The 56,346-nt window shown below is 60.8% G+C and carries 49 protein-coding genes and 7 pseudogenes (1 of these 56 only partly in view); 26 read left to right on the top strand and 30 right to left on the bottom strand.

Going from position 1 to position 56,346, the window contains the following annotated elements; translation table 11 throughout:
• A protein-coding gene (locus tag AC0L2Z_RS25170; RefSeq protein ID WP_473517948.1) for a PPC domain-containing DNA-binding protein crosses the window boundary here: on the top strand, positions 1-348 show its 3' portion. Its footprint begins 96 nt before the window's first position; 348 of the gene's 444 nt are visible here — the last part of the coding sequence; its start codon lies off the left edge, out of view; its stop codon occupies positions 346-348.
• A 510-nt stretch (positions 349-858) separates the two neighbouring features.
• Here AC0L2Z_RS25170 and AC0L2Z_RS25165 read toward each other — a convergent pair.
• From AC0L2Z_RS25165 to AC0L2Z_RS25135, 7 genes are all read right to left on the bottom strand, one after another.
• Positions 859-2,421, bottom strand: a complete 1,563-nt coding sequence (locus AC0L2Z_RS25165) for an adenylate/guanylate cyclase domain-containing protein (protein ID WP_023801351.1) — start codon at positions 2,419-2,421, stop codon at positions 859-861.
• 25 nt (positions 2,422-2,446) lie between these two features.
• On the bottom strand, positions 2,447-2,818 hold the full coding sequence (locus AC0L2Z_RS25160; RefSeq protein WP_031255744.1) for a response regulator: 372 nt from the start codon (positions 2,816-2,818) through the stop codon (positions 2,447-2,449).
• A 49-nt stretch (positions 2,819-2,867) separates the two neighbouring features.
• Positions 2,868-5,600 (bottom strand): hybrid sensor histidine kinase/response regulator, encoded by a 2,733-nt coding sequence (locus tag AC0L2Z_RS25155; protein WP_473629599.1) that lies wholly within the window; start codon positions 5,598-5,600, stop codon positions 2,868-2,870.
• A complete protein-coding gene (locus AC0L2Z_RS25150) occupies positions 5,597-6,358 on the bottom strand; it encodes a Tll0287-like domain-containing protein (RefSeq protein WP_473629598.1) in 762 nt (253 codons plus the stop codon). The genes AC0L2Z_RS25155 and AC0L2Z_RS25150 overlap by 4 nt, the downstream gene beginning before the upstream one ends.
• A gap of 1,179 nt (positions 6,359-7,537) precedes the next feature.
• Positions 7,538-8,812, bottom strand: coding sequence for a DUF763 domain-containing protein (locus AC0L2Z_RS25145; protein ID WP_473629597.1), 1,275 nt, complete (start codon positions 8,810-8,812; stop codon positions 7,538-7,540).
• A gap of 148 nt (positions 8,813-8,960) precedes the next feature.
• Positions 8,961-9,398, bottom strand: a complete 438-nt coding sequence (locus tag AC0L2Z_RS25140) for a GFA family protein (RefSeq protein WP_128167985.1) — start codon at positions 9,396-9,398, stop codon at positions 8,961-8,963.
• Between the two features lie 4 nt (positions 9,399-9,402).
• Positions 9,403-10,041, bottom strand: coding sequence for an alpha-ketoglutarate-dependent dioxygenase AlkB (locus tag AC0L2Z_RS25135; protein WP_473629596.1), 639 nt, complete (start codon positions 10,039-10,041; stop codon positions 9,403-9,405).
• 138 nt (positions 10,042-10,179) lie between these two features.
• Between AC0L2Z_RS25135 and AC0L2Z_RS25130 the strand changes: the two genes are divergently transcribed.
• On the top strand, positions 10,180-10,395 hold the full coding sequence (locus tag AC0L2Z_RS25130) for a KTSC domain-containing protein (RefSeq protein ID WP_473629595.1): 216 nt from the start codon (positions 10,180-10,182) through the stop codon (positions 10,393-10,395).
• Between the two features lie 79 nt (positions 10,396-10,474).
• Here the strand turns inward: AC0L2Z_RS25130 and AC0L2Z_RS25125 are convergent, their stop codons facing one another.
• Positions 10,475-10,690, bottom strand: a complete 216-nt coding sequence (locus tag AC0L2Z_RS25125) for a hypothetical protein (protein ID WP_473629594.1) — start codon at positions 10,688-10,690, stop codon at positions 10,475-10,477.
• Between the two features lie 178 nt (positions 10,691-10,868).
• On the opposite strand from AC0L2Z_RS25125, the gene ku (AC0L2Z_RS25120) reads away from it, so the two are divergent.
• Positions 10,869-11,738: a non-homologous end joining protein Ku gene (gene ku / locus AC0L2Z_RS25120; RefSeq protein ID WP_473629593.1), complete on the top strand. Its 870-nt coding sequence runs from the start codon at positions 10,869-10,871 to the stop codon at positions 11,736-11,738.
• A 3-nt stretch (positions 11,739-11,741) separates the two neighbouring features.
• On the top strand, positions 11,742-14,291 hold the full coding sequence (gene ligD, locus AC0L2Z_RS25115) for a DNA ligase D (RefSeq protein WP_473629592.1): 2,550 nt from the start codon (positions 11,742-11,744) through the stop codon (positions 14,289-14,291).
• A 32-nt stretch (positions 14,292-14,323) separates the two neighbouring features.
• Here ligD and AC0L2Z_RS25110 read toward each other — a convergent pair whose 3' ends face one another.
• Complete coding sequence (locus AC0L2Z_RS25110; RefSeq protein WP_473629591.1) at positions 14,324-15,364, bottom strand: ATP-dependent DNA ligase; 1,041 nt, start codon at positions 15,362-15,364, stop codon at positions 14,324-14,326.
• Positions 15,365-15,405: 41 nt separating this feature from the next.
• Positions 15,406-16,209: a non-homologous end joining protein Ku gene (gene ku, locus AC0L2Z_RS25105; protein WP_473629590.1), complete on the bottom strand. Its 804-nt coding sequence runs from the start codon at positions 16,207-16,209 to the stop codon at positions 15,406-15,408.
• Positions 16,210-16,432: 223 nt separating this feature from the next.
• On the opposite strand from ku (AC0L2Z_RS25105), the gene AC0L2Z_RS25100 reads away from it, so the two are divergent.
• The gene (locus AC0L2Z_RS25100; protein ID WP_036262767.1) at positions 16,433-17,137 is read left to right on the top strand and encodes a phosphoribosyltransferase; all 705 of its coding nucleotides are present in this window, start codon (positions 16,433-16,435) and stop codon (positions 17,135-17,137) included.
• Between the two features lie 204 nt (positions 17,138-17,341).
• On the opposite strand, the gene AC0L2Z_RS25095 is transcribed toward AC0L2Z_RS25100, so the two are convergent.
• Both AC0L2Z_RS25095 and AC0L2Z_RS25090 read right to left on the bottom strand, forming a co-directional pair.
• Positions 17,342-17,557, bottom strand: coding sequence for a hypothetical protein (locus AC0L2Z_RS25095; protein WP_027154083.1), 216 nt, complete (start codon positions 17,555-17,557; stop codon positions 17,342-17,344).
• Between the two features lie 16 nt (positions 17,558-17,573).
• Complete coding sequence (locus AC0L2Z_RS25090; protein ID WP_027154084.1) at positions 17,574-17,819, bottom strand: hypothetical protein; 246 nt, start codon at positions 17,817-17,819, stop codon at positions 17,574-17,576.
• A 692-nt stretch (positions 17,820-18,511) separates the two neighbouring features.
• Here AC0L2Z_RS25090 and AC0L2Z_RS25085 point away from each other — a divergent pair.
• Positions 18,512-19,834 carry an NAD(P)/FAD-dependent oxidoreductase gene (locus AC0L2Z_RS25085; RefSeq protein WP_473629589.1) on the top strand — a complete coding sequence of 441 codons (1,323 nt, stop codon included), beginning with the start codon at positions 18,512-18,514 and terminating at the stop codon, positions 19,832-19,834.
• A 628-nt stretch (positions 19,835-20,462) separates the two neighbouring features.
• Positions 20,463-20,857 (top strand): annotated as a pseudogene (locus AC0L2Z_RS25080) (thiamine pyrophosphate-dependent enzyme); the annotation flags it as partial.
• A 13-nt stretch (positions 20,858-20,870) separates the two neighbouring features.
• On the opposite strand, the gene AC0L2Z_RS25075 reads toward AC0L2Z_RS25080, so the two are convergent.
• From AC0L2Z_RS25075 to AC0L2Z_RS25065, 3 genes are all read right to left on the bottom strand, one after another.
• Positions 20,871-21,185, bottom strand: coding sequence for a hypothetical protein (locus AC0L2Z_RS25075; protein ID WP_473629588.1), 315 nt, complete (start codon positions 21,183-21,185; stop codon positions 20,871-20,873).
• Between the two features lie 154 nt (positions 21,186-21,339).
• Positions 21,340-21,579, bottom strand: coding sequence for a hypothetical protein (locus tag AC0L2Z_RS25070; RefSeq protein ID WP_473629587.1), 240 nt, complete (start codon positions 21,577-21,579; stop codon positions 21,340-21,342).
• Positions 21,580-21,664: 85 nt separating this feature from the next.
• Entirely contained in the window at positions 21,665-22,486 is an 822-nt protein-coding gene (locus AC0L2Z_RS25065) for an SIR2 family NAD-dependent protein deacylase (RefSeq protein WP_128167975.1), read from the bottom strand.
• Positions 22,487-22,669: 183 nt separating this feature from the next.
• On the opposite strand from AC0L2Z_RS25065, the gene AC0L2Z_RS25060 reads away from it, so the two are divergent.
• Positions 22,670-22,993: a hypothetical protein gene (locus AC0L2Z_RS25060; RefSeq protein WP_473629586.1), complete on the top strand. Its 324-nt coding sequence runs from the start codon at positions 22,670-22,672 to the stop codon at positions 22,991-22,993.
• Between the two features lie 266 nt (positions 22,994-23,259).
• Here the strand turns inward: AC0L2Z_RS25060 and AC0L2Z_RS25055 are convergent, their stop codons facing one another.
• Complete coding sequence (locus AC0L2Z_RS25055) at positions 23,260-23,721, bottom strand: GFA family protein (RefSeq protein ID WP_473629585.1); 462 nt, start codon at positions 23,719-23,721, stop codon at positions 23,260-23,262.
• A gap of 257 nt (positions 23,722-23,978) precedes the next feature.
• On the opposite strand from AC0L2Z_RS25055, the gene AC0L2Z_RS25050 reads away from it, so the two are divergent.
• Positions 23,979-24,596, top strand: a complete 618-nt coding sequence (locus AC0L2Z_RS25050; RefSeq protein WP_287374455.1) for a TetR/AcrR family transcriptional regulator — start codon at positions 23,979-23,981, stop codon at positions 24,594-24,596.
• 59 nt (positions 24,597-24,655) lie between these two features.
• Here AC0L2Z_RS25050 and AC0L2Z_RS25045 read toward each other — a convergent pair whose 3' ends face one another.
• From AC0L2Z_RS25045 to AC0L2Z_RS25030, 4 genes are all read right to left on the bottom strand, one after another.
• Positions 24,656-25,606, bottom strand: a complete 951-nt coding sequence (locus tag AC0L2Z_RS25045) for an NAD(P)/FAD-dependent oxidoreductase (RefSeq protein WP_245268704.1) — start codon at positions 25,604-25,606, stop codon at positions 24,656-24,658.
• Between the two features lie 59 nt (positions 25,607-25,665).
• A complete protein-coding gene (locus tag AC0L2Z_RS25040) occupies positions 25,666-26,139 on the bottom strand; it encodes a DUF2269 family protein (protein WP_473535176.1) in 474 nt (157 codons plus the stop codon).
• Complete coding sequence (locus tag AC0L2Z_RS25035; protein ID WP_473629584.1) at positions 26,139-27,425, bottom strand: SDR family oxidoreductase; 1,287 nt, start codon at positions 27,423-27,425, stop codon at positions 26,139-26,141. The genes AC0L2Z_RS25040 and AC0L2Z_RS25035 overlap by 1 nt, the downstream gene beginning before the upstream one ends.
• A 141-nt stretch (positions 27,426-27,566) precedes the next feature.
• Positions 27,567-27,770, bottom strand: coding sequence for a hypothetical protein (locus AC0L2Z_RS25030; RefSeq protein ID WP_473629583.1), 204 nt, complete (start codon positions 27,768-27,770; stop codon positions 27,567-27,569).
• A gap of 858 nt (positions 27,771-28,628) precedes the next feature.
• Here AC0L2Z_RS25030 and AC0L2Z_RS25025 point away from each other — a divergent pair.
• Together AC0L2Z_RS25025 and AC0L2Z_RS25020 are read left to right on the top strand one after the other, a co-directional pair.
• The gene (locus AC0L2Z_RS25025; protein WP_473477155.1) at positions 28,629-28,922 is read left to right on the top strand and encodes a hypothetical protein; all 294 of its coding nucleotides are present in this window, start codon (positions 28,629-28,631) and stop codon (positions 28,920-28,922) included.
• Positions 28,923-28,924: 2 nt separating this feature from the next.
• Positions 28,925-29,616: pseudogene (locus AC0L2Z_RS25020) on the top strand (DUF899 domain-containing protein).
• A gap of 191 nt (positions 29,617-29,807) precedes the next feature.
• Here AC0L2Z_RS25020 and AC0L2Z_RS25015 read toward each other — a convergent pair.
• The 3 genes from AC0L2Z_RS25015 to AC0L2Z_RS25005 form a co-directional block, all read right to left on the bottom strand.
• Positions 29,808-30,251, bottom strand: a complete 444-nt coding sequence (locus AC0L2Z_RS25015) for a hypothetical protein (RefSeq protein ID WP_473629582.1) — start codon at positions 30,249-30,251, stop codon at positions 29,808-29,810.
• 244 nt (positions 30,252-30,495) lie between these two features.
• Positions 30,496-31,116 (bottom strand): DUF4142 domain-containing protein, encoded by a 621-nt coding sequence (locus AC0L2Z_RS25010; RefSeq protein ID WP_473629581.1) that lies wholly within the window; start codon positions 31,114-31,116, stop codon positions 30,496-30,498.
• 776 nt (positions 31,117-31,892) lie between these two features.
• Positions 31,893-32,072 carry a DUF3606 domain-containing protein gene (locus AC0L2Z_RS25005; RefSeq protein WP_027154098.1) on the bottom strand — a complete coding sequence of 60 codons (180 nt, stop codon included), beginning with the start codon at positions 32,070-32,072 and terminating at the stop codon, positions 31,893-31,895.
• Positions 32,073-32,184: 112 nt separating this feature from the next.
• Here AC0L2Z_RS25005 and AC0L2Z_RS25000 point away from each other — a divergent pair, with 112 nt between their 5' ends.
• From AC0L2Z_RS25000 to AC0L2Z_RS24985, 4 genes and pseudogenes are all read left to right on the top strand, one after another.
• Entirely contained in the window at positions 32,185-32,334 is a 150-nt protein-coding gene (locus AC0L2Z_RS25000) for a hypothetical protein (protein ID WP_287176796.1), read from the top strand.
• A 136-nt stretch (positions 32,335-32,470) separates the two neighbouring features.
• Positions 32,471-32,889: pseudogene (locus AC0L2Z_RS24995) on the top strand (DUF983 domain-containing protein).
• A 451-nt stretch (positions 32,890-33,340) separates the two neighbouring features.
• Positions 33,341-33,796: pseudogene (locus AC0L2Z_RS24990) on the top strand (inorganic diphosphatase); the annotation flags it as partial.
• A gap of 91 nt (positions 33,797-33,887) precedes the next feature.
• Positions 33,888-34,085: pseudogene (locus AC0L2Z_RS24985) on the top strand (DUF2934 domain-containing protein); the annotation flags it as partial.
• Between the two features lie 1,050 nt (positions 34,086-35,135).
• On the opposite strand, the pseudogene AC0L2Z_RS24980 reads toward AC0L2Z_RS24985, so the two are convergent.
• Positions 35,136-35,278 (bottom strand): annotated as a pseudogene (locus AC0L2Z_RS24980) (ATPase domain-containing protein); the annotation flags it as partial.
• A 68-nt stretch (positions 35,279-35,346) separates the two neighbouring features.
• On the opposite strand from AC0L2Z_RS24980, the gene AC0L2Z_RS24975 reads away from it, so the two are divergent.
• Positions 35,347-35,511: a hypothetical protein gene (locus tag AC0L2Z_RS24975; protein WP_287244436.1), complete on the top strand. Its 165-nt coding sequence runs from the start codon at positions 35,347-35,349 to the stop codon at positions 35,509-35,511.
• Between the two features lie 351 nt (positions 35,512-35,862).
• On the opposite strand, the gene AC0L2Z_RS24970 is transcribed toward AC0L2Z_RS24975, so the two are convergent.
• On the bottom strand, positions 35,863-37,323 hold the full coding sequence (locus AC0L2Z_RS24970; protein ID WP_473629580.1) for a glycoside hydrolase 5 family protein: 1,461 nt from the start codon (positions 37,321-37,323) through the stop codon (positions 35,863-35,865).
• A gap of 715 nt (positions 37,324-38,038) precedes the next feature.
• On the opposite strand from AC0L2Z_RS24970, the gene AC0L2Z_RS24965 reads away from it, so the two are divergent.
• Positions 38,039-39,202 (top strand): beta-glucosidase, encoded by a 1,164-nt coding sequence (locus tag AC0L2Z_RS24965; RefSeq protein WP_473629579.1) that lies wholly within the window; start codon positions 38,039-38,041, stop codon positions 39,200-39,202.
• A 60-nt stretch (positions 39,203-39,262) separates the two neighbouring features.
• Here the strand turns inward: AC0L2Z_RS24965 and glf are convergent, their stop codons facing one another.
• Positions 39,263-40,438: a UDP-galactopyranose mutase gene (gene glf / locus AC0L2Z_RS24960; protein ID WP_473629578.1), complete on the bottom strand. Its 1,176-nt coding sequence runs from the start codon at positions 40,436-40,438 to the stop codon at positions 39,263-39,265.
• Between the two features lie 2 nt (positions 40,439-40,440).
• Positions 40,441-41,400, bottom strand: coding sequence for a glycosyltransferase family protein (locus tag AC0L2Z_RS24955; protein ID WP_473629577.1), 960 nt, complete (start codon positions 41,398-41,400; stop codon positions 40,441-40,443).
• Positions 41,401-42,024: 624 nt separating this feature from the next.
• Here AC0L2Z_RS24955 and AC0L2Z_RS24950 point away from each other — a divergent pair.
• Entirely contained in the window at positions 42,025-42,948 is a 924-nt protein-coding gene (locus AC0L2Z_RS24950; RefSeq protein ID WP_473629576.1) for a glycoside hydrolase family protein, read from the top strand.
• Between the two features lie 352 nt (positions 42,949-43,300).
• Here AC0L2Z_RS24950 and AC0L2Z_RS24945 read toward each other — a convergent pair whose 3' ends face one another.
• From AC0L2Z_RS24945 to tssH, 3 genes and pseudogenes are all read right to left on the bottom strand, one after another.
• Entirely contained in the window at positions 43,301-43,540 is a 240-nt protein-coding gene (locus AC0L2Z_RS24945; protein WP_287244448.1) for a hypothetical protein, read from the bottom strand.
• Positions 43,541-43,622: 82 nt separating this feature from the next.
• Positions 43,623-44,704: pseudogene (locus AC0L2Z_RS24940) on the bottom strand (sensor histidine kinase).
• 236 nt (positions 44,705-44,940) lie between these two features.
• Entirely contained in the window at positions 44,941-47,706 is a 2,766-nt protein-coding gene (gene tssH, locus AC0L2Z_RS24935) for a type VI secretion system ATPase TssH (RefSeq protein ID WP_473629575.1), read from the bottom strand.
• Between the two features lie 332 nt (positions 47,707-48,038).
• On the opposite strand from tssH, the gene tssA reads away from it, so the two are divergent.
• Genes tssA through AC0L2Z_RS24895 form a run of 8 tightly spaced genes read left to right on the top strand, consistent with a single transcriptional unit; the run spans position 48,039 to position 56,288 of the window.
• Positions 48,039-49,232 (top strand): type VI secretion system protein TssA, encoded by a 1,194-nt coding sequence (gene tssA / locus AC0L2Z_RS24930; protein WP_473629574.1) that lies wholly within the window; start codon positions 48,039-48,041, stop codon positions 49,230-49,232.
• 6 nt (positions 49,233-49,238) lie between these two features.
• The gene (gene tssB, locus AC0L2Z_RS24925) at positions 49,239-49,778 is read left to right on the top strand and encodes a type VI secretion system contractile sheath small subunit (RefSeq protein ID WP_473629573.1); all 540 of its coding nucleotides are present in this window, start codon (positions 49,239-49,241) and stop codon (positions 49,776-49,778) included.
• Positions 49,779-49,781: 3 nt separating this feature from the next.
• A complete protein-coding gene (gene tssC, locus AC0L2Z_RS24920; protein ID WP_023801312.1) occupies positions 49,782-51,287 on the top strand; it encodes a type VI secretion system contractile sheath large subunit in 1,506 nt (501 codons plus the stop codon).
• Between the two features lie 51 nt (positions 51,288-51,338).
• Positions 51,339-51,794: an Hcp family type VI secretion system effector gene (locus AC0L2Z_RS24915; RefSeq protein WP_023801311.1), complete on the top strand. Its 456-nt coding sequence runs from the start codon at positions 51,339-51,341 to the stop codon at positions 51,792-51,794.
• Entirely contained in the window at positions 51,781-52,536 is a 756-nt protein-coding gene (gene tssE, locus AC0L2Z_RS24910; protein ID WP_473629608.1) for a type VI secretion system baseplate subunit TssE, read from the top strand. The genes AC0L2Z_RS24915 and tssE overlap by 14 nt, the downstream gene beginning before the upstream one ends.
• Position 52,537: 1 nt before the next feature.
• Positions 52,538-54,412 (top strand): type VI secretion system baseplate subunit TssF, encoded by a 1,875-nt coding sequence (tssF, locus tag AC0L2Z_RS24905; protein ID WP_473629572.1) that lies wholly within the window; start codon positions 52,538-52,540, stop codon positions 54,410-54,412.
• Positions 54,376-55,461, top strand: a complete 1,086-nt coding sequence (tssG, locus tag AC0L2Z_RS24900) for a type VI secretion system baseplate subunit TssG (RefSeq protein WP_473629571.1) — start codon at positions 54,376-54,378, stop codon at positions 55,459-55,461. Before tssF ends, tssG begins: the two co-directional genes overlap by 37 nt.
• Positions 55,458-56,288 carry a type VI secretion system-associated FHA domain protein gene (locus tag AC0L2Z_RS24895; protein ID WP_473629570.1) on the top strand — a complete coding sequence of 277 codons (831 nt, stop codon included), beginning with the start codon at positions 55,458-55,460 and terminating at the stop codon, positions 56,286-56,288. The genes tssG and AC0L2Z_RS24895 overlap by 4 nt, the downstream gene beginning before the upstream one ends.
• Positions 56,289-56,346: the final 58 nt, after the last annotated feature.

The raw sequence follows: 56,346 nt of genomic DNA, 5'->3' as shown, positions 1-56,346 counted from the left end.
GCTGTCGATCACGATATTGGCGGTGCCTCGCTGACCGCGCTCGGCGCCTTCGAAAAGGCGACTGTCGGCTGGTTCGACATCGAGGAAAAAACTTATCGGAAAATCCCGGTGCTAGAACAGTGCGAGGTGCTCAGCGCGATCGGCGACGTTGCGATCGGCGACGACGGCAAGCCCAGCCTTCACGTCCATGCGGTGCTCGGATTGCGCGACGGCAGCACGAAGGGCGGACATCTGCTCGATGGCATTGTTCGGCCTACACTCGAAGTCACTTTGGTGGAAACGCCTGGTCATCTGCGCCGCAGAAAACGTCCGGAACTCGGCATCGCCTTGATCGATCTCGATGCCTGAAGCCAAGCGCGGATCAGGCTAGTGGTGAAAACCTGACGCTTGGTCCCCGAGGTTAGACAACCGCTTTGGGTGGGAAGCCGTAGTTCGTTTAGCCTCCTGAACGAGCAGAGAGCGCCATAATCGGAGTTGCGCGGCCATCGCTATGGAGGTCGCGTCTCGGACACGTTCCGGACGTATGGTGCCACATAGAATCAGCACCCGTGTCGCGATAGCTCTGGCGTTATTCTCGACCATCACAGATGGATGAACTTCCGCTTGGAGATGCGGCGGAAGCACAGAAAGCCCGTCTCGACATAGGCCTCCAGTCTCGCCAGCAACCCATGACCTAAATTCGATATGGATGGGACGGGTGGTGGTAGCCAAGTCCGCCGAGCCTAACCCGATCATGCTGATGATGACACGGACGCTGGTTAATCTGCTCTTCGATTCGCGAATGCTATGGTAGTGATAGCCTCTCAACGCCGGTGCCGTAAGCTACTCGCTTACGCGTCGCTTTGAGGAAATCAGACATCAGTGTCGAACGAGATAGGTTTCCATCGTGCCGACGCCTCTCAGTTCCACAGTGCAGCGCGGTTCTAGCTCCCAAGAGTCGTGCAAAGCGCGTCTGGTTGCCTCCGAGATTTGCATGCGGTCGGCTACGCCCTGGGATTCGAGCCGGCTTGCGATGTTCACGGTTTCGCCCCAGACATCATAGACGAACCGATGTCGGCCGATCAGACCGGCGATCACCGGTCCGGTGTGTACGCCGATTCGGACGCGAAAACTATCGCTGCCCGACGCCAAGAGCCTCAACGAGTCCAGCATGGACTTTCCCAGCGCCACGGTCCTGTCGGCGTGATCGGCCGCCGGCTCCGGAAGACCACAAGCGGCCATATACGCGTCTCCGATTGTCTTGATCTTCTCCACGGAATGCTTCTCCGCCAGCGCGTCGAACATGCTGAACATCCGGTCGAGGCGCTTGATAAGGTCGGATGCCGGCAATTTCGCTGCGATAGGCGAGAATCCGACAATATCGGCAAAAAGGATGGTCACTTCCTCGAACCGGTCCGCAATGATCTCCTCGCCCCCTTGTAGCCGCGCAACGATTTGACCGGGCAGGACGGCATGTAGAAGCGAGTCGGCCCGCCGCTTTTCCGCCTCTATCCGCTGAAGATACTGGTGCTCGCGGTCGCGCCAACGCTTTTTCTCCAGACTGGAGTTGATCCGGGCGCGCAACAGGACCGGATTGAATGGTTTAAGCAAGTAGTCGTCGGCTCCCGCCTCGATGCAGCGGACCACGGCGTCGACTTCGTTCAGCCCCGAGATCATAATGACCGGGATGTGCCGCCACCGGCGCTCAGCTTTCAATCGCGAGAGCACCTCGATGCCGTTCATGTCCGGCATCAGTATGTCCAACAGAACAAGGTCGAATTCATATTCCGCAAGGCGGGTCAGCGCGGACAGGCCTGACTCGGCAGTGACTACCTGATGACCGTCGTGCAGCAAGCGGCGCGAGAGAAGATCGCGGTTACTGCCGATGTCGTCGACGACAAGTATTCTACCGCTGCGTCCTGAGAATGCATCGTGCTCCGTCTTGCCGAGCGCCCTTTCAAGCCCTGCTGCATCGATCTCTGCCTGATCCGTCGTCCACAGCGCTTCGTTGTCGCTGGCGCGCGATAGGCCGGCAATTGCATCGACATGCGCCAACAGCTCGGCCGCAGCCGCGAGCATCACCCTGACATCTTCGTCCAATGCGTGTTCGTGCAATTCTTCGGCTTCTTCAAGGATCATTTCGGAGTAGCCGATAATCGCGTTGAGTGGTGTTCGCAAATCGTGGCGCAGTTTCGCCTCGATCTCGCGCCCTGCATGGTCCGGACAGTCGGCTTTGCCATGGATCAAGCTGTCGATGAGGCTGTTCAATTGCCGGGCAGCGGCGCCGACCCTCTCAAGATCTGGAGTGATGTGCACCAGACTATGGTTCTGCACCTGTTCTAGCAGCAGTTCCTGAAATCCCGAGATTGCCCGTGCCGGTCCAGCAAGCCGCTGCGCCAGATGGGCGGCTATTGCGTGGCGTTGGAACTCGTTGGCAGTCATGTCTCCAATCCGCCGACTCGGCGGCTCACGGATTTGCGGCAAGCAATTGTTCGATTTTCTGGACAAGCCTCGGCAGGTCCACCGGCTTGCTGTCGTAGTCATCGCAGCCGGCCTCAAGCGCCAATTCCCGATCGCTGGTCATAGCATGCGCAGAAAGCGCGATTATAGGGATCCCCGAGGTGGCCGGATCAGCCTTGATCCGCCGTGTCGCCTCCCATCCGTCCATCACGGGCAGGCTCATATCCATAAGGATCAGATCCGGTCTTTCCGAAATGGTTAGTTCCACGCCGGATTGTCCGTTTTCCGCAATAAGCACTTCGAACCCACGCCGCGACAACCGCCGCGAGAGCATGTCGCGATTCATTTCGTTGTCTTCCACCAGAAGGATTCTCGTCATCTTCGGCCTCTTCTAACGATGGGTCAACGAACTGAGATGCCGGGCCAACCTACTCGGCCGCGGAAATCTGGCGTTCGAGCGCCTTGACCAATTGAGACCTGCTGTTCGCGCCCTTGGTCACAACGGCAACCGCCCTATCGCGGAGCCATTCGAGCTCGTTCATCGACAGATCTTTCGAGGTAACTACGACCACCGGAATGTTCTGCAGTTCGGGCGTCTGCTGCATCTCACTCAATGTCTGAAACCCGTCCATTTCAGGCATCAGCAGATCAAGCACCACCAGGCGCGGCAACAACCGTTTCATCAGGCCAAGTCCGCGCGCGCCGTCGCTTGCCTCGTGAACCCGCCAATCCTTCTTGATCAGGATACGCCGAAGGAAATCGCGGGAAGCTTGGTCGTCATCAATTACAAGCACATCGCGGTTGCCACCGCCGCAAGCCTCAATTGTTTGAATCAGCTTCTCGGTGTCGATCGGCTTCGTCAGGTATTCAACCGCCCCGAGTGAGAGGCCGAGTTCGCGATCTGCAAGTATCGTCGCAAGGATCACAGGAATCTCGCAAAGCTCCCTATCGTTCTTCAGAGATCGCAGCACTGACCAGCCGTCCTGATGCGGCATGATGATGTCGAGAATGATCGCCGCGGGGCGATGCGCTCGAGCAGCGGCTATTCCTTCCTCGCCGCTTGCTGCTTCGAACGATGCCAGTCCCGCCTCCGCCAAGGCCCTGGCGATGACGGTTCGGGCGGCTGGTTCATCATCTATGATCAGAACCGCCTTGTCTCGTGACGGCAACGGCACAGCTTCGGAGGGGTGTTGCTCGCCAGATTCTTTTTTGAACTCGGCTGGAATCTCCATTGTGAAGGTCGAGCCTTTTCCGAGTTCGCTCTCGACCTTTACAACGCCTCCGATCATTCGGCTAAAACTCCGGGTTATGCTGAGGCCAAGCCCCGTTCCGCCATAGTTGCGAGTGGTGGATGCGTCCGCCTGCGTGAAAGCGTCGAAGAGCCGTTCCTGCTGCTCCGGCGTCATCCCGATCCCGGTGTCGGACACTTTGAATATCAGCCAATCGCCCTTTGGTCGTCTGTCGCGACGCACCGTGAGTGTTACACGACCCCCTTCGGTAAACTTGGCGGCGTTGCTGAGCAGGTTAAACAGGTTCTGACGCAACTTCGTCTGATCCGAATGCATTTTCCCGAGGTCGTCGTCGAGGTCCAGTACGAAACCGTTTCGGTTTTTCGCCATCAGAGGCGCGACTGTGGCCTGGACGTCGCGCATCAAATCGGCGACGACGAACGTTTCCAAGAAAATTTCCATCTTGTTCGCCTCGATCTTTGACAAGTCGAGGATGTCGTTGATGAGCGCCAGGAGATGGCGACCAGCCGCGGCGATCTTCTCCAGTTCCGGAACGAATTCCACCATGTGCTGGTCGCTCGCATCTTCGATCAGCATCTCGCTGTAGCCAATAATCGCGTTCAGCGGCGTACGCAGTTCGTGGCTGACGGATGCGACGAAGCGGCTCTTGGCTTCATTCGTCGATTCAGCACGGCTCTTGGCGCGCTCGAGTTCGTCTTGTCTCTGTTTCAATTCCGTGATGTCGGTGTAAACGGCGACCGCGCCGCCGTCAGGCGTTTTTCGCCTGCTTACGCGAACCCATCTGTCGCCGAAGCGATCCTCACAGACGAAGCCCGCCGGGTCCTTGTGGATGTGTAACCGCTGGGCAATCCACTCCTCCGGCGACGCGCCCGCAAGGTCGACTTGCCCGCCCGCCAGGCGTTGCTCCAAGATTTCTTGAAAGCTTTGCCCAGGAAGAGAAGCTCGCGCATGGTCAGGGAAGAATTCGCAAAATTTGCTGTTGGCCAGGATGACCCTGTCCTGCGGATCGAATAGGACAAATCCGTCAGAAATTGCCTCAAGCGCCGCTGCTATCGTCCGTCTTTGCTGCTCCGCCTCGTCTTCCAGTCGTTTCTTTTCAATCGCGCCCGCGCGAAAAAGTCGAAGCGTCCGCGACATTGCGCCGAGTTCGTCGCCTCCCTCAATCGGTATTTCAATATCGTAGCGTCCTTGCGTCAGTTCGCCGATGACCCGGTTCAGCCGCCGTAACGGGCCAATGATCGAGCGAAGAACAAGGATTGTAAGAAGCGACCCAATCAACAGCACGATGACCACCAGAATGGCAGCGGTAGTCGCGGTTTTCTGGGCTAGCCTTACAGCCTCGTTGCGAGCAGCTTCTGCCTCGGCGCTCACTTCCTCGACAAGTTCGTTAAGGGCGGCATCGACATTCGTGCTGTGGGTTCGCGCCTCCGCCAGGAGAGCGTTTCCAATGATGCGGTTATCCTGAGTATAGCTGTCCGCCGCCTCTAGTGCCCTTTTGACATAGTCATCGATCTCGACACGGATTTCCCTCACTGCATCGGGGGATGATTTCGAAAGGCCGTCCAGTTGGTCCAGCAGTCGCTCACGCGCCTGCTCGGCATTCCGCTGGGAGTTCATTAGCAAGCTGACCGACAAATCGGTGAGCCAGTATCGCAATTCGCCGAAGGTCACGTGCGCCGCAGCCGCATTCGCCGCGAGATCGAACAATGCCTTAGTGTCTGCGGTGCGGTCGGCACTGCGATAAAGCGCCTGCGTGAGAAGGATGGAAGATACGATGAGACTAATGAGGCCGGCCGCTGTCAGTGCAGCTACGCGGGCCGCGATCGGCAGACTGGCAAGGCGACGTCCCAGGGATTTCGACGGCGCCGGTATGGCTTCCACCTCGTGGGGTGTCTGTTCCAGGACGCTCATTTGAACAAGACGATGCTGATTGCGCCCCCCAAATCGCCGGCTTTTCCGCCCTCCTTGGGATATCCAGTTATGTCGATCTCGCCCTTCGGCTCGCCGTGGCAGGAAAGGCACGACTCCGTATAGTATTCGGGCAGGAGCATTCGAAATGCCGGGCGTCCCTCCACCTCGGTCACATCCGTGTAGGCTTCGCCCTTTGCTCTCTTCGGATCTGAAAAGACGCTTACGATGATGCTGGCTTCCCAAGCGTCCGGAAGAGATTTGCGGTTGCGCACGAGTTGCTCGGGCGCTGTCACGCGCACCAGAGCTTCGTTGCCAACCTTGGCGGCGAATTTCTCATTCAACAGACGCGCGAAAACGGCCGGCACGAAGCCCTTGAACCCGATCCCAGCGCGGTTGATGTCATCTTGCTGCTCGTCCACCACCTCCCGCATAGCCCCAATCTGGGCCTCAAGCAGACGCCGGTCGCGATTGGTCAATTCGCCGGAAAACGGGTCCTGGCCGGTGTTTTTTGAGTAAACGGCGATGGCCTCGCTCGCAAACCGCTCGCTGTCGAGGTGCTTGTCGCCAAGTGCTGGATCGTTGATTAGTGTCTGATAGTTGGAGACAACGCTTCGCCCCGCGCGAAGCAATTCCGCAAGTCGGATTCCCATCGCGACATCTTCAGTATCTCCCGCTCCCATGGCAGCCGACGCGAGGAAAGCGCAACCGACAAGAGCAGCGCCAATGCTTCTCCGCGTCAAGGTTGAAAGGGCGAACATCTCTCCATCCCGTCGAAGGAAGCCAAACAAAAAGTATAGCACGACGCAGGCCGATAGCGTAGCGACAAACGCCCATGCGCAAGCGGTGAGAGAAGGAACGAAGCATCCGCCGCCGCTCCGAAGCGGCCCTGGCCCGCAAACCCGTTCTTGCCGAACGTCTCTTGACCACCCTGGGTGGAGCACCGAGAGGTTAGCGGTGGATTTGTCAAGCTTGCCTTTAAAATATAGCTTGCTAAAGCTAGAAAATTAGCTTTGAAATATATATTAGTTGTGTTCGAGCGCAACCTCACGCACCGTAAACTTAGCATAGCAATTGTTTGTAGAAGAAGATGATGGTTCTGGCCTTATGTTGTCGGCCGGCACAACCTATGCATGTCATCTTGATCGCTTGATGAACCATCATCGCTGAAAGGAAACAGAACTATGTTACGAAAAACAATCAGCATTTCAACCCTCGCCGGCGCGGTTGCAGTCGCTGCCGCCGCGGTGCGCCCAGCCGGACGAGACCGATAAGTTCGGAATTGAGACGAGTCAGACGCTACGTAACCGGTCCTTCTCGCGGTGAATACCGCCAGTGCCGTTCCGTGCCGTGTGTTCGAGCCGATGATTAAGATGACTTCGATGTGGACGAGTTTTCATAATGGCACCACTGGCTACATTCGCGGATGGTTCCGCCTTCGCGCCGAGCGAAAAGCTATGTGGATGATAACGGACGGGTTGAGCCGGTCACCGGATGACATTCTTAACGACATTGGTATCTCGCGCGACGAAATCACGTGCGCTTTGTCAAAGCGTCCCAATCCGAGTTCCGGGTCGGGTCGGAATGCGGCCGGCCCATGATTTGTCCAGCCCACAGTATCTGCCATGTCGCATGCCAAGGTCTCATTGTCCCCGCGGCGGCGAGTCGAACCGACCCCGAGTGATCACGGCGCTGGCCGATCGGTTACCTGCTCGCAGATCGTGATTCAGTGGCTCGTCGCTCCACGACTGCGCAACAATGACAGCATTCACCCCCTGTGCGGACGTTGAAGCGCGATGTCAGGAAGGTCGTTAACGGGTCAAGGCTTCCCTTCAATTTCTCCGACAGAAGGGCAGAGAAGGGTCGAAATCGGTATTTCGTTTTGGGTATCAAGCGTCAGATTTTCACCACTTGGTCCGCTGAATTGCGATCCGGGCCGACTATCCCTTTTGTTTGTTTTGCTTGGCATCCGCGGGCGCCTCGGGTGCGGCGTTCCAGCCGAACACGCTGCGGCCGCCGAGCAGATGCGACTGATCGAACTCTCCGGCAACGATTTCCTTCAGGCTAGGGCCAGTGACATAGCGTTCGACCTGCCGCGACTGGTCGTCGAGCCGCTTCAAGGCACCGATTTCTTCGTCGCGACCGAGCCTGGCCTTGTGGACGGCCGACTTCAGCACGCCGATCGTCTCGTCATAGACCTTCAGCGGCACGGGGAATGGATGCCTGTCCTTGCCGCCATGTGCCAGCGAGAAGCGCCCGGGATCGGAAAACCGGCATGGCGCGCCATGCAGCACCTCGGCCACCAGCGCCAGCGCCCGCACCGTGCGTGCACCGACGCCGGGGACCAGGAGAAGTTCGGAGAAATCGGCGGGGCCACGCTCGGCAGCCGCCGCCATGTTGCCATGAAGACGACGCATGACGACATCGGTTTCGCGAACGTCGTGGTGCGCCGGCATGACCAGGTGCGGCAGCATTGGCTGGTCGGGCTCCGGTGCGGCAGCCACGTCACGTTCGAGCGCGGCGAACTCCCTCAGAATGCGATCCGGTCCGAGGTCCTGCAGGAGATCCAACTGTCCCTTGCGCGAGGCATCGGCCCGGCGGTCCGTCAGGTTGACGATCTCGCCCTGGTTGGCGCCTTCGATGGCGGCATGCGGCTGGTCGACAAAACTCTTCAGGCCTTCGGACAGCCAGTGGTAGCGACGCGCCACCTTGCTGTCGCCGTTCATGCCCTGCTGTACCACGACCCAGTCGCCGTCATCGGTGACGATAAAGCCATGCAGATAAAGGTCGAAGCCGTCCTGGACGGCGGCGCTGTCAACCTTGGCGACAAGCCGGCTGGCCGTCGCCAGGCCTGTTCCGTCGAAGCCGACGCGCTCGCCGATGACGGCAAGCTCATGCGGGGTCTTGCGCGAATGCGCGCCGCGGCCGCCGCACACGTGAATACCGAGTTCGCCGGAAAGCGGAGCCAAACCACGTTTCAGGGCGCCGATGACGCTGGTGGTGATGCCGGAGGAATGCCAGTCCATTCCCATGACGGCGCCAAACGACTGGAACCAGAAGGGATGCGCCAGCCGGCGCAGCAGCTCCTCGCGACCGTAATGGTGAATGATCGCCTCGCACATGACCGCGCCAAGGCGCGTCATACGGTCGCCGAGCCATTTCGGCACGCGTCCGCCATGAAGTGGAAGGTCTGCGCTTCCCGATCGTTGTGCCAAATTTTTGCCTGTTTCGACCTATGCCTTGCGCTCAACGGATAGTACCGAAAGCGGCGTGAAGAAGCGATGATGCCGGTTCGTTTGGATTACAAACTGATCGCAATTCAATTCAGCTGGGCCACTCGGGTCCCATCGGCGGCGTTGCCGGTTACCGGTCGGCCGGATTTCCGACCGCCGGATCGCGCCGCCTTGAATATCTTCCCACACGCGGCAGATCGTCGCCAAATTCCACCCACGGCAGCTTCATGTCCCAATAGGCATGAGCCTGCGGCGCAAAGCGCTCGGGGTGGTCGAAGAAGCCGATCGTCAGATAAAGTTCCTCGGGAAGCCCCTGGTCGAAGTAGGCTATGGATGTCCCGCAATCGGCGCAGAAGGTGCGGAGCACGCCTCGAGTCCTTGAGAATTTTTTTGGCGCGCCGGTGAGCAATCTGAATTGGGCCGGCCGATAGCCGACCCAGACGGTCAGTGGGCTGCCTATCGCCTTGCGACAATCGTCATCGTGATCAGAGCAGATCCAGAACGGGTCGCCGTGCATCTCAGCACTTATCGAACCGCAAAAACAGGAGCCAGTCTCAATCCTGGTCATCGAACTATCCTTCTGATCGAGACGGCCGTTGCGGGTGCACGGTCCGCAGGGTGATCGAATAGCGGTGCGCGGAAACCGGCGGGATGCTGTGTTGCCATTCGGTGCGCGCCAGGCCCGTCATCAGGTAAGCCGACCTTGGCTCGAGGGTGACGGTCACGCGAGCCCATCTCGTGCCGTTCTTCCGGCGGAGCCGAAAGCTGCATGGCGCAAGAAGAGAAACGCCGGCCACGGCATCGAACTGCGGCTTGTCGCGATGCCAGCCGATACCCGCGCCGGGCCGATACTCGTTGATCAAGACGTGCGCGAAAGCATCGGCGGGCAGCCGCGCAAATGCCGCCACCTTGTCCCTGAGCGGCATCAGAAAAGCAGGGATCGGCGGCGCCTCGACCACCTTGCGTTGGTCAAAATCGTAGCGCAGGCCAAAACCGGCGACGCGGCGGTTTGCGAGATGGCCATGAAAGTCGAAAGGCTGGAAGGCGAGACTTTCGAGCTGCCGCACCAGTTCAGCCTCGTCCTCCGCCGTGATCAGTTCCGGCCGGTAGAGAAATCCTTCCGGCAGATCGTCACGTGCGTGAAAGTCAGGCGCGCGAAACAGGTCGCCTTGGCCAGCGGTTTGCGGCTGCCTTGTTTTGAGCGATGGCATCAACCCTAATTGGTGGGCCGGCCGCTGGCGGCAAGGCCTTGGAGGCAACGGGCCGGCCGGATCATCGCCTCCACGTGCGCGAGACGGAACCCGGATTGCCGGGGCGGGTTATTGCCCAGGCGAGTCGAGTGGTGGGAAATGCCTTCAACTGTTATCCAAAGCATCAATTACGACCCGGCGACGAGGACCCTCTCCGTATGGTTTGTCCCAAGCGGAAATCGCTACGATTTCAACGACGTGCTGCCGCAAACTTATGCGGCATTCCGCAAGGCCTGGTCAAAAGGCCGGTTCTTCAACGCTTTCATTCGAGACCGGTATAGCTACCATCTGGTCGAGCAGAGCCAGTCGGGATGAAACCCGGTGCCTTGTCGTCAGAAATTCATCCGGAAAAGGAACGCATGCCCTCACAGAATCCAGTCGGCCTGCCCGATTCTCATTGCGCCGGCGGCGTGCCGGGTTGATCGCCGCCCGTGGTCGTCTTCGGCGTCGGATCGTTGTCGACCTCGGGATTTTGGTCGACGGTGTTGGTGTTGCTCTGGGTCGGTTCAGTGCTGCTGGTGCTGCCCTGTGTCGGCTCGGCCTCGTTGCTGCAACCCGCCAAAGCCAGAGCCGCCAAAAATAATAGGCTCGTCAGCGACAGTCTCGTCATGGCCAACCGCTCCCTTCCTGCTCGACAACGGCGTGGTGGTGAATTTGGTTGCAGCGGAATGGCTTGTCTGTTGGCCCAGGACCCCTCTGATCACCGCCACGCCGGCGTCAAAGGAACAAATCTCGGCGCCGCCACGTTGCATTTCCTGTGCAATGCTTGTGACAGTGAGGCTATCGTCTTGGCGCCGAGAGCAAATTGGAAGGGTTTTCTGAAAATCGGAGAACTCAGCTGCCCGGTGGCGCTCTATACGGCTGCCTCAACCTCAGAGCGGATCGCCTTCCACACGATAAACCGCGCCACCGGCCATAGGGTGCATCGCGCCTTCGTCGACAGCGATAGCCGCAAGCCGGTGGAGAAGGACGACCAGGTCAAAGGCTTTGAGATCGGCTCGGGTGAGTACGTCGTGCTCGAACCCTATGAGGTCGCAGCCGCGGTTCCCGAGAGTGACAAGACGCTGTCGGTCTCGGCCTTCATCGGCTGTGCCGATGTCGACGATGTGTATTTCGACAAGCCTTATTACCTGGCCCCGTCGGACAAACACGCGGAAGAAGCGTTTGGGCTGATCCGCGAGGGCATGCGCAGGAAGAAGGTCGCCGCGATCGCCCAGACCGTGCTGTTCCGGCGCGTCCGGACCCTGCTCGTCCGCGCCTATGACGAAGGCCTGGTCGCAACGACGCTGAATTTCGATTACGAGGTGCGCTCGGCGGAGGAGGCTTTCGACAACATCCCCGACTTGAAGATCGAGGGCGAGATGCTCGAACTGGCCGAACACATCATCAAGACCAAGAAAGGCAAATTCGATCCAATCAAATTCGACGACCGTTACGAGGCGGCGCTGGCCGAGCTTGTGAAGGCAAAGCTCGAAGGCAAGAAGATCGCTGTTCCGAAGCCGGCCAAGCGGGAGAAGGTCGTCGATCTCATGGATGCGCTGCGCCAGAGCGCCGGCGTTGGCGGCAAGCCGGCCTCGACGAGAAAGCCCGCGGCAAAGTCAAAGCCAGCGCGCCATGCCAAGGCGAAGCAGACAGCGCCGCGTCGGAAGGCCGGCTGACCGATGGCGCTCGAGACCTACCGCAAGAAGCGCAATTTTTCCGTTACCCCGGAGCCGCAGGGCCGCCGGGCGCCCAAGACCGGCAACAGCTTCGTGATACAGAAGCACGATGCCACCCGGCTCCATTATGATTTTCGCCTCGAAATGGACGGCGTCCTGAAGAGCTGGGCCGTCACAAAAGGGCCGAGCCTGATCCCCGGCGAGAAGCGCCTTGCCGTCCACGTCGAGGACCATCCTCTGGAATATGGCGGCTTCGAAGGCACAATCCCGAAGGGCGAGTACGGCGGCGGCACCGTCCTCCTTTGGGACAGAGGCACCTGGACGCCGATCGGCGACGCGCATCGCGGCTATGCGAAAGGCCATCTCGATTTCGAACTTCACGGCGAGAAGCTTGGCGGCCGCTGGCATCTTGTGCGGATGGCCGGAAAGCCCCGGGAGAAGCGCGAGAACTGGCTGCTGATCAAAGGCGACGACGACGCCGCGCGCACCGAACGTGATCCCGACATTCTGGACGAGCGGCCGGAATCCGTCGCGACCGGCCGCAAGATCGACGACGTCGCCGGCGAAGAGCCCGGCTGGTCGTCCAAGACAGGCCGCATTCGCAGGCGCCGCGGCGGCAGCACCAGGCCAGCTCCAGCGGAAGAGGCCCCCGCCACTGTCAGCGTTCCCGAACCGTCAAAGATAAAGGGCGCCAAGAAGGCGGCGCTTCCCGATTTCGTCGAGCCGACGCTGGCGACCCTGGTCTCGTCAGCGCCGTCGGGCGAGCGCTGGCTGCACGAGATCAAATTCGACGGCTACCGGCTACAGGCCAGGATCGAAGCCGGCCGCGTCAAACTGTTGACGCGGAGCGGTCTCGACTGGACGAAGAAATTCGGCAAGGCGGTCGTTTCGGCGCTGGCCGATATCCCTGTCGGGACGGCACTGATCGACGGTGAACTCGTGGTCGAGACGTCAGCCGGCGCATCGGATTTTTCCGCGCTGCAAGCCGATCTCAGCGAGGGCCGCAGTGATCGCTTTCACTTCTACGTCTTCGACCTGCTTCATCTCGACGGCTACGATCTGCGCGACGTTGCCTTAATCAAGCGCAAGGAATTGCTGGAAAAAATCATCGGGAGTAACAGCGGCATCATCAGCTACAGCGGCCATTTTGAGGAGGACGGCGCCCTGGTGCTGCGACATGCCTGTCGGCTGAGCCTGGAAGGCATCGTCTCCAAGCTTCGCGATGCGCCCTACCGCGCCGGCCGCAGCAAGAACTGGGTGAAGTCGAAATGTTCGGCGCGGCAGGAATTTGTCGTGGCCGGCTTTATCCCCTCGACAACCTCGCGCAAGGCGATCGGTTCGCTTGTCCTGGGTGTCTATGACCACGGCAAGCTTCATCATGTCGGGCGCGTCGGCACCGGCTACACAGCGGCGGTCGCCGAGAGCCTGTTCAAGAAGCTCGAGCGGATGCGCGTTCCGTCGAGCCCGTTCGACGAGCGTCTGAGCGCCGAGGAGGCTCGGCAAGTCCGCTATGTCAGGCCGGATCTCGTCGCCGAAGTCGAGTTCCGGGCGTGGACCGCCGACGGCAATCTGCGCCACGCCTCGTTCCGCGGATTGCGCGAAGACAAGCCGGCGAAGGAGATCGTGCGCGAGACGCCGAAGACGAGCAAGGCAGTGCCCCAACCTCAGCGCCGGACCGTCAAGCTTACTCATCCCGACCGCCTTTACTGGCCGGACGAGGGCGTGACCAAGGAAGGTCTCGCCGACTATTATGCCGAGGTCTGGCGCTATGCGTCGCCCTACATCGTCGGCCGAGCGCTGGCGCTGGTGCGATGTCCCAACGGGATTTCGGGCGAGCAATTCTTCCAGAAGCATGTCTGGAAGGGGCTCAACCCGAACATCGTGCTGGTCCACGACCCCAAGCATCCGCCCGACGAGCGGCTGATCAGCATCAATGATCTCGACGGGCTCATCGGTCTGGTCCAGTCGGCGGCGCTGGAGATCCACCCCTGGGGCTCGACGGTGAGCGATTGGGAGCGTCCGGATATGATCATCATGGATCTCGACCCCGGCGAGGGCGTGAGCTGGGAGGCAGTGATCGAAGGCGCCGTCGAGACCCGCGACCGGCTGAAGGATGCAGGGCTTGTCCCCTTCATCAAGACCTCCGGCGGCAAGGGTCTGCACGTCGTGGCGCCGTTGAAGCCGAAAGCCGAATGGCCAGAAGTAAAAGCCTTTACCAAGGCGATTGCCGACTCGATGGCCGCCGACAGTCCCAACCGCTACGTCTCGACCATCACCAAATCGAAACGACGCGGGAAAATCCTTGTCGATTATCTGCGCAACCAGCGTGGTGCGACCGCGGTCGCAGCCTATTCGACAAGAGCACGACCGGGTGCAGCGGTGTCGATGCCGCTTGCCTGGGACGAACTCGGCCCCAGCATCGGACCGGCCTATTTTACCGTCGAGAACACTCCAACGCGGCTTGCCTCGCTGTCGTCGGATCCCTGGCAGGATTTCCACGCGGCCGCAGCGCCAATCGAAGACCGCGCAAAGCGGCGCAAGAAAGCGGCTTGAGACGGCACTGCGAAGCGCATGCATCGGAATAGTCAGGCGATTTGCTCGAACGTGCATTGCTCCGGAGCCTTGTCCGGCCGCCAGCGCAGGAACTTGGTGCCGTGCCGGAAACGGTCGCCGGTGACATGATCGAAGCGTACCTCGACCACCAGTTCGGGCCGGACCGGCTCCCATTCGCCGCTGCGCTCGGTGCTCCAGCGGCTCGGCCCGCCCGGCGCCTTTCCGGTGAAGCCGGGTGGCTCGCGCATGGCTTCGAGCCTGCGGGTAAGCTCGGCCCTGTCATCCTTGGCAATGGTCGAGGTGAACCCGACGTGATCGAGCTTGCCGGCCTGGTTGTACAGACCCAGCAACAGAGAGCCGACCTGCGGGCTGTTGCTGAGATAGCGAAAGCCGCCGACCACGCAATCGGCCGACCGCAACCGCTTTACCTTGACCATCGCGCGTACCCCCGGTTGGTACGGACCGTCCAGCCGCTTGGCGACCACGCCGTCTGTCGCCCCATGTCCGGCATCCCCTAACCAGGAGCGGGCTTCCTTCACATCGCGCGTGCAGTGCGAAAGCACGATGTTCCTGCGGTTTGCCGAAGCGACGAAAGCCTCAAGGATCGCTCGCCGTTTTTTCAGGGTCCGCGCCAACCAGACGGTTCCGTGCTCATCGCAGAGCATGTCGAACAGGACGATGCGAGCCGGGGTTTCGGCGGACAGCTTGCGGATCCTGCTCTCGGCGGGATGAAGCCGCATCTGGAGTGCGTCGAACGAAAACTTGCCGTCGACCGAGATGACTATTTCACCGTCGACGACAAAACGGCGCGACGGCAGTTCCTTCAATGTCGCGACGAGTTCGGGAAAATACCGTCCGAGCGGCTTGCCTGACTTTGCGCGCAACTCCACCGCATCATCCTGCCGGAATGCCAGGCAGCGAAAACCATCCCATTTGCGTTCGTATTGCCATCCGTCTCCTTCGGGAATCGCATCGGCCGCCTTTGCCTCCATCGGAGGCGTATCGAGCGGCAGGAGGAAATCGCTGGATCGGCGGGTGCTGTCGAAAGCAGGATCGCGGGGTATGACCTTCATTGTGCTGCCTTTGTCCCCCAGCCCAGCCTGCTCCCAGGCGCTTATTTCCGCTTTCCGGCCTCCGAGCCGATGCTCTTGCGCAGCGCATCCATGATGTTGATCACGTTGCTGGCCGGTTGCTCGGCCTTGGCCTTCGCCTTGGCCGGACCCTTCTTGCCCTTCTTCTTCGAGGCAATGATCTCCAGCAGCCGCGCCTGGACGGGATCTCCAGTCATGGCGGGATCCCACTGCCTGGTTCGCTCATCGATAAGGGTCGAAACCATATCCATCAGTTTCAGGTCGGGTTTGACGTCGTCGATCTTGCCGAAATAAACCTCGGGGTCGCGAACCTCGTCGCCATAGCGCAGTGTCCACAGCACGATGCCCTTGCCTCGTGGTTCAAGCATGACGGCGCGTTCGCGGCGGTACATGACCAATCGCGATATTCCGACCGTCCCCGTCGATTGCATCGCGTCGCGAATGACCGAGAATGCCTCCTCCCCAACCGGGTCGTCAGGGGTGAGATAGTGCGGCTTGTCGTACCAGATCCAGCCGATGCTGTCGGCATCGACAAACATGTCGATATCGATGGTGCGCGTGCTCTCGAGCGCAACCGCTTCGATCTCGTCGTCCTCGAGCAGGACGTATTCGTCCTCGCCGCGCTGGTAGCCCTTCACCTCGTCGTCTTCAGCAACGGGCTTGCCGCTGACGGCATCGACATATTGGCTGACCACCCGATGCCCGCTCTTGCGATTGAGCGTATGGAACCGGACCTTCTCGCTCTCGGTGGTAGCGGGCGTCATCGCCACCGGACAGGTCACCAGCGAAAGCTTCAGATAGCCTTTCCAGAAAGGACGTGGCGCCATCGAGCACCCCCGGCAGGAGTAAAACAATCGAACGCAGCAGGGCGATCGATTGTTCCAGCAGCTTCTTTTGCGAACCGGGGGCCAATCGCATGGTTCGGCAATTTTTGCCAAGGGTTGATGAAACAATTTGCCCGCAATCGCCGTTTCCCCAGCAAGCTGAATTTGGGCGAGGAGGAGGCCTGAGCAGCACCACGCCAGGGTTTCGGCCTTGGAGTTGAAGACCATGCGCTTTGACGCCTTGAGGTTCAAAGATCGAACGGATGCGGGGCGCCAGCTTGCCGCCGATTTGGCCAGGTTCGCGGCAACCGATCTACTGGTGCTGGCGCTGCCGCGCGGCGGCGTGCCGGTTGGCTTCGAAGTGGCGAAGGCACTCGGTGCCCGGCTCGACGTGCTGCTTGTGCGCAAGATCGGCGCGCCGGGCCATTCCGAATATGGCATCGGCGCGGTCGTCGACGGGGAAAATCCCCAGCTCGTCCTCAACGAGGAGGCGATGGCTTTGGTCCGGCCGTCAGACGAATACGTCGAAGCAGAGAAGCGGCGGCAACTGCTGGAAATCGAACGTCGCAGAAACCTCTATCTCGGAAGCCGGCCTGCGGCTTCGGTCCTGGGCCGGACCGTCATCGTCGTCGATGACGGCATTGCGACCGGAGGCACGGTCAGAGTGGTGCTCAAGGCGCTAAGAAAGGATCGCGCCGCGCATGTCGTCCTGGCCGTCCCGGTCGCACCCCGGGACACGCTGGACCTCATCAAAGCCGATGTGGACGAAGTGGTCTGTCTCGCCACGCCTGAGCCGTTTGTTGCGGTGAGCCGGTACTATGAGGATTTCGAGCAGACCACCGACGCGGAGGTGATCCGGCTGCTGCGTGAGGCGGAGCAGTTTGAGAGCAAATCGTCGACGCGATCTGCCGAAGGAGCACGCCACGGCTAGCAAGGACCGACAACCGATGGAGATCGTCGAGCGCGGCGATATTTCTGCGCGAACTCAAAATGACCAAATCGCGCCATCCGATAGAACCGCTCTTCAGTGGCGAATGAGCCTGAGCCATACGGCCCCTCCCCTTGCGCTCGCAGCCAACCTGAAGCGCGGCCCCGGTCAGGGCCGCGCCACCGCGCGCCAGCGGCGGTTGAGCCGTCAATCGCGCAAACGATTGGCAGCGTGATCCTGGCGCTGCTCAGTCGCGATCTGCCTGGAATCCAGACCGCGTTGCTTCGTGTGCTGGGCCTTGTCGCGGTTGGACAGGACTTTGTTTTCCTCGAGCTTGTCCTTTGGGGTGGTGGTCATGGCGCCTGCACCGGAACCCTTTCCCCGCGCACCCGCTCCGATGTGCTTCTTGCTACCTTTTGCCATGGGCTTGCTCCAATTCTTAGTGGTCGGGACGGTTCTTGTGATGAACGCTCTCCTGATTTTCTCCGCGAAGGATGTTGCGATCGTCAGGGTCAACGAGGTCGGGTGTCTTGGACCTGATTTCCGACCCCTTGCGCAGCGCTTCACGTTCCGCTGCTGATCGCTTCAGGTCGGCCTCTGCGTCGAAATCCTTGCCGGCGCCCTTCGTGTTTTCCCGCTTTTCAATGATGCGCAATTGCTGCTCATGGGTTCTGCGTCCAGCCATTGGTTTCCTCCAAGGTGCCTTGCGGTCGATTTTTGAGGCCCAGATCTCTGGCGGAACCGTCGACCGCCGGTGATTGCAGTTGGCCACGGTCCTTGCCGCCAATCGTGCGCCACCACGATCTGAGCCTGTCCTTATGGCGATAATGGCAGGGCGGCGGGATCGTTCCGAGATGGCGGCCGAATAAACCGTCTATTCGCTCATCTGCTCCGGGCTGCTCATCCGCATCTGCCATGATCCGTCGGTCTTTCTCCCCGCGGTGTTCCGATGGAACATCAGAGCATCTCCGTCGTTCGGCGACTGATCGCCTAGGTCCACGTCTGACGCCCCGCCGCAGCGAGCGCGTAAAGCTGCAAGAGGATGGACCGCACGATCAAGGACGCCACGGTCAAACGCTTCTACTACAAGAGCCACGATCAGTTCAGGTAACACCTCGCCGACTTCGTTGCCGCCTACAACTTCGCTCGTAGGCTCAAGACCCTCAAGCGCGATCCAACGGACTCGCGAGCAGGTTACGCCGCCCTGCGCCGAACTGGAACTCGGTCGGGCTTGAGCAGCTCGTATCGATCAAGGGATCAAAAACCGCACATCTGGCGAAGTCCTGGATGATTTCGGCACATTCTTTCGAGCGCACGATGCGATGAAGGGCTGATCGGAACTTTGCTTCCGCATTCTTGGCCGAGGTTGGTTGGAACATGTCGCCCCGAGTCGAACGCATTCACAGCGATGAGCGTCTCCCGGCCGAGGTCGACGTCGTCATCGTCGGCGGCGGCATCCTCGGCTCTACGGCCGCCTATTTCCTGGCGAAGCGTGGCCTCTCTGTGGCTCTGCTCGAGAAGGGCCACGTCGCCTGTGAACAATCGAGCCGAAACTGGGGTTGGTGCCGCCAGCAGAACCGCGATCGGCGCGAACTGCCGCTCTCGGTGATCTCCATGCGACTGTGGGACGAGCTGACGCGCGATATCAATCGGGACCTTGGATTTCGACGCTGCGGTCTCGTCTATGCCACTCACGACGAGGCTGTGCTCGCCGGCTGGGAAAGGTGGCGCGAGGTCGCCAGGGAGTACGAGGTCGACACCCGCATGCTGAGCCGGGCGGAGGTGGCCGAGCGCGTCCCCGAAGCGCGCGACAAATGGGTCGGCGGGACCTATTCGGACCGGGATGGTAAGGCCGAACCTGCACTCGCCGCGCCGGCCATCGCCGATGGGGCCAGAGCTCTGGGCGCCACCATCCACCAGGAATGCGCCGCGCGGGCGCTCGACTTGGCCAATAGCAAGATTGCGGGCGTGCACACGGAGAAGGGCTACATCAGAACCAGCGCGGTGCTGTGCGCCGCTGGCGCCTGGTCCTCGCGCTTCCTTAGGCCGCTCGGGATCAGTTTCCCCCAAGCGAGCATCCGGCAGACCGCGCTGCGTTCCACCCCGACAATCAACATAGGCGAGGCGATCTCCACACCCTACTGCACGGTCACGCGCCGACTGGACGGCAGCTATACGCTTGCGATCAGCGGCAAGGCGAACCTCGAAATCACGCCCCAGGCTATCCGGTATAGCCGAGAATTCATGCCGCAATTCTTGCGTCGCCTGAAGAACGTCAGGCTCGGCATCGGCCAATCGTTCCTTTCGGGGCCGGATTCAATGCCGGCGCTGCTGACCAGCGACGATCGGATCTTCGAACAGAATCGGGTGCTGGATCCTCCACCCTTAAAATGGCTGGTAAGCCAAGTGGTGGAGAGTGTCCGGAAGACCTTCCCCCAACTCGGCGATATAGAGATCGATAGTGCCTGGGGCGGCTTCGTCGATTGCACGCCGGACGCAGTGCCTGTGGTGTCGCAGGTGGACGGGGTGAAAGGCCTCGTCCTCGCGGCGGGCTGCTCGGGCCACGGCTTCGGTTTGGGCCCGGGGCTTGGCTATCTGGCCGCAGAGCTTGTCGTAAACGACACGCCTTGCGTCGATCCTACACCGTTCCGCCTGTCGCGTCTGGTCGACGGCTCGAAGCTGGACATCGCCGCTATCTGAAGATCAGCCGGAAGTCAGGCCTGACGCGCACCAAGCGAAGTCAAAGTGTCAGCAGACGGGTAAGCGGAATCCCCACGTTGCCTCGCAGTCAAGTCTCCGGGTGCATGAGTGCAACGTGGTAGGAGTTGCACCAGAATCCGCTCGGGAGAGCGCCGCGCTCATCGCGCTCGTCTTTGGCGCAGTTGGAACCGTCGCAGGATTTCATTCTAGCGTTTTCTGCTTCTGCCGGTAAGGCGAATTGCTCGGCCCATACGCCGCGCCAGCGGCCGGGATGTTTGCCGCAACCTACACACGTGGCAGCGCAAACTTCAACGCCGTAGCCCTGCACTACGGCATTATGCGGGAGACCGGTTTCTACGGCGCTGGGGTATCGTCGACAACGTCTTAACCAACCTGTGGGTGCTCGCCCCCTGCGCGGGGCACGCACGGCTTTATCTCACCCAGCTCTTCCACAGGCGGAGCGGCCCCGCACCTCGTCCACGCCGGAGGCGTCAATCTCGGCGCCGCTTCTTACAAGCGCCCTCGCCCTGCTTCTCCCGGTTGTCCTTGGCCTGGGGCGGTCATTGGCCCGGGACAACACACTGGAGGCAACCATGCCCAACACCGCCGAGATCCTTGTCGACACATTTCGACGGCCGTGCCTTACAGGGTTCCGCTCCAGCTTCTGGTGATCAAGAACAACATGCTCAACCAGATCGCCTGGGAGCAAATGATGTTCCTTGGCAACCCGCAATTTGCCCGCGAACTCCAGCCGATCGATTTCGCTTTGGCCGCTGAAGCCATGGGGGGCATTGGCTACAGCGTCACCCGGCCTGAGGACGTCGATGGGGTTCTTGATGCCGCGTTTGCCGCGGAAGGCCCGGTGATCATAGAGGCGGTCGTCGACGCGTATGAACCCATGCTGCCGCCGCGCATGCCGGACGAATATCGCAAGAACATGCGCACAGCCCTGCGGGAAGGCCGGGCCGCAAGGAGATCGAGGCAAACCTCGCTCGCGAGCCGCTGAAGACGATGATGGGCTGAGTTCCCTGGCCGGTCAGTCCTTGGCGTAGGCGCCGGGCTGGCGGCCGCTCTTCGGAGCCTTGGCATCCTTGGAACGCTCCGCGATCGACGGACCGGCGCCGGATGTCTTTTCGGTTGCTGCACTGGGCGTGGACCGCCTGGACGGGTCCTGCCCTTCGGATTGACGGGTTTTGTCCTCCACCTCGTCCCTTGACCGGGTCAGGCCCATGCCGCCGGCAGGCTTCTTGTTGCCGGCCGCTTCCTGGGAGAATTGATCCGACGCGTCGGCATCTTTCTTTGCCGGGTACTTGGTCGCGCCATGTTCGTAACGGGTCTCGTTTTTGTTCATAGCATTTCTCCGGTTTCACGGATTGTGGCTAACACTCCTGTTACGGTACCGCCGCCAGCGCTCCCGGCGGCGGTATATGCGATGCGTGCAGCGCCCGGCCGGCGCGGCTGCCGATGTACGGCGACGCTCAGGCGTCCTGCGCCGGTCAGGCGTCCTACCATGGCGCGTGCAGGATGTCGGCGCCCGGCTGCTCGTCGAACAGAACCGCGCAGCCGCGCGCCCACGCCACCGGCGACAGTGCGTTGGCCACGATTTCGTCCGGCGAGATGAAATCACCGGTCAGCACCCGCAACTCTTCGACGGCTTTGGCCATCGACACCAATCGCCCTGCGGCGCGGTCGGTGGTGCAGGCGTCGATGACGGAAACGAGATCGATCATTTGGAACTGGCCCATCATAGGCCTCCGCAAACAGCATCCCTTCGCAGCTATGAACGTCGCAACGATCTACAATGTTCCCGGCCGGCCGAAGGCATCGGCACTAAGCCTGGTCTATCGCGTCCTTGAGCTTGCTCAGGAATGCCACCAGAGCATCCTCCGGCCGATCGGCCTCGTCGGTCAGCATGTCGATACCCCAGCGTCCGAGGACCGCTTCCTGGACGACGCTCGGTTGCGGCATGAAGACGAACGATTTCGGACGATTCCTTTCATAACCGGACCGACGCCAGGTTTCCCAAAGCCGATACAGCAACAGACGGATGTTCATGTCTGACATGCTGTAGCCGATGAACAGGACGGTGCGCCCGAGTGCGTCGGCGCGGAACTTCACATCCAACGGCGACTCGAACGACAGCCGCTCGAAATAGTCGGACTCCGCCAGGACCAGCGATGCGTCGTCGTCGAAATCGCCGTGATATTTGATGATCTGGGTAACCTCGCCGTTCACCTTGGCGATATCCTTGGCATTGGCCACTTTTACGAACGCGCGGTCGTGGACTTTGAACGCAACCTCAAGGTTTCGATCATAGTTGGTTGTGTAGATGATCGGGAAATCGAGTGACACGATCAGCTTGTGGATCGCCGATCCCTTGACTTTTTCCCGCGAGACCCTCCATTCGCGATCCATCCAACTGCGCAAGGGGCCGAGACTGCCATGCTTTAGCCGGTAATATTCGGCAAGAGCCTGGTAACTGGACTCTGGCCTGTCGACCACGTCTCGATCGAGGCCAAGTTCATCCACCATATGCTCGATGAGCGTCTCCCAGGATGGCAGGCCGACGCTCATCGACACACCCGCCCCAACGAACAAGATCGCTCGTCGCTCTTTCACGGATTGAGCCAGTTGCTCAAGTGCAGACGGCATGGCCAACTCACCAGGCAAGATCCAACACAACTGCGAACGGCGCCCTCTGTTCCGGAGAAGCCCGGATCACGCCAAATCTGTTCAGAAAATCGGTCTGTTCAGAAAATCGAGTGTGTTCAGAAATGCGGCGCAGACGGGAACCGCTGAGGCAGATCTAAGTTTGGTTGCCAGGGAGGCACCACGATGGCCGCGCGACGAGATCAGACGCCCGCCAAAGCGAGAGGCGATATTCAGGCCGGGACAACCAGGGATAAGACTCCGGGGTTCGACCCTGCCGCCGCACCCGGTGAGACCGACGCCGAAGCGGCAGATGTGCCGACTTCTGTTGCCGAGGCTCGTCCACGGCGACAGCCCGAGTTCACGAATGAGGCAAGCTTCGGCGATGCGATGCGGCCGACAGGAAGCGAGCCTGGTCTTCAGCCTGGCAAGAACTGGCCGGTGCTGGTGATTGCCGCAGTCGTTGTCGTAGCGGCCGCCGGCTTCGTGCTAGCAGCCATGCTGCGCTAGCGAGATAGGTTTCGAGAGCTTATCGGCCCCCGGACATGAAACGGGCACAGATACGTGACCCATCCCCCGTAACTTCCGTAAGGATCTGGCCGGATCGCCGCGCCGCCATGTCACGCCCAAAAGCATAGTTCAGTTCGGTGAACGCCGTGATGAACCTAGCCGATCTTGCGGAAGATCGAGCCGATGATGCCGCATGACGACAGGTGGATGCCGAACAGCGCCGAGGCCATCACGTCGATGGCACCCAAGTAAATCGACTCACCAATTCACAAGCCACTCATGATCATTTTCCCGACTGCCAAAAGGCTCGGGTAATAGCCGCTGTACTTGGGCAGGCTGCCGGGCATGTCCAGCACACGACGGTGATAGAATATATCCATCCGAACCGGCGGCAGCCGGGCCCCGGGCTCGAAATTGCTGGCCGGGATGAACATCGTCTTGAACGGCCCAAAGCCCGCAACCTCCACAACCGGCTTGCCGCAGGTCCGGCAGGCCCCGCGATTGAAGTTCGGCGGCGGACGGTATTTCTTGAATGAAAAATTGCCGGCGTTTTTCAGCACGACACCCTTGGCGCGAACGGCAGCCACGTCCGCAAACGGTTTGCCGTTGAACGCGTGGCAAATCAGGCAGTGGCACCGGAATCTACCCTTCGGGGCAGTACGCACCTCGAACGAGCAAGCGCCGCATTCGCAGGAGCCGTGCAGTGGCAACAATGGGTCGGTCGTCATGTGCTGATGCTCCTGAACTCGATTTGATGACGGCATGCTGGTCACCGGAGCATCATGTTGAAGATGGTATCGATTGGCTGTCTGAAGGGCGCGCGCAGAAGGTTGGAGAGGTTCCAACGGCCCCGCTCATAAATCCCTTTGATTTTTGCGATTGCGTTCATGGTCCACTCCGATGTAGACAGAAGAAACTTACGCCCTGATGTAGCCCCTTAAGTAGCCAGTGTCAACAATGTATTCACAAGAAACTTTGAGGTACCATGCAGGACGCACCCAGCCGCCCCTATCACCACGGTGATCTCCGCCGTGCGGTTATCGAGACGGCGTTGGATATGCTTCGGGAGGAGAAGGGCTGGCAGTTCACCCTGCGGGAAGTCGCCCGCCGGGCTGGCGTAAGCCACGCGGCACCCTACAAGCACTTTTCCGATAAGGCCGCGCTGCTTGCGGAGATCGCTATGATTGGGTTCGACCGGCTGCGCGAGTCCCTATCGGCAGCGAAGTCTGAAGCGCCGAAAACTCTGCGCGACGAAATTACTCCGATAGCTCGAGCCTACGTCGCGTTCGGAACGGACAATCCGGCTCTCTACCGCCTGATGTTTAGCGCGGAGGAGGGAAAAGCGGTGGGAATGCATCTCAATGAGCGGGCGCTGGCGGTATTCGACGTTCTCGTCGAAATCCTCCGGCGGGGCCAGGCCGCGGGGAGCATTCGCAAGCGGCCTATAGAAGGTCAGGCGGCAGCCGGCTGGGGGCTCATCCACGGCATGACCATGCTTGCGATCGATGGACTCCTGGTGCCCGAGAAGGTGGGATCGGCCCCCTTGGATGCGGCCTTGAGCACACTGTTGGAGGGGCTGGGAAACCCAGCACCACAACAATAGCTGGTGCCATCCCGCTCGCCCCGCCTACCGTATATCTGTGCCCTTTAATGTTCAGGGCCTTATTCGTAGCCGAGGGCCAGGTCATTGTGAACATCTGTCGCAGCGATCGCAGCCTGGCCGAAGGCGACTGCGATCTGGTTCAGAGCCTTGACCAGGTCGCCGATGGCATACACCCCCTCGACCGAAGTCCGCTGATGCTTGTCGACGATGACATAGCCCTCGTCGCAGCATTTGACGCCCATTGCCAGCGCAAGGTCGGAACGCACCTGGCATCCCATCGCCGGATAGATGACGTCGAAATGGCGCACCTCGCCGTCCTTGAGGATGGCCTGGTAGCCGCTGTCGGTGGGAACAAACTTTTTGAATGCGTCGCAAATAGCAATGTTCTCTTCCGTGGCCACGCGTCGTGTGCTGGCGGAAAAATCTGGAAGATAGCGTGCGATCATTGTGACGTGCTGCGTATACTGCTTGAGGAACAAGGCCTCTCGCAGCACCTGCGCCTCGTGACCGATGACCGCGACCTGACGATCTATGACTTCGTAGCCGTCACAAACCGGGCAAAGGCGTACGCTGCCTTTGGCGATGGCCTCGCGCAGACGCGGAATTGCAGGCACGACATCGACGATACCTGTCGCCAGGAATACCTTTCGGGCGACGATCCGCCCGCCGTTGGTTTCGGCGCCGAACCCGCCTACGGTCGGCTCGACCGATGACGCGTGATCCTGGATCAGTGTCGCTCCGAACTTGGCGGCCTGGGAACGAAGCCGCTGCAGAAGATCGGGGCCGCTGATCCCTTCCGGAAATCCCGGACAGTTGCGGCTTTCCGCAATCAGCCTCGCGCGCGGTTCACCCGCGTCGACCACGACGACCCGATGACGGAACCTGGCGAGATAGATAGCCGCCGCCAGCCCCGCAGGTCCACCGCCAACGATGAGAACATCCGCTTCAGTCGCGGACGAGGCTGAATGTCGGCGTTTGCGCGCGGGTTGATCCATCCGCGCCGAACGCATTCATGGGAAAGATGTTCCAGCGCCGAAATCGAAGCCACGACATCTGTCGCGGCAAGGCGTTACCACTCGATCGTCGGCCGCGCGATCATCAGCCAGAAAATCCCGAGGACGGCAGCAAAGGCGGGAAAGCCGAAGGCGAACCACAGCCGGAAAAGCCTGGTATACCGGGCCGGCAGCGGGGCCCCCGTTTTGGCGGCTTCGGACGCCAGATTGCGCATTTCCCTCTGCATCCATACCACCGGCAGCCAGAACACACCGGTGACGATATAGAGCGCGATGGACAGCACGATCCAGCCTTCGGAGAGCGAGTAGCCCGCCAGCCAGGCGAGCGCGACGCCGGTTATCGGCTGCGCCACGACGGCAGTTGCCGTGAAGAGAAAGTCGGCGACCACTACGATGCGCGCCACTGCCGCAATTGTTGCCGCATTGCCGGTCCTGTGGGCGAGAAGCATGAAGAACGCGATGCCGGCGCCGGTGCCAAGCAGCACGCTGGCACCGATGACATGCAGGAACTTCAGCACGAAATAAAGCATCAGCGCTCCTCCAGGATCGCCAAGGCAACAAAGTGAAGGACGATGATCGGCAAGACCTTCAGGAATGGCCCAAGTGGTTCGTTCCACAGGTCCGGGCGCAGGAAAGTGCCCACGACCAGATAGAACAGCGACAGCGCGATGCCGGCGTAGAGGCCTTTTCGCGCCGTTGGCCGCCAGGCTATGAGTGCGCCGACGACGATGTCGGCAAGAGCGCCGGCGATCACGGCAGGCGCCGACAACATGCCAGCCCCCGTGCTTTGCATGAGGCCGATGCCGTTGCCGTAGCCCGTGGTCAGCGAAACAATCCCTGTCATGATCCAGAAGAACGGCAGCACGACGAAAATTGCAGGCTTTGTGAAATAAAGCCAGGCAAACCATTTCTCCTGCACCGTCGCAGGATTGAGCGCGAGGAACTGCGCCAGGCTTTGTGGCCGCATGCCGGTCAGGGAAATCCAGTCCGACGGATCTCCGAGCGCCCCCCGTGCGATCTCCCTGGCGGCATTGGTGCGCATTGGGGGCCGCCAGCCGAGCATCGCGGCAAAATCGCCGAGGCGATAGAGAAGCCGCGCACCCCAGCCCGGTAAGACCAGCCTGGCTGCAGGAGCCCAGCCGAGCCAGCGGCGGAAAGTACCGATGATCTCATCCATGGTCAGCTGTTCGGGACCGGCAAGTTCCAGCGCCAGACGAGACGGACTGCCGGGATTGAGAAAGAAGAGCACAGTCGAGACCACATCATCGAGCTGCACGACCTGCAGCCGGCCGGTATCTGGCATTGACGGCAGGATCGGCAGCGAGGCCAGGCCGCGAAACAATGCACTGGCTCCAAACACAGGCCGGCCGAGCACCACGGAAGGGCGAAGGATTATCCAGTCCAGGTCAAGCGCCGTCAGCGCCTGATCGCCGGCATATTTCGTCGCCGAGAACGACGAAGGCTGTGCCCGATCCACACCCATTGCCGAGAAGTGGATCACCTTGGCAACGCCGGCCCGCGCGCAGGCGAGAAAAAGAGCAGCCGCCGCATCGCGATGGACTTGCCCGGTCTTTTCGCGCGGGCTGTCCTGCAGAACGCCGGCACAGTTCACCACGGCATCGACGCCAGTCAGGTGCGGCAGCCAATCCTCAGGGCGAAGTGCTGCGGCCATATCCAGCACCAATGTCTGGTAATCGCGGGCTGCATTTGCCCGAGGGCTACGGGTGATGCCAACCACCTCATGTCCTTCGGAACCGAGGCGGGCGCAGATCGAAGCGCCGATCAAGCCGCTGGCTCCAACAACGAGAATTCTCATCGGCCCCCGATCTCCGGTAGCCACGAGATCGTCGCCGTTCTATTCGACGCGTATTTCCTCCACATCGTCGATGTTTTCCGGCGCTGCGAAAGCACATGTCGCTCGGCCAGCTGCTCCAGGTTTGACGATGACCATAGGCGTTCAATCCTCATTCCTGTACTCATGAATGAGACCAAGGATCTGCGAACGGACCAACTCGCGAGCCTCCGGCTGAACGAACGGCATCAAGAGTTCGACCCGTTCCTCGACGCTCTCGGGAAGATCCGTAGCAGGATCGACGAGGTCGTTGCCGTGCGCGTAGAGATTTTCCGTCAGTTTTTTATCAAGGTCGGAAAAAATGCCCATTGATCTGCTCCAAACCAGCTCCTCTGCTTAATTGAAGGCTGACGAAAATGTTCCCCGGATGATCGATCACAACAGCTGCTTCTCCGGCCGAAGCGCTGGGACTGGTCCAGCTCCACTTGTCCGGGCGGCAAGGAATTCGGGCAGTATCTTAATGTGGGAGAATTAGAGAGACATTTGCGCGAGGTGCGAAAAAGCAACGCCAATACAGCTGATTAGTGACGACGTAGGTACTCTCGCAGATGTGGTATTGGCCGTCCGGCGATTCCTGCACACGGTCCCGTGGGATGTTGAAATTATGCGGCAAGTAAGTGTAACCACCGTCTATCCTGGACCGTACCGACGACCGAGGTATGGCGCGGCAATCAGAGCCACCGCAACACTTGAATTTCGTCAGTGGGTCAATCCTGTCCTCGTACCAATCATGGGCGCTGGCGGCAGTTGCGGTGGCGATACACATCGTGAAGACGAGGCTTCGCATGGCGTTCCCCAGGTATTTGGCAGGCGCTGCTCGTTCGAGCGTCCATTGTATATTAGCGTTCCATTAGAAACACCATTGGCCTCCGACCGACCACGCAGCTCCAGCAAGCGATGCTCGCGCTGAAAGACTGCATTGGGTCAACCCTGCCAACAACCGGGAGTCGTCTCATTCGTTTCCGTGTCGGCCAAGCGCGGTGAGATTTGCGTTGGATTGAGGGCTAATGCGCGCTCCCAATTATTGCGGTAGGCGATTGCTGCAGGTCCGTTTGCAGCCCAACATTGAAATCCCGTCACACTTGTAACTCTCACCTCTCCGGCTGCCCGAGATAGCGTCTTTTTATCGAAAACGTGGAAACGGCGAATTCGACCGCAGGACCGGAAATGACGATGTTTGCAGCAAAAGAGAAAGCCACATCGTTGCTCGGGCAGGCGGTCGGTTTTGCCCGCTGGCTCGGGCTCGCCGCCGCACCGACCTTTGCCCTGATGGCCTGGATTTCTACTGTCGGCTCGCCGGGCATGACCATGTGCTCTGCCGCCTCGCCTTTCATGCCGGTCAACGACATGGCCCTGATGTACCTGCTGATGAGCCTCTTTCACGTATCGCCGTGGCTGAAGCTCTTTTCCGCCCGTTCGCAGCACTGCAACACTTCCGTCGCCCAAACCCAAGGAGACTGACAATGCAACACGCTGTCGTTTCACGCGATAACTGGCTGAGCGCCCGCCGGGACCTCCTGCGAGCGGAGAAGGAACTCACGCATCTTCGCGACAAGGTCGCACGCGAGCGGCTCGCGCTGCCATGGGTGCGTATCGACAAGGAATATTTGTTTGACACGCCGGACGGTCCGCGTGCGCTCGCCGACCTCTTCGACGGCCGCTCGCAACTTCTCGTGCAACATTTCATGTTCGCGCCGGGATGGAGGAAGGCTGCCCAAGTTGCTCGTTCATGGCTGATCACACCGACGGCATGAAGAGGCATCTGGCGCATCACGATGTAACCATGATCGCCGTCTCGCGCGCGCCGCTGGCCGATATTGAGCGCTACCGCAGACGTATGGGCTGGCAGTTCCGATGGGTGTCCTCGAACGGCAGTCAGTTCAACTACGATTTCCGGGTCAGTTTCACGCCCGAAGAGGTCGCTACCGGGCACATCGACTACAACTACGGCGAATGGCGGGAAACCGGCGAGGAATGGCCTGGCCTGAGCGCCTTCTACAAGGATGAGGCTGGCACCGTCTTTCACACCTACTCCACCTACGGCCGCGGTGTGGAGGTGATGATGGGCACCTACGCCATGCTCGACCTGATGCCAAAGGGCCGCAACGAAGCTGAGGGAATGGACTGGGTGCGCCGCCACGACCGCTACGCGTAGACCCGCGGGGACGTTGGAATGCGTTCACTCGTGAGAACTGCTACCTTCAGGCCCGAATCCCGCAAAGCTAGGCTGCGCGCAGTCAGACGATCCCTGCCCGACGATCTCGAGTAGACCCGAGATGATCTGTAAGGTCTTGACTGAAACTTCCTGCTCGCGGTCAAGCCAGAATGGGATCGGCATTGTAGCCATCAGCCTCGCTTCTTACGAATTTCCGATATCGCCGCCCTTGGGCGGGTGGGCCGACCAAACACTTCGGTTCTTGCGGCTTCGAGCTCGCTCAGAGATCTGGAGAGGGTAGCGCCCCAGACGACATGGACGGCCAGCATCAGAAGATTTCGGTAGGCGGGGTGCCTCCAGGCTGGCGCGAGGATATTGGCGGCCGGAATCCACCCGAGATAGCTGAGCGCCCACACGCCCAGGCCATAAAGGATGCCGTTGCCACGGCGCATAGGCAGAAGCGCAAAAATCGAGCCGGTCAGGGCTCCGAAGCCGAAATGAGCAAGCAGCGTGCTGGTTCGCGCGCCCTGCTCGTCGCCGGCGGGTGCGACGCGCTCGACGATCTCGCGCGGTGGCAAAGGGTAACGGTCCCGCTTGTCGAGCAACGGATGAAGGCGCCGCATGGCGATGGTCATCGCCAGCGTGGCCGCAAGTCCCGCAAGAGCTCCTGATACGATCCGCTGCAATATTTTCTCCCGCGATATTTGCCAAACGGCAGTTTGGCGCGATCGTTCCCGAGCGACGTCGCAGCTATCTCGCGCTCAAACGAAAATCATCGCTCACTGCGTCCGCGCCTGAAGCTGCGCTGCCGCGAGAAAAACGCGAAGAGGACTGGTCGAGGAACAATGCAGGAAACGGCTTGATGTTGCCGCCGGCTGGCTACTGCTTGGTCGGCGCCGTGGTGGCGTCGGCGATCGCCTGGCTAGCCAGTTCCGCCTTGATGTCGCGCGCCAGTTGCAGATGCTCGAGCACCGTTGGCAAAGTCTCGGAGGCGAAATGCTGAAGGCCGGCGTCCTGTCCAGATCCTATCTCCCATTCAAGCAGCTGCACCGTCTTCTGGTGATCGGTGATCTGCCCGCTGATATAGGCAATATCAAACCTCGCCCCGTCGAGCTTTTCAAGCTCGGCCCGCTGCCGCTCGTGCTCCTCGTCGAGCCCTTCCGGCAGCGGGATCCTATTGGTCTCAGCGAGAGATTTCAGTCTCGCGTTCGCCGCCGAGTGGTCGTCGACCATGCGGCCGGCAAATGCGGTGACGGCGGAGTTGCCGGACTTTTTCGCGAGCTTGCCGAATTCGACCTCGGCTGCGCCGCCGGCGGCGGCGAGCTGCGCGAACAGCCGGTCCTGGTAGTTGGTCTGATGAGGCGCCGGCTGTCCCGGCGCCTCCATCCTGGTATCCGGGGCCATGCCGGCCGGGTTTCCGATCTGGGCCAAAAGCGGCGATACCGAGAGAGGCGATGCGGAAAGCACTGCCAATCCCAACACAGTTGCAAAGACACGCATGAGAACCTCCATCGAAGATGCGTCGGGATCGGTCGGCCAGCCGCGATCCTGCGGACGTCGGAAAACGGCGATGCTGCGAAGCCGTGGTCGCCATCCCTCGCTCCTTTGGCACCCCCAACTTTGGGCCAGACCATGTGTTCCCTACCCTACCTCGCCTTTGGTATGCGTGGCTCCAGGTCGCAACCACGGCGTAACAATTGTTAGCGCGGGCTCACCGCCTAAACGACTCCAGCGTTTGCGCGCGCCTTCCTCGCGACAGGCTGCATCGCCGGCACCAGACTCCAAGCCTTGGGAGATCACTAAAATCAACATCGGCGCGGATTGTCGACTGCATGGGTGGGGCCGGCTGGACGCGCGGCGAGATCATGCGCTCGCTACCCCGGCTGATCGGTGCCGACAATAAGACCCAAAAGGAAAATGCCAGGCTTGAAGACGAGCCGCCTGACGCGCGGCGGCCGCCAGCCTTGACACGCTACTGTTGCCAAACGCGTACACTTCACAGGTCGCGCGCACTTACACGGCAAGCTGGCGCTTGATAGCCAACTCAGGTGCTGCCGCCCCATCTAAGCGGGAGACTGAAATGGCACAAACCAATCAGAATTTGGAGTATCGGCTCCAAGTGCGACGTCCTGAATATCCCCAGTGCCGATTGCGGTCACACGCCAGACTACTCGTAAGTGAGCTGACCGAGCATGTCGATTTGGATGCGCTGGACTGGCTTGTGCGCAAGTAGGTCGGGCGAGGCTACGTCCGAATCGCGCCGAAGATCGACCCGACTAGTCCTCCTTCTTCAAATCTTCAGCTTCGTCCTTCAGCCGCTGCCAGTCAGCGCCGTGCTTGCGAAGCAATGCCCGCGCTTGTTTGGGCGTCACGCCTGTCACCTCCGCGAGGTGCTCAACTTCTAGTTCTGCACCCTTCTTAACTCGGCTCGCGTCGCTCGTGCTCTTGTCCGCCATCTGTTGCGTCCTCCTTGGCCCAAGGTCGTTGGCAACGAATGTTGAACGTTGTGGTTCCGTCCCTGTGGAACTAACTGCCGGCCGTGTAGTTCTACCGCCGAAGGAGATCTCAATGCTTCGATTCTTAATCAGTCTTGGCGCGCTGTACGCGGCATTTCAAATTGGCCGTGAGTTCGGCCGCACCGAGTCGGAGGTCATCCAGATTCCACCCGACGATCGTCGTGCGACGGGAAATGGGACAGAGTTCGGCGAGCGGACCTAAGGGTTCTGGTAGCCCCCTAAAGCTTGCGCTATCTACGCGACATTGGCGCGAGCAAAACCAGTTACTCCTCGTCGCCGAAATCCAACGAGGACGCGGCCTGCTTCGGAACAACGCCGCGGCGATGTGGTTTTGTAGGATGACCTACAACGAAACGACCAACCCCGTCCTGACCGGTATCAGGGGCGTTGCCCGCGCTGCCAACAGGGGCATCTGTTCAGCACGTATCTCAAGCTGGCGCGGCGTTGCGAGGTATGCGGATTGAATTTCTCGTTCGCCGATCCGGCTGACGGGCCGGCCTTCTTTTCCATGTCAATTGTGGCATTCCCGGCGCTGGCTTTCGCACTATGGTTTCAGCTCACGTATGAGCCGTCCTATTGGATGCATGCGCTCACAACCTTACCCCTCACCGTTGGCGCGTGTGTTGCATTGCTAAGACCCCTCAAAGGCTGGCTAGTTTGCTCGCAGTACTTCCACAAGGCTGAGGAAGGCTCCATCGACCGAGAATGGCATGCAGCCGAAGCCGAGCGCCAACGGCAGCAGCCGCCGAATACGTGAAGTCTATGAGGCCAAGAAACGTATGTAGAGCTGCCGCACCTTTTGGCCCGCCAAATGCTCCCAACTACCTCGGTTCCTATTCGTCGCTGATACCGGCACAGAACTATGTCGGATATGGCCATGTTCGCCGCGGAGGTGCTTTATATGCAGCTTCACCGCCTCTGGCCCACTGCTTCGCCGGCCGTTTCTTCAACTCTTTGGGCGGTAGACCGGCGTTGTCCTGATCGATAATCGCATTCTCGATCTCAAGCTCACTGGCGGCTTCGAATGAGCAGTGTATTTGCGCGCCCAATCTGCATCGGTTTCCCTGAAGACCAGGGTAGGCACGTTCGGAACAAATCCGCGATCCGCCGCTTGGAGAACTTTGGAGCCATCGGCATGGGCTCGCGAGGACCAAACGTGGCGAATTATCTGACACTGCCTACGACTACATCGAAGGATCGGATCAAGGGTGGTCGTGGAAGCGCCGCGTGGTACCGAAGCAAAGTTGACGTACAAACCCAAGAAGAAGCTGTTCGAGTATACGCGGCCGCTTCCAGCGGGCCTAGCCTACCCCTACGACTGGAGCTTTCTGCCTTCTACACTGGGCGATGATGGCGATGCCCTCGACGGTCTGGTTATCCATGAGGCAGCCAGCGCTCCCGGTGTTGTCATCAAATGCGATCTGCTGGCGGCCCTTCGTGTCATGCGGACGGAGAACGCCGAGACCGTGAGAAACGATCGCTATGTATTTTGCCCGCACAGGCAAGATGCGCATAGCGGGTCTCTCCTTGGCGAGAATGTTCCGGATCGGTTGCGATCCGAGATTGAGCAGTTTTTCCTCGCGTCAGTGTCCGGCACCGACAAGCAGATCGAATTCGAAGGGTGGCACGATTCCAGCCAAGCTCTCCGGAACATCCATCGGGCCATGAGAACTTTCGAGCGGAAACAGCGAGCGGCCCAATATGAGAGGAATGTAGGCTTGAGAACACAGGCTGCCTGGGCGCCGGTGGCGGGCATTTGCGCCGCCCCTTACCGCAGACAATGCTCTCCCGGAAACTCGCGAGATCGCCAGCTCAGACCTTTTGACCGTCGAGGCTCTGGCAATGCGAACGGGCATAAGCAGTGACCAGGCACAAGAACTGATCGATAGGCTTGGCAATGATCGCGCGGCCATCGAGGAAGCCGCGCGGAGCCTTAAGGCGGCGGGAGGGTGACCTCAGCAGCCAATCCCTGTTATCTCACGGCTCGGAATGTTCGCCGCGCCTTATTCGTCTTGTAGGTAAGCCCAGTTGGTGCCTCAATCGGCGCCGGTCCAAATAAAAAGGACAACAGCCAACCAGGCCACAGGTGGCAAACACCACGACCACCCGGTCCGGCCGCGGGCGGACCATTTCGAGTATTGTCCAGTGTGCGGACAAGACTTCGAGAAGCGCGACCTGGGCCAGCTGGGTCATCGTGCTAAGATCGAGCACCAGTTGCTGCAGCCTGTGAATTAAACTGCGCCTTGCGGAGACCGCCAGGAATGAGTGGAAAGCGCCAGGTGCAGCGTGCCTACTACGACTTCTTCGAATTCCTCTTCGGTGCCGGTGCCCCAGAAAGAGCGGTTTCAGTCCTCAGTCGTCGTTCCCGGAGCCGAGCTGTCTTTGCATCTCGTGCCGCGCGCTCGACCTCGATCAATTCCCGCGCAGCATCCGTCGTACGCTCCTTTCTGTCTCGTTTTTCCTTTTCAGTGAATGCTTGCCTTTGCCGCATTGTTCTCCCCGATCTGACAGCACAGCGCTGTGTTGCCGCACCGAACCATCGTCGCCAGATCGGATTCCACCCGCACAGCAAAAAGGTTGCCATATCCTTCGGCACGGCGGACTGCATCACATCGCCAACGACCGCGCCCCGAGGGAATGGGAAGGACGCGGGCTGATCGGAGAGGGTTCAGCACTAGGTCAAAGTGTGCCCGACCCGAACGCATTTGGCTCGGCGGGGTCCCCGAACGAAAGACAAACCGCCTGCTAACAAGCCCCGTCCAACGGTCGTCTCGCAAAGAAGCTCTACTCGTCCGCCCTTCTGCCATGTAATTTGCAACAATCCGAGACGCGAGCACTTCACGTCGTTTTCCAGATTGAGCCTCGACCCTTTGGCCGGTCGAACATGCGGCTCAGTAGCGCCATTCGGAGGGGCGGGACGCACCCCTCCTTTTAGCTTGTCGGTATCGCCACGACACCTGCGCCCTGCCCACCGCCAGAACCTGCCCTCGGTCTATTCAGCCAAGCCTCCTCGACCGTCTCCCCGAATTCCAGGTCGGAAGAATGGACGAGGTCAGCAACCGGGAGCGATCACGGCTGAGTTCTGGAGGAACGAGTTCCAGAACTTCTATCCCGTCCAGACTCCAGCCGTGCCTGCCTGCCACAGCGGCGCTTGGCCTGCCGTTCAGGAACAACAACGCCCAAGCGAAGTTTGGTGGTCCAGGAGGTAACGACAATGCGCATACTGACAACATTCTTTGGATACTTGTGGCGCTCGAACAGCAAGTCGCCGCCCGACCTTGCGCCGCCCGTCGACGCGATTGTTCGGCTGCTGAAAGAAAAGCAAAAACTCCCTACAAAGAAAGGACTTGGTCGACCAGATCAGACTACTGGCGGCTGACCGCGCTGCGACGCAGGATGTGGCGACGGGGCAGACGGCATCACCCGTCACCTTCTGTAGCTTGGGGGACGGATCGGCATCATGCCCGGCTATCGACGGCGACGCCGAGAGAAGCAGATCAGGTTCGCGCCACTTAGCCACCGCTCAATTCCGGCTGGCAGGTCACGTGTCTTTACGCGCAAGGCCGCGCGCAGCCTCAAGAAGCCGCTGCGGTCACCGAAATCCTGAGGTTGCCGGCGGCTCGACCGTGCGGGCGGTTACAGAGGAGTCTTGCGATGTCGAGCCCATCACCGGCTACACGGCTCCAAAGCCCCGGTCACTGAAAATCGGCATCGGCGCGAAGTTGCCTCCCTAGATCCGGCGGATGGCAAGGGCGACATCGGCGGAGAACGGCGGCAAATCAAGCTTCAGCCAGCCGTCCGAATTCGCTTGCCATTCCGCTGTTTGGCTGCCGGCCGCGGTGTCCCAGGCGATGACGCGATAGGTGCCGCGAGCCAACCCGGGCAGCTCCAGGACGGCAGGAATGGGCGCAGTGCCGGCACGCAGCATGCCATTTCGCCCGATCGTGTCGCTGCGAACCAGCCAGACCACTGCCTGGGAATCGTCGCCGCAGGCGACCGGCGCGATGTCGGGACCGGAAATCCGCATCTTGTCGCCGAGATGGACACGCCGGAACGAAACCCAATCTATCAGAGGCAGGAAGTCGGCCAGCGAACGCTGCGCCCGCCGCATTCCGGGGGTGAGCACGTGCGGGAAGCGGTTCGGCCACCGCATGCCGCCACCGGCACCCCCCGAAGCCAGGTGAGCCCATTGCAGATGGCGGAAGTATTCATCGTCGAAGGGTTCGGGGAGCGTGATCTTCTTGTCCTTGAACGAGTGGATCGGGCCGTGCTCGGAATCGAGAAAAGGGCGACCGTCATGAATTTCACCAAGCGCCTCTCCGACGATTCGCGCCATGCCGAGCGCCGGCCCCACCGTGTCACTGGGGTCGTCAATTGTGCCCTCCTCGTAGAGATGGAGGGAGGCGAAATCGAGGTCGGGGTGGCGGAAGATCGGTGCAGCCAGCGGCATTTGCGGCCGCCAGCGAAGCTCAGGTCCGAACAGCGAAACGGTCTGCGGGTGAGAGCGGCCGTAAAGTGACGTTTCCAGGCGGCGCACAAAATCGCTGAGATCATGGATGAAAGCGCCGAAGCCATCCGCGCTGCCCTGAGCCTGCTCGGGATGGATCTCGTTCCAGAGGTCCCATGCGAAAAGGGCTCCGCTGCCGCTCCATCTGCGAACCACGAATTCCAGTCTCGCCTTGATCGCGCGGCGCGTATCGGCGCAGACTAGGAATCGCGACGGGTGGTCCAGCACGCCTCCGTTGTGGCGGTTGTAGGGATGGTGGCGCCAGTGGAGCCACTGCCAGAACGTATCAAAGGGGGTGAGCAGGATTCTCAAGCCCTGTTTTTCGCACAGACGAAAAAGATCGTCCCACAGTTGCACCATCGCCGGGACGAAGCGGCCCTGCGGCTTCTCGAAGTAGCGGTGGCGAACCTGGGCGTATTCCAGCATCAGCCTAAGACAGGTGACGCCGCTTTCCTTCAGCCAACGGAGATGATCTTCCACGCCGGCCATATCGGCGCGCCGGAACAAACCATTGAGTTCGGGCCAGCTTACCGCATCATTCTGCCCGATCGGCGTCCATGCCTCGCCGTCCTCGGTGACGAAATAGGAACCGGCTATCTTGATCCAAGGCAGGCCCGCAGCCGATCTCGGCGCGGAGTCTTCCACTTCGCCGACCAGCGGTATCGCCAATCTAATGTCGTTCAAGGCATGCTCGAATTTCGTCCGCGGAGCAGTATAACTGCCGCGGTGGCAAAATGTTTCGCCGGGCTTGGCAGGCCAATGCTCCTTTCGCCCCATTTTGCAGTAAATGGATGCCCTGTCTCGACGCAGCGGCGCCTTGCCTCAAGAGCGGCGCGGAGCTGGTGATGTCGACCGATCACCCAGAGAAGTTGCAGGCGCAGAACGCACGCTCGGTTCTGATAGCAATGTGAGAACCCTCGCTGCGGACATGACGAGGGAGCGGAAGTGTCGTGCGTCGCTTCGTCGACAAGGGCAGAATTCCAGGTTGGCGGTCGTCTGCCCGACCAGACAAACTTCAGCCGAAGGGGAACCTCACGGTCCCAGGCAAGTTCGGTAGGATTGTGGGGGAGATTGCGTGTGCTTTCATCTCATCAGCTTTATAGTTGTCGTGCGTGCGATCTTCTCCTTCCTCGGATTCCATCATCCAGCCCGACAACGGATTGGCGAGGCGCGGCTTCAGAGCGCCAGTCTTTCATCCTGAGGTCAACGTCTGCTCACCGACAACACCTGGACTCGGCTCCGCTCACGCTTGCTTGGTCAACATTCTACGCTTGCACGGCATTTACCGCTCAGGGGACGACGTGATGGAGGCCCGAAGGAAATTGTGGCGGTCGAGACTGGCAATGGCCGGCCGCCCGGCGGGAGCGCCGGCGCGAGCCCTGGCCGAGGGGTTGCACGTATGAGCAGCAATCCGGCGCGTCCGCCAGGCGAGTACCGGTCCGCGTTTGCCAGCTTCTTCATGGCTGGTTTCGAGTGTTCATCCCATCGGCGCGGCGACGGAGTGCGCCTCGATTTGATCCGAGCGACCGCCCACGACACGCACGCCCTCAGCGACTATCGCAGTTGTGCTGCCCTTGGGCTTCGCACGATTCGCGACGGCTTGCGCTGGCACCTGATTGAAACAGCGCCAGGAGTTTTCGATTGGTCGGGTTGGATAGCGATGATCGAAGCAGCTCAGGCCGCCGGGGTGCAGGTCATCTGGGATATCTTTCACTACGGCTCGCCGGATCACGTCGACCAGGGTGGCTCAGGTTTCACCGAGGCCTATGTGCGATTCGCCGCCGAGGCCGTCCGGGTTCACCGCTCCGTTGCCGGGACAGCTCCCCTGGTATGTCCCATTAATGAAATTTCGTTCTTCGCATGGGCGATAGAGGTCGGCTATTTCCCGCGCGTGGGGCCGAAGAAGCGGGGATGGTTCAAGCGGCAGCTTGTGAGGGCAGCGGTTGCGGGCGTCAAAGCGATGCGAGATGCCGAACCTGATTGCAGGTTCATCTGGGCTGAACCGCTAATCCATGTCGCTCCTCGCGACCGCACTCGCGCCGAGCGGCGGCGCGCGGAAAATGTTCGTCAGGGCCAGTTTGAAGCCTATGACATGCTCACGGGCCGTGCCGAGCCCGAACTGGGCGGCCGGGAGGACTGTGTCGACGTCATCGGGCTCAACTTTTATCCGCACAATCAATGGTACTTTCAGGGGCCAACGATACCAATGGGTCACCACGAGTACCGGGCACTTTCGGACATGTTGGTCGAGGTCGCTGAGCGCTACAGGAAACCTATATTTATCGCCGAGACGGGTGCTGAAGGTTCAGGCCGGCCGGCATGGCTCCACTATGTTTGCGATGAGGTCCGCGACGCGATGGGCCTTGGTGCGCCGATTCGGGGCATATGCCTTTACCCGGTGACAGCGTATCCCGGCTGGGACAATTCGCGGCACGCGGAAGTCGGCTTGTTGTCGACGATACATGCCGACGGTTCGCGCAGTCTTCGCCAGCCGGTTGCAAATGAATTGGAGCGCCAGCGCGCATTGTTTGCGGCAAGTGTTTCGTCGAAAACAAGCGCGTGACCTTTAACGCCTTTTCGCGGCGGATCACGGAAGGCAAGACTTGGCTACCGCTATCCGGGATCAGTATTGATGTTCGCCGCGAGCCGTGCCCGACGAATCGAGCATCGCTCGGTGCGCTGGCATCTGCGGGGCGCGGTTTGCCGGCAGGTTTTTTTGAATTCGCGCGAACGTCGCCAAAGCCTGACCCACGACCTGATCCATGTTGTAATAGCGGTATGTGGCCAGGCGCCCGACGAACCAGGCGTCTGGGCACGCCGCAGCCAATGCTTCGTAACGTTTGTACAGCGCCTCGTTTTCCGCCCGTGGCACCGGGTAATAGGGATCTCCGATATCGGTTGGATATTCGTAGGTCAGGCTGGTTTTCGAGTTCTGCTGGCCGGTCAGATGCTTGTACTCGGTGATGCGGGTATAGTTTTCCGTCTGCGGATAATTGACTACCGCGACCGGTTGAAACTGCTCGCAGTCAAGCGTCACGTGCTCGAACCGCAGTGACCGATAAGGCAGATGACCAAGGCTCCAATCGAAATATTCATCAATCGGCCCGGTGTAGATCATGCGCTGAAAGGGGATCGTGTCGCGAATTTCGCGATAGTCGGTTTGCAGCATGATCTTGATCTTTGGGTTGTGCAGCATGCGCTGAAACATGCGTGTATACCCGCCTGCCGGCATGTTCTGGAAGACGTCGCCGAAGTAGCGGTCATCGCGGTTGGTCCGGGTAGGGACGCGCGCCGTCACCGACTTGCTCAATTGCGCCGGATCGATACCCCACTGCTTCCTTGTATAGCCGCGAAAGAACTTCTCGTAGAGTTCCCTGCCGACGGTGCTCACAACCACGTCTTCGGCGGTGCGAACTTCTTCGACCGTTTCCCGCCGAGAAACGAAGAACTCCTCCAACTGCTCGGATGTCAATTCAAGGCCGTACAGGCGGTTAATGGTGTCGAGATTGATCGGTATTGGCAGCAGTTTTCCGTCGACCGAAGCCAGTACGCGATGTTCGTAAGGCCTCCATTCGGTGAACTGCGAGAGATAGTCGATTATCGATTGGGCGTTGGTGTGGAATATATGCGGCCCATAGCGGTGGATCAGAATTCCCGCCTCATCATAGCAGTCATAAGCGTTGCCGCCGACGTGATTTCGCCGGTCGATGAGCAGAACGCTTTCACGCCGTTGCGATGCAATGCGTTCGGCAAGCACGCTGCCGGCGAAGCCGGCGCCGACAATGAGCCAATCGAACATGGTCAGGCTCTCCTGCGCAACGGCACAGTGCTCTTCATGGCATAGGCGCGCTGGATGTGGGCAGCCATTGCCTCCCACGTCCGCTCCCACGACATGTTGGCGAGGTAGGCGTCGACTTTCTTCAGCAGGAGGTTGCGCGGACTCGACAGAACGGACCGAAGCTTGGGTTCGAGATCTTCGGCGTCGAAGATATCGATAAGGCCTTCCGCACTATAGGTTCGCACGACATCCACTATCGCCGTAGACACTACCGGCAGCCCGGCCGCCAGGAACTCGGGAGTTTTGGTAGGGCTGATGTAGCGCGTCGCCTCATTGAGCGCGAAGGGCATCCAGCCGGCGCTCCAGTGCCTGAGATAGCGAGGCAGGTCGGCGTAGGACTTGGCGCCCAGCCAATGCAAGTTGGTTGCGGCCGGCAGACCCAGCGGGTCGATCTTGACCACCGGGCCGAGCATGACGAAATGCACGTCGGGCATTGCCGCAGCCGCTTGCGCGACCATCTCAATGTCGAGCCGTTCGTCGATCACGCCGAAGAAGCCAACCCTCGGGTGAGGTATGTCGGCCTGGTCTGCAGGGTCATCGCCGGGCTGTCTTGCCTTGTGAAAATGCGCGACATCGATGCTGCTTGGGAAGGGAAAGATCGACTTGTGGAGGCATCGTTTGGCCTCGTACAGGCTCAGTCCGCCCGTGAACACGACATCGGCGCGCTGAAACAGCGCCTTTTCCATCTGCGTCAACTCTGCCGGCGCGTTCTTGAAGGCGGAGAGTTCATCCATGCAGTCGTAGACGCACACGTCGCAGCGGAGATGATCGCTGAAACGCAGCGCCATGGGCGTGTAGTACCATATAGTCAGCCGCTCATGCGGGGCGGAGGTGAGGATCCGATCGACGAACCTGCGCTGGATGGCATCCGCCTTTGTTGCGGAGATGCCGACCGGAAGAACCGGCGTTACGGTTCGGATCATCGGCGACTCATCTGTCACCCGCATGAAGGGGTCGTGTCTTTCCTCGAAGACCGGTTCCTCAAAGTAAATTATCTGTTGCTGCTTTGAGGCCTGGGTCAGGATGTGTTGTGGCCGTTGGTGTACGAAATTCCATCTAAGGTGGGAAAAGCAAAGTATGATTGACGACGTTACGGGAGTTTTTGGTGATATTTTCTTGCCGCCCGCCATTTCCATATAAGTTATCCCTTGACCATTACATAACTATCTCTCGAGTTAACATATGTTAATCGAGGCCCTTTCGACATGAAGCCCGCAGGCATACATCTAACTTTCGTTTAAGTAAGTTGTTCCACGGAGTTGAACTTCTTGCCTGTCCGAGCAGTGGCGCGGGCACTTGTGCGATGATCCACCGATAAACGGAGCGGCCAGCCGAAGATGCCCGAACCCATCCTGTCCACTCGAGCGCCTCGTCTGCTGCGCGTGATCTCACCAAATATGGCGCATTGCCACAAAACGGTTGAGAACGTTTGGTCGTTCAACAAGCGTTAATCGGGGGAGCTATAAGTTAACGGTCAGTGAATCGATTCGGCCGAGTGGCGCACGGGCCAGCGACCGCCTTTTACAACGCCGTGAGAGAGCCAAGACATGAAGTTCAACTTCGAAACCGACGTCTTTCCGCTGTTTCACCCGCAGGCCGTGGATGATCTGAAGGATCCTTGTCCGGTGTTCGACGGCACGCTTTGGCACGTCTTCGGCTCTAGCGGCACCGTCACGACCGAGAACTGGAAGATATTGCATGCCACGGCTCCGGACCTTTATGGGCCGTGGACTGAGCATGAGGCGCTCGACTTGGCGGTAACCGGATCGGGCATAGCGGCACCCGGCGTCATTCATGAATGCGGCGTCTTCCATATGTTTATCCAGACCGAATTCATGAAGTCGGGCGGACGTTGCGAACATGCGGTTTCCAATGATGGCTTCAACTGGGTGGTGCTGAATCCGGCGATATTGTCGCTGCCGGACACCGATGAGGACGGTATCTACGATCCCCATCCGGCGGTTATCGGCGGCAGGCGCTACATCGTCTATTCAGGCATGCCTAAATTCACCAGGGTGCCGCAGCCTGACGTCTATCTGGCGCGCAGCCAATCCGATTCCTGGTTCGGGCCATGGAAACGTCTCGGCAAGATATTGGATCATCTCGACGTTCCCCATCACAATGCGCGCGAACATCCGGACTACGAATGGGGGATCGAGGGCGCCCAACTGGTCGAATTGCCTGACGGTCGCGTGCTTCTCAACGCCACCTGCTTTCTTCCGCACGGTCCGCGCGGAAGTCGTCAGCGCGTATTCTTCGCCATCGCCGACGAAGTCCAGGGCCCCTATGTCTCGATCGGCCCCGTGCTCGATCCTGGTGAGCCTGGCGAGAACGGCCATTCGACGGTGATGATCGAGGGCGGGAATCTGATCTTGTTCTACCAGAGCAGACGTGAGGCAACGAACCATCGCTGGCGTTTCGGACTGGCCAGGTGCGACCTGGATCAGCAAGTCGTTTCACGAGTGGCATAACAGGGACGACCGCTCTGTCGCGCTTTGCCATCACGGTCCAGAGGACGAGATGCCCATCACCAACTTCGGGGCGATGGGGGGTTCTCGTCGGCCAGCTCTTGCTCTCGCCGCTCAAGCTCCTTCTGAAGCTTCAAAGCTAGTGCGGCAAGCCTCGGCGAAAAGGTTTCATCGCCGTCCAGTCCTAATCGCTTGCGTAGTCTGCGACGATTGTCTTCCGAACGGACCAGCTCTCGGAAGCCGCGATCGCTCTCTCGAGTTGCCATGACGGTTACCTTTAGCTTTGAACGCAACTCGTCGGCTGCTAAAGCGTTCCATGAGGGGTCGGATTATTTCGCTAGAACCTGCCGAACAACTAAGCAGGATTGAGCGGATACTGCTCGCACTCATCGAAAGCCACGAACAGGCCAAGGGCAGCGGCGACTTCGAGGATAGCCTCGGTCAGATCGTCATTGGATGCGATCAATCCAGGTGCAGCCTGCCGAACCTGGTTCAATGCCGCCTTGACCGAGACGGTGTCGCCATAGCCGGCCCTGTTAAGGACTGCGGCAATCGCCTGATCTAGAACTGGACCGACCCTATGGACGATGCTCATCCACCTTCCCCCCCGGGAATGCGAGAAGGTGATAGTAGCGTGTCTGATGCTGCGATGCAACCGACGCGCGAAATGGGAATTTTCAGCTTGCAGCCGCTGATCGAGTGAAGACGATCGTCACCTTCGTCCCTTTGCTGGCGCTCGAGTCGACCGCGAGCCGCGCCTTGGCGTTCTCGGTCAGCGAGTGCGCGATCAGGGCTCCGAGCTTGCCTGGCTTGGGCCACGTCTCGCCTTCCGGCAGTCCAATTCCGTCGTCAGCCACTATGACCCGGCAGCCGTCGCCATCGACGATGCTGTGCAGCGTTATCGTGCCGCGTTCGCGCCCCTGGAAAGCATGTTTTAGCGAGTTGGTCAGCAATTCGTTGACCACCAGTCCGGCCGGCATGGCGACGTTGATTGACACCGGATATGTGTCCACCCTCATATCGAGGCGAATCCCCTCGACTGCATGCGAGCTCATCACCGCGGACGCGATCTGGCTGAGATAGACGCCAAGATCGACCTCTTCCTTCTGCTCGTCGGCCGTCAGCGTCTGGTGAGGATCGCCAGGGCGTCGACGCGACCGGCGAGCCGTTCAAACCGTCTCCGGTCGGCCTCAGTCGCATTGCGGCTTTCAAGCCGTATCAGGGCGGTGATCATCTGCAGGTTATTCTTCACCCGGTGCTGCAGTTCGCGCAGCAGCGTGTCTTTCTCGCTGACACGCTCCTCCACCGAGGGCTGATCCGCCGCTTCGCCATGGGCGGATACGTCGACCAGCGCCACCAACCGGAAGCAGATCTTGCCGTTGTCGTCCTCGATGACATTGGAATAAACGTCGACGATCGGCAGCTTGTCCTCGTTGTGCTCCAGCCTGTAGGTGCCGACCAAATCGGTCTCCCGGACCACGGCCTCGGCCAGCGGGCGGTCCTTCTGCTGGTAGAGGCCTGTGCCCGAAAGGGCCGACCAGTTTTCTCGAGTTAGCCTAGCGACCGTCAGGCCTGACAGTTTCTCGAACTCCGGATTGGCGTAGACTACACGCTCCTCAGCGGCCAGGTCTGCAACGGCTATGGCGATCGGCACCTGGTCAAGGAATTTCTTGAACTGTTCGCTTTCCAGTGCGGTTGCGAGTTCAGGTGTGTCAAGCAACTGCTCGACCGCATCGGCCTTGTCTGAAGTGGATGTCATTTGCGCGCCTGTTCTGGGCGTACAATATCAATAATGCAGTGCGCCCGCCATCGCCAAAGCTGGAGCTGCATCGCGCCGTGTCAGGCATCTGACCATAAGACGTGCCTCGCGCAACGGCCCTGGGTAAAACGACATCTTCCGATCGGCCGGCTCCGGCATGCTGACGGCGGGACGCGAAACCCACCCCGCAGCCGGTCCAGCCCGCCGAGTGAATCGGGGTCCCACGTTCTGCTCAGCTATTCGAAGGAATAGGTGAAACCTCCTTCGGAGGCTCCGACCGTCACCTTCGTCATTTTTTCGCCCTCGAGCGACCGGTTCAGCACGCCACGGCTCAATTCCGGCAGAAGCGTGTTTGTCAAAATGGCATCGATCATTCGGCCGCCGGATTCGATCTCCGTGCAGCGGGCTTTGACCAGATCCATGACACCGTCACCGATCACCAACTCGGCATCGTTGCTCGAGCGCAGCCGGCGGGCGATCTTGGCGAACTGATGGCGGGTGATCGCTTCGATCATCATGTCCGAGAGCGGGTAGTAAGGGATGGTCACCACCCGGCCCAAGAAGGCCGGTGGAAAAACCTTCAGCAGCGGGGCGCGCAATGCTGTGTCGAGATCGTCGAGCCCCGCCCGCACCGTGCCGCTGCTGGTCCGGTCCATGATGACTTCGGAGCCAACGTTCGAGGTGAGCAGGATCAGCGTGTTCTTGAAATCGATCCGGCGGCCTTCACTGTCGTCCATCATTCCCTTGTCGAAGACCTGGAAGAAGATTTCGTGCACGTCCGGATGCGCCTTCTCGACCTCGTCAAGCAGGATCACCGAATAGGGCTTGCGCCGGACCGCCTCGGTGAGGATGCCGCCCTTGCCATAGCCGACATATCCGGGTGGCGCGCCCTTCAAGGTTGAGACGGTGTGCGCCTCCTGGAACTCGGACATGTTGATCGAAATGAGGTTCTGCTCGCCGCCATAGAGCGTCTCGGCCAGGGCCAGCGCGGTTTCGGTCTTGCCGACGCCCGAGGGACCGCAGAGCAGAAACACCCCCACCGGCTTTTCGGGCGCGCCGAGCCCGGCGCGGCTGGTCTGCACGCGCTTGGCAATCATTTCCATGGCGTGATCCTGACCGACCACGCGCTCGGACAGCGTGACGGCGAGCCGCAGCGCCTTTTCGGTCTGGCTCGACAGCATCCGGCCAGTCGGGATGCCGGTCCAGTCCTGCACCACCGCCGCCACAGCGTTGCGGTCGACCGACGGCAGGATCAGCGGCGTCTCGCCCTGCGCTTCTGCGAGTTCGGCCATCAACTCGCGCAGCCGCGCGAGATCGGCAGCCGGGTCGGGTGGAGAAGGACCGGCAGCGGCCGTTGCTTCCGCATCGGGTTCGGGCGCATCGGGTTCGGGCGCTTTGATCTCAGATACATCGGCGCCTGCGGTTTCGGCCACCGCCCCCGAAGGCTCCACGGCGTCGAGCGGCACACCCTCGCCGCGCAGCCTGACGCGCAGTTCGAGTATCTCGCCAACCAGCGCCTTTTCCCGATCCCAGCGTTGCTGCGCGGCAGCAAGCGTGAGTTCGGTCTCGGCAAGCCCGGTTTCGACCCGAGCCTGCCGGTCGGCCACGTCGATGCCAATCGCTGCCTCGCGGCCGATGATGGCGCGCTCGACCTCCAGCGCCTGGCGGCGGCGCATGATGTCCTCGACCTCGGCCGGGGTGGCATGCTGCGAAATGGCGACACGGGCGCAGGCGGTGTCGAGAAGGCTCACGGCCTTGTCGGGCAGTTGCCGTGCCGGGATGTAGCGGTGGGACAGGCTGACCGCCGCCTCGATCGCCTCATCGAGTATCTGCACCTTGTGATGCTGCTCGAGGACACCGGCGACACCACGCAGCATGAGAACGGCGACCGCTTCCGACGGCTCATCTATCTTGACGACCTGGAAGCGACGGGTAAGCGCCGGGTCCTTCTCGATGTGCTGCTTGTATTCGGCCCAGGTCGTCGCCGCGATCGTGCGAAGCTCGCCGCGCGCCAGCGCCGGCTTCAGCAGATTGGCCGCATCACCGGTTCCTGCCGCGCCGCCGGCGCCGATCAAGGTGTGCGCTTCATCGATGAAGAGGATGACCGGCGTTTCCGAGGATTGCACCTCGTCAATGACCGCCTTCAGCCGTTTTTCGAATTCGCCCTTTACGCTGGCGCCCGCCTGCATCAGGCCGACATCGAGCATGCGCACGCTGACGCCCTGCAGCGTCGGCGGCACGTCGCCCTCGGCAATGCGCAAGGCAAAGCCCTCGACGACCGCGGTTTTGCCGACCCCCGCCTCGCCGGTCAGGATCGGGTTGTTTTGCCGGCGCCGCATCAGGATATCGACGATCTGCCTGATCTCGGGATCGCGGCCGACGACCGGATCGATCTTGCCGTCGCGGGCGCGCTGGGTCAGGTCGGTGGCATATTTGGCCAGCGCCGAATCCGCGCCCGGAGCCCGCCGCGGTGTTTCGGCGGCGGCAACCGCAGTCGAGGCGCCGGCTTCGAGCGAACCCTCCATGACGTCCGCGAACCGCGCAATAACGGCCTGCGCATCGATCTTGTCGAATTCGCCGCTGATCTTCGACAGCAGGCCTTCCAGCACCGGCGTCTTCAGGCAGGCGAGCAGAATATGCGCACTGCGCACTTCCTCGACGCTGAATTCCAGTCCCGCCAGGCCCCAGGCCTCCTGGATGGCGTGAAAGATATGATCGGAAAATTCCTCGATCGAAGTGGCGCCGTAAGGCAGCTTGTCGACGGCGCGGGTCATATCGGCCGTGAGCCGGCTCGCATCCACCCCGGCGTCTGCCAGTATCAGCTGCACATCCGATCGCTCTGAAAGCACCAGCTGCTCGATGAAGTGAACGAGCTCGACATAAGGATTGCCGCGCAGCTTGGCGGTGTCGGCCGCAGCCTTGAAGGCGCGCAAACAGATGGGGTTGAGCTTGCCGACCAGTTCCTTGCGTTTAAAGCTCTGCGACGACCGGCGCTGTTCCATCGAACTTGCCCCTCCAATCTGCCAGCCAACAAACTGCCACATAAGCAGCGACTTGACAAAGAGCGTTTATGAGCGGGGCGTCCGAGTGTGCGATTCAGTCGATTTCTTCCGTCCCGGCAGACGCCGGCGCCATCGGCTGCAACGCCATCGAACGCCCCGCCTGTTGGCGATGCGTTCACGACAGGGTTCGACAAATCCGCCAGCACTTTTGAGCCCAGCGCGCCGGTTGCAGGCTCGTATTAAGATTGAGCATCAACTAAATTGTGGTAAAGTGTCGCAGTGTGGTAACGTTGGGTCAGGCACGGCCCACGAGCCGCGCGCTGGGGGATGGTGTGCTTGATCTCGCACTCTGGCTGAATCCGCTGGACGGTGAAAATCCGTCAGGGGAGGATTTGCGCAACGATCCAGCCTTTCATGAGCTGGAGCGTCTCACCGAGCCGCAGGTCAAGGTCGTCCATGGCGGCCACAACCAGCCCTCGTCGCAAAGCACCATTCCGGTCGACTGGCCTGCCGTCCTCGACAAGGCGGAGGAATTGCGTGCGCATGGCCGGGATCTGCGCCTGCTCGTCATTGTCACGCGCGCGCTGGCCAATGAGCAGCGGCTCGCCGGGCTCGCGCATGGCCTGACCCTTGTTGCGCGGAGCTTCGATCAGCATTGGGAGACCATGCACCCGGCCCTGCGGCCCAGTGCTTCACCACGCGACGCCGCCTTGCGTCGCATCAACGCCCTGCTCGACCTCCAGAATGGCCAGGACGGGCTGCTGGCCGACTTGCGGCGAATGATTTTCTTCGCGCCGCGCCCTATGGGACCGATCAGCGGACGCGATCTGGAACAAGCCGCACTCGACGAGCGGGTCATGCTTCTGGAAGCGGCTTCGGGATTGAATGCGGCGGAAAAGGCAACGCTGGCCAGCGCGCACGGTCAACTGCTGAACCGGGTTCATAGCGGGTGCAAGGCGCAGGCCGATCAAGCCAATGCGGAGATGATGTCGCTCATTGCCGATGCTCATGCGGCGATCACGGCTCTTGATGCGGTCGAGACGGCTCTCAACGGCCGTCTGCAGGGCGGTGGCGCCGCTGTTCCGGAATTGAAACGGTTTCTGCAGCGTTTGCTGTCGACCCTCGAACGGAATTCGGCAATCGAAACGGCGACGAACGGCGCGGCCGAGCCAGCCCCCACGACTGCAGATCCGGAAATGCCTGCTCGAAACGGTCAAATGCCTGCAAAGGGCCATGGAGCCGATACTATGGCAAGTGTGGCGAGTTACGCGGAACCGAGCACGGGGCTGCCGGAACGGATTTCCTCGCGCGACGACGTCGTGAAATGCCTCGACCTCGTCATCGCCTTTTATGACCGCACCGAACCGTCAAGCCCGATCCCGCACCTGGCCCGCCGGGTGCGCCGGATGGTGCATATGGATTTCGTTGAACTGATGGAAGATCTCGCCCCGTCGGGGCTGAAGGAATTCCGGCTGCTTGCCGGCGTTCCCGATGCCAAGAAGACGGCCCAGAAGGATGAAAGGTAACGAGCCATGGCAGCTGAAAGCAAAGCGAAAGTCATCGAACGGAACCGCGCTCCGCGCGTGCAGATCGCCTATGACGTGGAAACCTATGGCAGCCCGACGACGATCGAATTGCCGTTCGTCATGGGCGTGATGGCCGACCTCTCCGGCGCTTCACAGACCAGGGAAGCGATGAAGTCGGTACTGGACCGCTCCTTTGTCGAGACTGACGCCAACCGCTTCCCCCGTTTCATGGAGGCGCTCGGGCCGCGCGTCAAAGCCCGTGTGAAGAATACGCTGCCCCAGGCTGAGGGCGCCGAGCGTGACGAAGAGCTAGCACTCGATCTTACCTTCACCAAAATGGGCGATTTCGCCCCGGACAAGATCGCCGAACAAGTCCCGCAATTGGCCGAGATCCTCAAGATGCGTCGTCAGCTCGAGGAGCTGCTCGGTTTCATGGACGGCCGTGTCGACGCCGAAAAGCGCATCGCGCAACTTCTGAACAACGAGCCGCTTCTCGGCAAGATCGCCAACCAGGCATTATCCGACGACGACAAGTTTCAGGAGTAAATCATGGCCGAACAACAAAAAACCGCAGCCGTCGCCGCTGAGGCGGAAGCCATAGACCTCGGAGAATTCAGCGGGCTCCTCGAGAAGGATTTCAAGGTCAAGAAGGACGACAGCGAGAAGCTGCAGCAGCTCGTCCGTAATCTCGCGCTGGCGGCGCAGTCCCGCTCCGATACCACGACCATCTCGTCCAACGCGATCAAATCGATCAAGTCGCTGATAGCAGGCATCGACAAGATGCTGACTACCCAGGTGAACGAGATTCTGCATGCGCCGGAAGTGCGCGAAATGGAAGGCACATGGCGCGGCCTATGGTATCTCGTCAACAACACCGAGACGGATCAGAAGCTGAAGATCCGGGTGATGAACATTTCCAAGGTTCAGCTTGCCGACACGCTTGAAGATTACGAAGGCCAGATGTGGGATCAAAGCCCGATCTTCAAGAAGGTCTATACGGACGAGTATTCGATGCTGGGTGGCGAGCCGATCGGCTGCCTGATCGGCGCCTACGAATTCTCGAACCATCCGCGTGACGTCGGCCTGTTGCGCAACATCTCGGGCATCTGTGCCTCCGCGCATACGCCGTTCATCGCAGCCGCCGACCCGCGGCTGTTCCGCATGGACAGCTGGCAGGAACTGCCGAACCCGCAGGACCTGCAGATGATCGTCTCCAACCCGGCCTATGCCTCGTGGCAATCGCTGCGCGAGAGCGAGGACGCGCGCTACATCGGCCTGACCATGCCACGTGTTCTGGCGCGACTGCCGTATGGCTCGGAAACCGTTCCGGTGAAGGGCTTCACTTTCGAGGAAGAAGTGCAGGGCGACCACAACAAATATGTCTGGATGAACGCCGCCTTTCCGATGGGCGTCAACATAAACCGCAGTCACAAGCTCTATGGCTGGGGCACGCAGATCCGCGGAGTCGAGAACGGCGGCACAGTGATCAACCTGCCGGTGCACTCCTTCCCCACGGACGACGGATCGATCGCGATGAAATGCCCGACGGAAGTTGCCATCGACGACCGGCGCGAGGCGGAACTGGCCAAGCTCGGCCTGATGCCCATTCTGCACCGCAAGAACACCGATCTCGCAGCCTTTATCGGTGCGCATTCGCTGCAGGACGACGAGACGCGCGCCGGGCGGCTGGTCGATCCCGACGCCCAGTCAAATGAACGGCTGAGCGCCAACCTGCCCTATCTTTTCCCGGTTTCGCGCTTTGCGCACTACCTCAAGGCCATTGCGCGCGACAAGATAGGGTCGTTCAAGGAGCGCTCCGACATGCAGATCTGGTTGACCGAGTGGATCAACCGCTACGTGCTGGCCAACCCGGCCTTTGCCGACGACAAGGCGCGCGCCAAGCGCCCGCTTGCCGCCGCTGAAGTCCAGGTGGACAGCGTCGAGGGGCGGCCGGGCTACTACAACGCCCGCTTCTATCTGCGCCCGCATTACCAGTTGGAGGGCATCAACGCCTCGCTTCGACTGGTGTCAGAACTACCGTCCGTAAAGGCTTGATTTTGCAGCAACATCCACCTTGTTTTGTTTTGAAAGCGCTGGAGGAAGACAATGCCCGTGAAAATTGATGGTTTTCTAAAAGTTCCGGATATCAAAGGGCCAAGCGTTCGCGACGGTCATGAGGACGAAATCGAAGTCCACGGGGTCGATTACAAGATAATCGCGCCATACGATCCGAATTCGCTCTCACGCCGCGGTCGCGTGTCGCTGGGGATGATCAAGTTCACCAAGCATTATGACAAGTCATCGCCCTATCTGAAAAAGGCGCTGTTCGACAACAAGGCGCTGGACGAAGTTGTGTTCTCCGCCCGCCGGACCATCGATGGCGAGACCAGCGATTATCTGGTCGTCACCCTGACCGACGCTTCGATCATGGAATACGACATGTCGCAGGCCGAGGACGAGGAAGACCTGATCGAGGAGGAGGTCAGCTTCGCCTACAAGAAGATCAAGTTCGTCTATGACAAGGATGACGAAATCGAAATGGATGTCTATGTCGGCAAGTGAGGCGCGGCGGCCGGGCGCCGACAAGCTGCAGGTTACCGGCAGTTCGCGGGCGAAACGCGAGGCGGTCCAGCCCTCTCTTTGGGACCGCCTCGTCAACGATCTGCCGGGCGTCACCTCCGAGATCGACGGGCTGCGCCAGACCTTGCAGGACGAGTTGGGCGCGGACCGGCTGGACACGCTGCTGGCGGGCAGCGCGCGGCTGATCGACGCCGACGCGGAGCTGACTCCCGATCAGAAGCGGCGTCTGCACCGCCTGGCCTTTCAGACCCAACACCGCGCCGAGATCGAAAGCCGTGGCGTGGTTGTATCGGCCCGCGTCCTCAGGGAGGCGGTGCGGCGCGACATCGAGGCCTTGTTCAACACCGAGCGTTTTGAAGCTGTTCCGCTTCTTTCCGATTTCGAAAGCGAACAGGCCGCAGACAATCCGCCGTCGCTGGCCGATTTTCCGGAGGTGCGCCGAAGTGTGGTCAACTACGGCGTGCCGTCGTTTTCGGGCCGTTCGTCCCGCGACTTTGATCGCGAGACCCTGGCGCGCGAGATCCGCGCGGTCCTTGCCACCTTCGAGCCCCGTCTCAAGGAAAGCGCAACCAAGGTAACGGTGACCCTCGGTGACAAAAGTGTCGGCCTGAAGATCGAGATAGACGCCGTTCTGATCATGACGCCGACGCCGGAACGCATGCGCCTGCGCACCACGATCAATCTCGATAACGGCCTGGCGCGGACCGAATTCAGGGACAGCTGAGATGGATCGGGTCTTCGTAGAATATTACGAGGAGGAACTGACCCATATCCGCGGACTCGCGGCGGAATTTGCCGACATGCATCCGGCGGTGGCGCGCAATCTTTCTCTCGATACCGTCCCGTGCCCGGATCCGTATGTCGAGCGGCTGCTTGACGGCGTCGCTTTCCTCGCTGCACGCACCCGGTTGAAAGTCGACGCCGAGCGTTCGCGGTTTTCACGCAGCGTGCTGGATGTGCTGTATCCCGATCTGGTTACCCCGGCCCCGGCTATGGCAATGGCAGTGCTGAAACCCGGCCAGCAGGTCCAGTCGATGATTGCCGGCCATGTCATCAAGCGGAACACGCGGCTGGTGTCCAGTCTGCAACCCGGCCTGTCGACGCGCTGCACATTCACCACCGCGCAGGAAATCACGCTGTGGCCGATAACCATCAATTCGGTCAGCTATTTCCAGGATCGCAGCGGGTTGGCGGCGGCCGGCATAACACCGATCGGCGGCGCAGGCGGCGAAGCGGCGCTGCGCATCACGCTGGGTCGGACCGGAAAAGGCAAGCTCGGCGAACTGGCGCTCGACCGGCTTGATTTCTATTTTGCCGGGCGCACCAAAGCGCCATTGCTGTTCGACGCGATTTTCGGCGCCTGCTCGGCGGTTGGCGCCCGCGCCGAGGGCAAGGCCAATCCGCTGTCGCGGTTGCCGGAACCCGAAATGGTCGGCATCAGCGACGACGAGGCGTTGATGCCTCGTACCCGGCCGACATTCGAAGGCTACCGCCTGCTGCGTGAATATTTCATGATGCCCGAGCGCTTTCACTACGTGCGGGTTTCAGGACTGCAACCGGTCGTGCGCCGATGCGAGGCCGGGGTCGAGATCATCTTCATGTTCCGGCGTCCGGTACCCGAGCTTGCCGATGTGACGCCGGCGGATTTCGAACTTTTCGCGACACCGATCATCAACCTGTTCGAGCGTGACTGCAACGTCATCGAGCTCGATCCGCGCAGAACGCGGCAGGTGCTGCATGCCGACCGCACGCGGGCGCGCGACTTCGAAATCTATCGGGTGACCCATATCGAGGACGCCGATGCCGAGGGTCCTGACGCCGAAATTCCAGAACTCTTCAGCCTGGGGCAAAACCGCAGCAATGGCTGGGTCTATTCCACCGAACGGCGCCCTCGCCGGGCCACCGAAGATGAACGGCGCGACGGACTGACCCGCACTTCCTACACCGGAGACGACGTTTTCCTTTCGGTTTCCCGGCCGGCCGGAAGCCCGGCGAACCGGCCGCTGAAGCGGCTCGACATCATGGCGCTTTGCACCAACCGTGATCTGCCGATCCTCGACGACAACCCTACCCTGACGCTGGAGACAGGCGATCCGGTCGAAACGGTCCGGCTTATCGGTGCTTTGCGCCCGCCCCAGCCGGCGATCCCGGCCGCGCTGCCCGCCGGCGCCGAAGGCGAATCTCGAGCCGACAATCTCGCATGGCGGCTCGTGGCGCAGTTGGCCCTCAACTTTCTCAGCCTCGCCAAGGAAGGCCGCGGTGTCGATCCGCTGCATGCGCTGCTCGATCTTTATGCCGACCGGGGAGATCCGAGCCTGGCTCGCAACGTGCACTCGATCGTTCGCATCGACTCGCGATCCGTCATCGAACGGCTGCAGATCGATGGGCCGATGTGCTTCGGACGGGGGACGGAAGTGACATTGCATGTGGACCAGTCGGTCCTGGCCGGGCAAAGCACATTGCTGCTTTCAGCCTTGCTTGCCCGGCTGTTTGCCCGTCACGCCGGGATAAACGGCTTTGTGCGGACCCGCACGCGGTTGCTGCAGAAGCAGGAGGATGTGCCATGGCCGATGACGCCCGGCAATCGCTACCTGATCTAGGCAAGCTCGACCCGGTCCGGGCCGAAGAACTGGATGATACGTTCGACTTCTTCGAACTGTTGCGCCGGCTCGAACAACGGGGCGGGCTGTTCGGCTATTCCGGCCGCGCAGATCGCGAGCCGGCAAGGCTCGGGCAGCATGTGCGTCTTAGCTTTTCCGCCAAGGACGTGGTCGAATTCCGCGAAGCGAAGGACAAGACGCCGGGGAACGACGGGGTGCCGGCCCGGGTCACGGTTGCCAATCTCGGGCTGATGGGACCGGAAGGCCCGATGCCGCTTCATTTGACACGTTGGGTGCTCGATCGTCTGTCGCAGCGCTGGTTCACCGGCGCTGACGCACGGCAGACCAGCGACACGACGTTCGTGGACTTCGTCAATATTCTCCAGCACCGCATGATCGCCCTGTACTATCGAGCCTGGGCCGACGCGCATCCGGCGGTACAGGTCGAACGTGCGGTCGGCGGCCGAGTAAGGGCCATGCTTGAAGCGATGGCGGGAACCGGACTTCCCGGCACCCAAAATTCCGATCTCGACGCCGTAAAGCTTCGCCAGGCCGCGTCGCTCGCCAGCCAGGTCGACGGCCCGGAGCGGCTGACGCTGTTCTTGGCGGAAGCGTTCAAGGTGCCGGTCGCGATCAAGGAGTTCGTTGCCACCTGGATGACCATACCAGCGACGCTCCAGACCCGGCTTACCCAGGCTTACGCAGTGCTGGGTCGCGGGGCGACGATCGGCCCGCGCGTTTTCAGCCGCCAAAGCAGGATCGAGCTGCGCGTCGGCCCGCTCGGGTATGAGGAATTCAAGGCGTTCCTGCCGGGCGGTCAACGTCTGAAGATGTTCAAGCAGGCGGTTCGCGACATGGTCGGGGAATCGCTCGACGTCGATCTGCGGATCGTGCTGGCGCGTGAAGCGGTGCCGCCGCCCCGTATCGGAGCGGTACAGCTCGGCCGAACCACCTGGCTTGCGCGGCCCGCTGAAAGGGGCGATGCTGACGATATGCGGCTGCGGACGATCGTCGGATGGCGGCCGGAAATGGCGGAGGTCGCGGCATGAGTCTGCTGCTGACGCTGGAGCACGGACCACGCACCCAGGCGGTACGGCAGACCCGGCTGGACGAGGGTGAACTGGTGATCGGCCGTAGCGCGGAGGCGGACTGGCAGATCGACGATCCCGACATGTTCGTTTCACGCGCCCATTGCAGGATCACCGGTGGGCGGGACGGGTATTTCGTCACCGACACATCAAGCAGCGGTTTGTTCATAAACGATTCTGACAGCCCGCTCGGCACCGGCACGTCGGTCCGTCTTCAGAACGGCATGCGGCTGAGGCTGGGCGACTACATCGTATGCGTCGATCTGCAGACGCCGGTCGCTCACGCGCCAGCGGCCAGCCAATCGTTCGCCGAACCGTCCCCGCCGGCATCGCGAGCGCCGGTAAGCATCGGCCGCGATGACTTCTTTTCGGCCACGGTCGAAGAAGAGCCGCGCCGACCGCGTCCCGCCGATCTGCCGAACCCGTTCGAGCAACCCGTTCCAGGAGCGTTCGAGCGCGCCAACCAGCGCAGTTCGCCTGCCTTCGACGACCCGTTCAGCCTCGACCCGGTATCGACGCCGGCGCCGAATGGCGCTGGCTATTCCGAACCGCGTCGTGCGCCGGACGCCGCAGACCCATTCAGCTTCGATCCGGTGCCTTCCGGTGCAAGCGAGCCCGTTCCAGGCCAGCCCGTTTCAAGCCAGCCCGTTTCAAGAAAGTCCTCCGAATTCGATGGCGGTTTCGGTTTCGGGCCGGCCGCGTCGCCCGATTTGAGAAACGGCGCCGGCCCGGCCGGTCAACGCAAACACGTCGCCGGAGAGCCGGCCCATCCCTGCAGCGCGAAATAATCGGCCGAATTGAATTTACCGGTGCTGCGCAGCCGCATCACCAGGACTGTCACCGGCC

This window comes from Mesorhizobium sp. WSM4850, assembly GCF_055811735.1.
The sequence above is the reverse complement of the archived record's forward strand: the minus strand, read 5'-3'. Positions and strand labels throughout refer to the sequence as shown.

Coding starts and splice junctions, on each gene's coding strand:
- AC0L2Z_RS25165 (WP_023801351.1), bottom strand. CDS start 2,421: ATGACTGCCAACGAGTTCCAACGCCACGCAATAGCCGCCCATCTGGCG.
- AC0L2Z_RS25160 (WP_031255744.1), bottom strand. CDS start 2,818: ATGACGAGAATCCTTCTGGTGGAAGACAACGAAATGAATCGCGACATG.
- AC0L2Z_RS25155 (WP_473629599.1), bottom strand. CDS start 5,600: ATGAGCGTCCTGGAACAGACACCCCACGAGGTGGAAGCCATACCGGCG.
- AC0L2Z_RS25150 (WP_473629598.1), bottom strand. CDS start 6,358: ATGTTCGCCCTTTCAACCTTGACGCGGAGAAGCATTGGCGCTGCTCTT.
- AC0L2Z_RS25140 (WP_128167985.1), bottom strand. CDS start 9,398: ATGACCAGGATTGAGACTGGCTCCTGTTTTTGCGGTTCGATAAGTGCT.
- AC0L2Z_RS25135 (WP_473629596.1), bottom strand. CDS start 10,041: ATGCCATCGCTCAAAACAAGGCAGCCGCAAACCGCTGGCCAAGGCGAC.
- AC0L2Z_RS25130 (WP_473629595.1), top strand. CDS start 10,180: ATGCCTTCAACTGTTATCCAAAGCATCAATTACGACCCGGCGACGAGG.
- AC0L2Z_RS25125 (WP_473629594.1), bottom strand. CDS start 10,690: ATGACGAGACTGTCGCTGACGAGCCTATTATTTTTGGCGGCTCTGGCT.
- ligD (WP_473629592.1), top strand. CDS start 11,742: ATGGCGCTCGAGACCTACCGCAAGAAGCGCAATTTTTCCGTTACCCCG.
- AC0L2Z_RS25110 (WP_473629591.1), bottom strand. CDS start 15,364: ATGAAGGTCATACCCCGCGATCCTGCTTTCGACAGCACCCGCCGATCC.
- ku (WP_473629590.1), bottom strand. CDS start 16,209: ATGGCGCCACGTCCTTTCTGGAAAGGCTATCTGAAGCTTTCGCTGGTG.
- AC0L2Z_RS25100 (WP_036262767.1), top strand. CDS start 16,433: ATGCGCTTTGACGCCTTGAGGTTCAAAGATCGAACGGATGCGGGGCGC.
- AC0L2Z_RS25095 (WP_027154083.1), bottom strand. CDS start 17,557: ATGGCAAAAGGTAGCAAGAAGCACATCGGAGCGGGTGCGCGGGGAAAG.
- AC0L2Z_RS25090 (WP_027154084.1), bottom strand. CDS start 17,819: ATGGCTGGACGCAGAACCCATGAGCAGCAATTGCGCATCATTGAAAAG.
- AC0L2Z_RS25085 (WP_473629589.1), top strand. CDS start 18,512: ATGTCGCCCCGAGTCGAACGCATTCACAGCGATGAGCGTCTCCCGGCC.
- AC0L2Z_RS25075 (WP_473629588.1), bottom strand. CDS start 21,185: ATGAACAAAAACGAGACCCGTTACGAACATGGCGCGACCAAGTACCCG.
- AC0L2Z_RS25070 (WP_473629587.1), bottom strand. CDS start 21,579: ATGGGCCAGTTCCAAATGATCGATCTCGTTTCCGTCATCGACGCCTGC.
- AC0L2Z_RS25065 (WP_128167975.1), bottom strand. CDS start 22,486: ATGCCGTCTGCACTTGAGCAACTGGCTCAATCCGTGAAAGAGCGACGA.
- AC0L2Z_RS25060 (WP_473629586.1), top strand. CDS start 22,670: ATGGCCGCGCGACGAGATCAGACGCCCGCCAAAGCGAGAGGCGATATT.
- AC0L2Z_RS25055 (WP_473629585.1), bottom strand. CDS start 23,721: ATGACGACCGACCCATTGTTGCCACTGCACGGCTCCTGCGAATGCGGC.
- AC0L2Z_RS25050 (WP_287374455.1), top strand. CDS start 23,979: ATGCAGGACGCACCCAGCCGCCCCTATCACCACGGTGATCTCCGCCGT.
- AC0L2Z_RS25045 (WP_245268704.1), bottom strand. CDS start 25,606: ATGCGTTCGGCGCGGATGGATCAACCCGCGCGCAAACGCCGACATTCA.
- AC0L2Z_RS25040 (WP_473535176.1), bottom strand. CDS start 26,139: ATGCTTTATTTCGTGCTGAAGTTCCTGCATGTCATCGGTGCCAGCGTG.
- AC0L2Z_RS25035 (WP_473629584.1), bottom strand. CDS start 27,425: ATGAGAATTCTCGTTGTTGGAGCCAGCGGCTTGATCGGCGCTTCGATC.
- AC0L2Z_RS25030 (WP_473629583.1), bottom strand. CDS start 27,770: ATGGGCATTTTTTCCGACCTTGATAAAAAACTGACGGAAAATCTCTAC.
- AC0L2Z_RS25025 (WP_473477155.1), top strand. CDS start 28,629: ATGACGATGTTTGCAGCAAAAGAGAAAGCCACATCGTTGCTCGGGCAG.
- AC0L2Z_RS25015 (WP_473629582.1), bottom strand. CDS start 30,251: ATGACCATCGCCATGCGGCGCCTTCATCCGTTGCTCGACAAGCGGGAC.
- AC0L2Z_RS25010 (WP_473629581.1), bottom strand. CDS start 31,116: ATGCGTGTCTTTGCAACTGTGTTGGGATTGGCAGTGCTTTCCGCATCG.
- AC0L2Z_RS25005 (WP_027154098.1), bottom strand. CDS start 32,072: ATGGCGGACAAGAGCACGAGCGACGCGAGCCGAGTTAAGAAGGGTGCA.
- AC0L2Z_RS25000 (WP_287176796.1), top strand. CDS start 32,185: ATGCTTCGATTCTTAATCAGTCTTGGCGCGCTGTACGCGGCATTTCAA.
- AC0L2Z_RS24975 (WP_287244436.1), top strand. CDS start 35,347: ATGCGCATACTGACAACATTCTTTGGATACTTGTGGCGCTCGAACAGC.
- AC0L2Z_RS24965 (WP_473629579.1), top strand. CDS start 38,039: ATGAGCAGCAATCCGGCGCGTCCGCCAGGCGAGTACCGGTCCGCGTTT.
- glf (WP_473629578.1), bottom strand. CDS start 40,438: ATGTTCGATTGGCTCATTGTCGGCGCCGGCTTCGCCGGCAGCGTGCTT.
- AC0L2Z_RS24955 (WP_473629577.1), bottom strand. CDS start 41,400: ATGATCCGAACCGTAACGCCGGTTCTTCCGGTCGGCATCTCCGCAACA.
- AC0L2Z_RS24950 (WP_473629576.1), top strand. CDS start 42,025: ATGAAGTTCAACTTCGAAACCGACGTCTTTCCGCTGTTTCACCCGCAG.
- AC0L2Z_RS24945 (WP_287244448.1), bottom strand. CDS start 43,540: ATGAGCATCGTCCATAGGGTCGGTCCAGTTCTAGATCAGGCGATTGCC.
- tssH (WP_473629575.1), bottom strand. CDS start 47,706: ATGGAACAGCGCCGGTCGTCGCAGAGCTTTAAACGCAAGGAACTGGTC.
- tssB (WP_473629573.1), top strand. CDS start 49,239: ATGGCAGCTGAAAGCAAAGCGAAAGTCATCGAACGGAACCGCGCTCCG.
- tssC (WP_023801312.1), top strand. CDS start 49,782: ATGGCCGAACAACAAAAAACCGCAGCCGTCGCCGCTGAGGCGGAAGCC.
- AC0L2Z_RS24915 (WP_023801311.1), top strand. CDS start 51,339: ATGCCCGTGAAAATTGATGGTTTTCTAAAAGTTCCGGATATCAAAGGG.
- tssE (WP_473629608.1), top strand. CDS start 51,781: ATGTCGGCAAGTGAGGCGCGGCGGCCGGGCGCCGACAAGCTGCAGGTT.
- tssF (WP_473629572.1), top strand. CDS start 52,538: ATGGATCGGGTCTTCGTAGAATATTACGAGGAGGAACTGACCCATATC.
- tssG (WP_473629571.1), top strand. CDS start 54,376: ATGGCCGATGACGCCCGGCAATCGCTACCTGATCTAGGCAAGCTCGAC.
- AC0L2Z_RS24895 (WP_473629570.1), top strand. CDS start 55,458: ATGAGTCTGCTGCTGACGCTGGAGCACGGACCACGCACCCAGGCGGTA.